The sequence below is a fragment of the Streptomyces sp. G45 genome (assembly GCF_049542095.1).
Taxonomy (GTDB): domain Bacteria; phylum Actinomycetota; class Actinomycetes; order Streptomycetales; family Streptomycetaceae; genus Streptomyces.
This window is the reverse complement of sequence record NZ_JBMUZU010000001.1, coordinates 7225800-7283124: the sequence shown is the minus strand read 5'-3', so window position 1 is coordinate 7283124 and position 57325 is coordinate 7225800. Positions and strand designations below refer to the sequence as shown.

Annotated in this window: 42 protein-coding genes and 4 pseudogenes (2 of these 46 only partly in view); 17 read left to right on the top strand and 29 right to left on the bottom strand. The window is 73.5% G+C overall.

Features of this window, described 5'->3' with window-relative positions; translation table 11 throughout:
* Both ACOBQU_RS30905 and ACOBQU_RS30900 read left to right on the top strand, forming a co-directional pair.
* Positions 1–723, top strand: the 3' portion of a protein-coding gene (locus ACOBQU_RS30905; RefSeq protein WP_423631599.1) for a polysaccharide deacetylase family protein. The gene continues 78 nt to the left of window position 1, outside the view; the window shows 723 of its 801 coding nt (coding positions 79–801); its start codon lies beyond the left edge, outside the window; the stop codon is at positions 721–723.
* Positions 716–4876, top strand: a complete 4161-nt coding sequence (locus ACOBQU_RS30900) for a lipopolysaccharide biosynthesis protein (RefSeq protein ID WP_423631597.1) — start codon at positions 716–718, stop codon at positions 4874–4876. The genes ACOBQU_RS30905 and ACOBQU_RS30900 overlap by 8 nt, the downstream gene beginning before the upstream one ends.
* Positions 4877–4946: 70 nt before the next feature.
* On the opposite strand, the gene ACOBQU_RS30895 is transcribed toward ACOBQU_RS30900, so the two are convergent.
* Entirely contained in the window at positions 4947–6371 is a 1425-nt protein-coding gene (locus ACOBQU_RS30895) for a GH39 family glycosyl hydrolase (RefSeq protein ID WP_423631595.1), read from the bottom strand.
* 154 nt (positions 6372–6525) lie between these two features.
* On the opposite strand from ACOBQU_RS30895, the gene ACOBQU_RS30890 reads away from it, so the two are divergent.
* Positions 6526–7614 carry a DUF5925 domain-containing protein gene (locus ACOBQU_RS30890; RefSeq protein ID WP_423631594.1) on the top strand — a complete coding sequence of 363 codons (1089 nt, stop codon included), beginning with the start codon at positions 6526–6528 and terminating at the stop codon, positions 7612–7614.
* 244 nt (positions 7615–7858) lie between these two features.
* Here the strand turns inward: ACOBQU_RS30890 and ACOBQU_RS30885 are convergent, their stop codons facing one another.
* Complete coding sequence (locus ACOBQU_RS30885; RefSeq protein ID WP_423631592.1) at positions 7859–8239, bottom strand: GntR family transcriptional regulator; 381 nt, start codon at positions 8237–8239, stop codon at positions 7859–7861.
* Between the two features lie 69 nt (positions 8240–8308).
* On the opposite strand from ACOBQU_RS30885, the gene ACOBQU_RS30880 reads away from it, so the two are divergent.
* Positions 8309–9241, top strand: coding sequence for a GNAT family N-acetyltransferase (locus tag ACOBQU_RS30880; RefSeq protein ID WP_423631590.1), 933 nt, complete (start codon positions 8309–8311; stop codon positions 9239–9241).
* The gene (locus tag ACOBQU_RS30875) at positions 9222–9713 is read left to right on the top strand and encodes a DUF402 domain-containing protein (RefSeq protein ID WP_423631588.1); all 492 of its coding nucleotides are present in this window, start codon (positions 9222–9224) and stop codon (positions 9711–9713) included. Before ACOBQU_RS30880 ends, ACOBQU_RS30875 begins: the two co-directional genes overlap by 20 nt.
* 18 nt (positions 9714–9731) lie before the next feature.
* On the opposite strand, the gene ACOBQU_RS30870 is transcribed toward ACOBQU_RS30875, so the two are convergent.
* Positions 9732–11315 (bottom strand): trifunctional class I SAM-dependent methyltransferase/NUDIX hydrolase/VOC family protein, encoded by a 1584-nt coding sequence (locus tag ACOBQU_RS30870; RefSeq protein WP_423631586.1) that lies wholly within the window; start codon positions 11313–11315, stop codon positions 9732–9734.
* Positions 11316–11444: 129 nt separating this feature from the next.
* Between ACOBQU_RS30870 and ACOBQU_RS30865 the strand changes: the two genes are divergently transcribed.
* Positions 11445–11597 carry a hypothetical protein gene (locus ACOBQU_RS30865; protein WP_423631584.1) on the top strand — a complete coding sequence of 51 codons (153 nt, stop codon included), beginning with the start codon at positions 11445–11447 and terminating at the stop codon, positions 11595–11597.
* A gap of 46 nt (positions 11598–11643) precedes the next feature.
* Here ACOBQU_RS30865 and ACOBQU_RS30860 read toward each other — a convergent pair whose 3' ends face one another.
* The 4 genes from ACOBQU_RS30860 to ACOBQU_RS30845 are packed head-to-tail and all read right to left on the bottom strand — an operon-like array spanning position 11644 to position 15149.
* The gene (locus tag ACOBQU_RS30860) at positions 11644–12111 is read right to left on the bottom strand and encodes a GNAT family N-acetyltransferase (RefSeq protein WP_423631582.1); all 468 of its coding nucleotides are present in this window, start codon (positions 12109–12111) and stop codon (positions 11644–11646) included.
* Positions 12108–13616 (bottom strand): tripartite tricarboxylate transporter permease, encoded by a 1509-nt coding sequence (locus ACOBQU_RS30855; RefSeq protein WP_423631580.1) that lies wholly within the window; start codon positions 13614–13616, stop codon positions 12108–12110. The genes ACOBQU_RS30860 and ACOBQU_RS30855 overlap by 4 nt, the downstream gene beginning before the upstream one ends.
* Position 13617: 1 nt before the next feature.
* Entirely contained in the window at positions 13618–14151 is a 534-nt protein-coding gene (locus tag ACOBQU_RS30850; RefSeq protein ID WP_423631578.1) for a tripartite tricarboxylate transporter TctB family protein, read from the bottom strand.
* Complete coding sequence (locus ACOBQU_RS30845) at positions 14148–15149, bottom strand: Bug family tripartite tricarboxylate transporter substrate binding protein (RefSeq protein ID WP_423631576.1); 1002 nt, start codon at positions 15147–15149, stop codon at positions 14148–14150. The genes ACOBQU_RS30850 and ACOBQU_RS30845 overlap by 4 nt, the downstream gene beginning before the upstream one ends.
* A 169-nt stretch (positions 15150–15318) precedes the next feature.
* On the opposite strand from ACOBQU_RS30845, the gene ACOBQU_RS30840 reads away from it, so the two are divergent.
* Together ACOBQU_RS30840 and ACOBQU_RS30835 are read left to right on the top strand one after the other, a co-directional pair.
* Positions 15319–16005, top strand: coding sequence for a response regulator (locus tag ACOBQU_RS30840; RefSeq protein ID WP_423631574.1), 687 nt, complete (start codon positions 15319–15321; stop codon positions 16003–16005).
* A 368-nt stretch (positions 16006–16373) separates the two neighbouring features.
* Positions 16374–17312 (top strand): lytic polysaccharide monooxygenase auxiliary activity family 9 protein, encoded by a 939-nt coding sequence (locus ACOBQU_RS30835; protein ID WP_423631572.1) that lies wholly within the window; start codon positions 16374–16376, stop codon positions 17310–17312.
* 13 nt (positions 17313–17325) lie between these two features.
* On the opposite strand, the gene ACOBQU_RS30830 is transcribed toward ACOBQU_RS30835, so the two are convergent.
* The 3 genes from ACOBQU_RS30830 to ACOBQU_RS30820 form a co-directional block, all read right to left on the bottom strand.
* Positions 17326–17994 (bottom strand): pentapeptide repeat-containing protein, encoded by a 669-nt coding sequence (locus ACOBQU_RS30830; RefSeq protein ID WP_423631570.1) that lies wholly within the window; start codon positions 17992–17994, stop codon positions 17326–17328.
* A 334-nt stretch (positions 17995–18328) separates the two neighbouring features.
* Positions 18329–19306: a DNA polymerase Y family protein gene (locus tag ACOBQU_RS30825; RefSeq protein WP_423631569.1), complete on the bottom strand. Its 978-nt coding sequence runs from the start codon at positions 19304–19306 to the stop codon at positions 18329–18331.
* Positions 19303–22749: a DNA polymerase III subunit alpha gene (locus tag ACOBQU_RS30820; protein ID WP_423631567.1), complete on the bottom strand. Its 3447-nt coding sequence runs from the start codon at positions 22747–22749 to the stop codon at positions 19303–19305. Before ACOBQU_RS30820 ends, ACOBQU_RS30825 begins: the two co-directional genes overlap by 4 nt.
* A gap of 214 nt (positions 22750–22963) precedes the next feature.
* Between ACOBQU_RS30820 and ACOBQU_RS30815 the strand changes: the two genes are divergently transcribed.
* The 3 genes from ACOBQU_RS30815 (at position 22964) to ACOBQU_RS30805 (ending at position 26032) form a co-directional block, all read left to right on the top strand.
* Entirely contained in the window at positions 22964–23971 is a 1008-nt protein-coding gene (locus ACOBQU_RS30815) for a DUF3533 domain-containing protein (RefSeq protein ID WP_423631565.1), read from the top strand.
* Between the two features lie 62 nt (positions 23972–24033).
* Complete coding sequence (locus tag ACOBQU_RS30810; RefSeq protein ID WP_423631563.1) at positions 24034–25182, top strand: AAA family ATPase; 1149 nt, start codon at positions 24034–24036, stop codon at positions 25180–25182.
* 400 nt (positions 25183–25582) lie between these two features.
* Entirely contained in the window at positions 25583–26032 is a 450-nt protein-coding gene (locus ACOBQU_RS30805; RefSeq protein WP_423631561.1) for a subtilase-type protease inhibitor, read from the top strand.
* Between the two features lie 42 nt (positions 26033–26074).
* On the opposite strand, the gene ACOBQU_RS30800 is transcribed toward ACOBQU_RS30805, so the two are convergent.
* Positions 26075–27139: a hypothetical protein gene (locus ACOBQU_RS30800; protein WP_423631559.1), complete on the bottom strand. Its 1065-nt coding sequence runs from the start codon at positions 27137–27139 to the stop codon at positions 26075–26077.
* A gap of 209 nt (positions 27140–27348) precedes the next feature.
* Between ACOBQU_RS30800 and ACOBQU_RS30795 the strand changes: the two genes are divergently transcribed.
* On the top strand, positions 27349–30201 hold the full coding sequence (locus tag ACOBQU_RS30795) for a M4 family metallopeptidase (protein WP_423631557.1): 2853 nt from the start codon (positions 27349–27351) through the stop codon (positions 30199–30201).
* A gap of 132 nt (positions 30202–30333) precedes the next feature.
* On the opposite strand, the gene ACOBQU_RS30790 is transcribed toward ACOBQU_RS30795, so the two are convergent.
* From ACOBQU_RS30790 to ACOBQU_RS30725, 14 genes and pseudogenes are all read right to left on the bottom strand, one after another.
* Positions 30334–30555, bottom strand: coding sequence for a hypothetical protein (locus tag ACOBQU_RS30790; protein ID WP_423631555.1), 222 nt, complete (start codon positions 30553–30555; stop codon positions 30334–30336).
* A gap of 32 nt (positions 30556–30587) precedes the next feature.
* A complete protein-coding gene (locus tag ACOBQU_RS30785) occupies positions 30588–31028 on the bottom strand; it encodes an ATP-binding cassette domain-containing protein (RefSeq protein ID WP_423631553.1) in 441 nt (146 codons plus the stop codon).
* A 185-nt stretch (positions 31029–31213) separates the two neighbouring features.
* Positions 31214–32104: pseudogene (locus ACOBQU_RS30780) on the bottom strand (ABC transporter ATP-binding protein); the annotation flags it as partial.
* Positions 32101–33093 carry an ABC transporter permease gene (locus ACOBQU_RS30775; RefSeq protein ID WP_423631551.1) on the bottom strand — a complete coding sequence of 331 codons (993 nt, stop codon included), beginning with the start codon at positions 33091–33093 and terminating at the stop codon, positions 32101–32103. The pseudogene ACOBQU_RS30780 and the gene ACOBQU_RS30775, both read right to left, overlap by 4 nt.
* 3 nt (positions 33094–33096) lie before the next feature.
* Positions 33097–34869 carry an ABC transporter substrate-binding protein gene (locus ACOBQU_RS30770; protein ID WP_423631549.1) on the bottom strand — a complete coding sequence of 591 codons (1773 nt, stop codon included), beginning with the start codon at positions 34867–34869 and terminating at the stop codon, positions 33097–33099.
* 97 nt (positions 34870–34966) lie between these two features.
* Positions 34967–35878, bottom strand: a complete 912-nt coding sequence (locus ACOBQU_RS30765; protein ID WP_423631547.1) for an ABC transporter permease — start codon at positions 35876–35878, stop codon at positions 34967–34969.
* A gap of 406 nt (positions 35879–36284) precedes the next feature.
* Positions 36285–37370, bottom strand: a complete 1086-nt coding sequence (locus tag ACOBQU_RS30760; RefSeq protein WP_423631545.1) for a S1 family peptidase — start codon at positions 37368–37370, stop codon at positions 36285–36287.
* 288 nt (positions 37371–37658) lie between these two features.
* Entirely contained in the window at positions 37659–38663 is a 1005-nt protein-coding gene (locus ACOBQU_RS30755) for a slipin family protein (protein ID WP_423631543.1), read from the bottom strand.
* Positions 38664–38786: 123 nt separating this feature from the next.
* Positions 38787–39686, bottom strand: coding sequence for a S1 family peptidase (locus tag ACOBQU_RS30750; RefSeq protein WP_423631541.1), 900 nt, complete (start codon positions 39684–39686; stop codon positions 38787–38789).
* Positions 39687–40023: 337 nt separating this feature from the next.
* Positions 40024–40890, bottom strand: coding sequence for a DUF1684 domain-containing protein (locus tag ACOBQU_RS30745; protein ID WP_423631539.1), 867 nt, complete (start codon positions 40888–40890; stop codon positions 40024–40026).
* A gap of 5 nt (positions 40891–40895) precedes the next feature.
* Complete coding sequence (locus ACOBQU_RS30740; RefSeq protein WP_423631537.1) at positions 40896–42206, bottom strand: NtaA/DmoA family FMN-dependent monooxygenase; 1311 nt, start codon at positions 42204–42206, stop codon at positions 40896–40898.
* Positions 42203–43294: an LLM class flavin-dependent oxidoreductase gene (locus ACOBQU_RS30735; RefSeq protein ID WP_423631535.1), complete on the bottom strand. Its 1092-nt coding sequence runs from the start codon at positions 43292–43294 to the stop codon at positions 42203–42205. The genes ACOBQU_RS30740 and ACOBQU_RS30735 overlap by 4 nt, the downstream gene beginning before the upstream one ends.
* Positions 43295–43368: 74 nt before the next feature.
* On the bottom strand, positions 43369–45135 hold the full coding sequence (locus tag ACOBQU_RS30730; RefSeq protein WP_423631533.1) for an FAD/NAD(P)-binding protein: 1767 nt from the start codon (positions 45133–45135) through the stop codon (positions 43369–43371).
* On the bottom strand, positions 45132–46016 hold the full coding sequence (locus ACOBQU_RS30725; RefSeq protein ID WP_423631531.1) for an amino acid ABC transporter permease: 885 nt from the start codon (positions 46014–46016) through the stop codon (positions 45132–45134). The genes ACOBQU_RS30730 and ACOBQU_RS30725 overlap by 4 nt, the downstream gene beginning before the upstream one ends.
* A gap of 570 nt (positions 46017–46586) precedes the next feature.
* On the opposite strand from ACOBQU_RS30725, the gene ACOBQU_RS30720 reads away from it, so the two are divergent.
* The gene (locus ACOBQU_RS30720) at positions 46587–47537 is read left to right on the top strand and encodes an ABC transporter substrate-binding protein (RefSeq protein WP_423631529.1); all 951 of its coding nucleotides are present in this window, start codon (positions 46587–46589) and stop codon (positions 47535–47537) included.
* A gap of 27 nt (positions 47538–47564) precedes the next feature.
* Here the strand turns inward: ACOBQU_RS30720 and ACOBQU_RS30715 are convergent.
* A pseudogene (locus ACOBQU_RS30715) lies at positions 47565–48838 on the bottom strand (DUF5685 family protein).
* A gap of 401 nt (positions 48839–49239) precedes the next feature.
* Between ACOBQU_RS30715 and ACOBQU_RS30710 the strand changes: the two are divergent.
* Complete coding sequence (locus tag ACOBQU_RS30710) at positions 49240–49686, top strand: cell division protein SepF (RefSeq protein WP_423631527.1); 447 nt, start codon at positions 49240–49242, stop codon at positions 49684–49686.
* 9 nt (positions 49687–49695) lie between these two features.
* Here ACOBQU_RS30710 and ACOBQU_RS30705 read toward each other — a convergent pair whose 3' ends face one another.
* Complete coding sequence (locus ACOBQU_RS30705) at positions 49696–50874, bottom strand: acyl-CoA dehydrogenase family protein (protein ID WP_423631525.1); 1179 nt, start codon at positions 50872–50874, stop codon at positions 49696–49698.
* Positions 50875–51173: 299 nt separating this feature from the next.
* The gene (locus ACOBQU_RS30700; protein WP_423631523.1) at positions 51174–52793 is read right to left on the bottom strand and encodes an MFS transporter; all 1620 of its coding nucleotides are present in this window, start codon (positions 52791–52793) and stop codon (positions 51174–51176) included.
* Positions 52794–53106: 313 nt separating this feature from the next.
* Here ACOBQU_RS30700 and ACOBQU_RS30695 point away from each other — a divergent pair, with 313 nt between their 5' ends.
* Together ACOBQU_RS30695 and ACOBQU_RS30690 are read left to right on the top strand one after the other, a co-directional pair.
* Positions 53107–54222 (top strand): glycosyltransferase family 39 protein, encoded by a 1116-nt coding sequence (locus tag ACOBQU_RS30695; protein WP_423631521.1) that lies wholly within the window; start codon positions 53107–53109, stop codon positions 54220–54222.
* A gap of 285 nt (positions 54223–54507) precedes the next feature.
* Positions 54508–55529, top strand: a pseudogene (locus tag ACOBQU_RS30690) (phosphatase PAP2 family protein).
* A gap of 99 nt (positions 55530–55628) precedes the next feature.
* Here ACOBQU_RS30690 and ACOBQU_RS30685 read toward each other — a convergent pair.
* Positions 55629–55844, bottom strand: coding sequence for an I78 family peptidase inhibitor (locus tag ACOBQU_RS30685; protein WP_423631519.1), 216 nt, complete (start codon positions 55842–55844; stop codon positions 55629–55631).
* A gap of 516 nt (positions 55845–56360) precedes the next feature.
* On the opposite strand from ACOBQU_RS30685, the pseudogene ctaD reads away from it, so the two are divergent.
* Positions 56361–57325 (top strand): annotated as a pseudogene (gene ctaD / locus ACOBQU_RS30680) (cytochrome c oxidase subunit I); it runs 723 nt beyond the window's last position.

The window sequence follows — 57325 nt, the reverse complement described above, 5'->3', positions numbered from 1 at the left end:
GCGCCGGAGGAGTTCGCCGAGCAGATGGAGGTCCTCCTGGCGCTCGGCTGCACTCCGCTCACCACCGCGCAGCTCGGCTGGCACTGGCGCCACCCCGGCCATCCGCTGCCCACCCGCCCGGTCCTGATCACCTTCGACGACGGCTACGAGGGCGTGCACCGGCACGCCTTCCCCGTGCTCGCCAAGCACGGCTTCCCCTCGACGCTGTTCGTCACCACGGGCTGGCTGCGCGGCGCGTACGACACCGGCGGCGGCCTCGACACCATGCTGAGCTGGCGGCAGGTGCGCGAACTGGCCGCCGCGGGCGTGGAGATCGGCGGCCACAGCCACACGCACCCGCAGCTCGACCAGCTCGGCGACGACGCCCTCTGGTTCGAGGTGGCGCGGTGCAAGGAGATCCTCACCGAGGAACTCGGCGCGCCGCCCGTGTCGTTCGCCTACCCGTACGGCTACTCGAGCCGCCGGGTCAGGCGGGCGGTGCGGGGCGCCGGGTTCTGCCAGTCCCTCGCCGTGGGCAACGGCCTGGCGCGAAGACGCCAGGGGCCCTACGCCCTGCGAAGAGTGACGGTGCGGCGCCGCACCGGCCTCGACGAGTTCGAGCGTCTCGTCGAGGGGCGCCGCATCGCACGCACCTTCGCCAGGGACCGCGCGCTCACCAAGGGATACGCCATCGTTCGCCGATGCCGACAGGTACGCCGGAAGGCAGCTCGCGCCCGTGTCTGACACGACCACCGCACAGGCAGACGTCACTGGGACCGACCGCACCACCGACGGCGCTTCGCCCTCCGGGAAACCCGGAAGGTCCCGGCGGATGCGACTGCCGGGAGCGGGCGGGGGAAGTCCGCTGTTCCGCAACGCCTACGCGCTCATGCTCAACACCGGCATCTCCGGTCTCCTCGGCCTCGGCTTCTGGCTGGCCGCCGCCCGCTACTACTCGGAGTCGGCGGTCGGCCAGGGGTCGGCGGCCATCGCGGCGATGAAGCTCCTCGCGGGCGTCACCGCCGTCACCCTCACCGGCGCCCTCGCCCGGTTCATCCCGGTCGCGGGCCGCCACACCGGCACGCTCATCTTCCGTACGTACGCGGGCAGTTCCCTCGTCGTCGGCGTGGCGGCGCTGGTCTTCCTCGCCACCCTCGACCTGTGGGGGCCCTCGTACCGCTTCCTGCACGGGCCGCTCGCCGGGGTCGGCTTCGTCGCGGCGGTCATGGCCTGGTGCCTGCTCACCCTCCAGGACGGCGTGCTCACCGGCCTGCGCAGCGCCCTGTGGGTGCCGGTCGGCAACACGGTCTTCTCCGTGGTGAAGCTCGGCCTGCTCATCGTGTTCGCGGCGGCGATCCCCACCGCCGGGGTGTTCGTGTCGTGGGTGGCCGCCATCGCCCTGTCGGTGGTGCCGCTCGGCTGGCTGGTGTTCCGGCGGCTCGTGCCCCGCCATGTGCGGCTCACCGAGGGCAAGGCGCAGCCGCCGACGCTGCGCGAGATCGGCCGCTTCCTCGCCGGGGACTACACCGGCTCGCTGTTCTCGCTGGCCGTGGTCTACCTGGTGCCGGTGATCGTCGCCGCGCAGGTCAGCTCCGAGGACAACGCGTACTTCTACATCACGACGACGATCGCGGGCACCATGAACCTGCTCGCGATCAACATGGGCGCTTCCCTGACGGTCGAGGGCGCGCACGACCCGGCGCGGCTCGCCGCCAACACCCGGGCGGCGCTGCGCCGCATGCTGCGGATCATGCTGCCCGCGTGTGCGTTCCTGTTCCTGGCCGCGCCGTATGTGCTGCGCGTGTTCGGGCCCGGCTACGCGGAGGCGGCGACGCCGCTGCTGCGCTGGTTCGCGGTGGGCGCGGCACTGCGGGTCGTCATGGAGACGTACTTCGCGGTCCTGCGCGCGCAGAGCCGCACCTCGGGGCTCGCCTGGCTCCAGGGGCTGCTGTGCGCGCTCGTGCTGGGCCTGACGCTGCTGCTGCTGCCCCGGATGGGGCTGACGGGCGCGGGCGTCGCGGAGATCTCCAGCCTGACGGTGATCGTGGCGATCGCCGCGCCCCGGCTGTACGCGATCACGCACACGGCGGCGCCCGTCGCGTCGGCGGCCGACCGCGCCGCGCCGGACGGCGACCTCGCGGACCTCGGCGCCCGGGACGTGCGGCCGTCGGGCCTTCCGGTGCGGCCCGTGGCGCCGGGCGTGCCGCCGGCGAAGCGGCCGGAGCGCCGCCACGGCCCGGCGTGGGCGCTGCGCGAGTCCCTGGACTCGGACACGCTGCGCCTGACCGTGCCGTCCGATCTGGACCACCAGGAGCGCAGGCCGGACGTGCGCCCGGGCCCGGCGACGCCGCCGTACGGCACCCCCGTGGCGACGGACGGCCACCGCCCCGGCTGGTCGCCGCGGCCCCCGTACGGCATGCCGACGGTGCCCCAACAGCGCACGGACGAACCGGCGGACACCACGACCACGGGCCCGGGAGGAGCACGGGGGGCTATGAAGGCCACGGAAGCCACGCAGGCCACTCAAGCCACGGAGGCGTCCGAAGCGACGGCGGAGGCGGAGGCGTCCGCGGGGGGCGGGACGCCCGGGGCCGGTACGGAGGCCGGGCCGTCCGGCGCCGGTACGAGGGCCGGGGCGTGCGGCACCGGCGCGGGGGCCGGAACGTCCGGCGCCCCGGGGGCGACCGGCGCTGAGGCGCGCGCCGCGCAACCGGTCGCCGCGTCCGCGAGTTCACAGGCCGTGCACTCCACCACCGCCCCGGAAGCGCCGGGCGCCCCGGACACGCCGGACACGCCGGATACGCCGGACACGCCGGACACGCCAGGCACCCCGGACGCCCTGCCCGCGCCGCCCGCCGCCCCGGCGCCCCCGAAGCGCCGTCCGTTCCGCGACGCCAGGCCAGGCGTGCTCGCGCTGCTCCTGGCCGTGGCCCTCGGCCTGTACTGGGTGCCCGCGGCCGGTCTGGGCGAGGACGACCTCGACCGCATGGGCGGGCTCGGCCTGGTCACGGTGCTGCCGCTGCCCACGCTGCTCGGCGCGGCGCTGCTCGTGGGCGTCTTCGCCGCGCTGCTGTGGCGGGAGCGCCCGCACCGCCGTCTGCTCCTGGTCACCCTGGTCGCCACCGTCGTGTCCCTGCACGCGCTGCCCGCCGTCATCGAGACCGAGCCGCGGTTCGCCACGGCCTGGCAGCACCTGGGCTTCCTGGAGTACATCGACCGCACGGGCGAGGCGGCGCCCGACCTGGACGCGCGCTGGAGCTGGCCCGGGTTCTTCGCCGCCGCCGCGTTCGTCGCCGAGGCCTGCGGCGTCTCGGACCTGACGGAGGTCATCCGCTGGTGGCCGCTGGCCATCCAACTGGCGTACCTGGTGCCGATGCTGCTCCTGGTCCGGCACATGCGGGCGAGCTGGCGGGCCAAGTGGACCGGCCTGTGGATCTTCGTCCTCAGCGGCTGGGTGGGCCAGGACTACTTCTCACCGCAGGGCTTCACGTTCCTGCTGTACCTCGCGTTCGTGGCGATCCTGCTCTGCTGGTTCCGCCCGCCCCGCGTGCTGTGGTCCCGGCGGCGGCCCGGCGAGGTCGAGGTGGCGCCCGCCGACCGCCGCCAGCAGGCGGTGCTGCTCGTGGTGCTGTTCGGCCTGTTCGCGGCCAGCGTGCCCGCGCACCAGCTCACGCCGTTCGTGATGCTCGGCGTCGTCACCGCGCTCGTGTGGGTGCGCCGCTGCGAACTGCGGGGGCTGCCGCTGCTGTTCGGTGTCCTGGTCGCCGTCTGGCTGGGCTTCTTCGCCGAGCCGTACTGGTCGGGGCACTTCGACGAGCTGTTCGGCGGCGTCGGCGGCGTCGGCGGCAACGTGTCGTCGTCGGTGTCCGGCCGCATCGAGGGCGGCGACCCCACGCACAAGCTGGTCCTGTACGCCCGCGTGGCGCTCGCCGGGACCGTGCTGGCGCTGGCCTGCTGGGGCTGGCTGCGCAGGCGGCGGCACAAGTACCGCGAGGTCTCGCTCCTGGTCCTCACGTTCGTGCCGTTCCTCGGCTTCGGCATGCAGTCCTACGGCGGCGAGATGGCGCTGCGCGTGTTCATGTTCGCGCTGCCGGGCGCCGCGCTGCTCGCCGGGCTCGCCCTGTTCCCGCGCACCGGCGCCACCGCCGAGGAGCGCGACCGCGAGCGCCGCAGCCGCGCGCCGCTCGCCGCGCTGCTCGCCGGGCTCGTCCTGATCGGCGGCTTCCTGGTGGTGCGCTGGGGCAATGAGCCCTTCGAGCGGGTCAGGACCGGCGAGGTCGCCGCGATGGAGTACGTGTACGCCCACGACGACCCGACGGTGCGGCTGCTGTGGATGAGCAACGACCCCGTCACCAACGTGACGCCGTCCATCCCCTGGGGCGAGCGGGACGCGGAGAAGGTCGAGTACCGGCCGACGCTCGCACCGCCCGACCCGGACCGCGTCACGGACCTGGTGGAGGCGCTCAGGGACGCGGGCCCCCGCTCGTATCTGATGGTCAACCGAGGCCAGACCGTGTACCTCCAGATGGACAGCGGCTACCCCGAGGACTGGGACACCCGCCTGACGCGCGCCCTCGACCGGCGCCCCGAGCTGAGGAAGGCCTACGGCAACGCCGACGCGACGCTGTACGCGCTGCGCGAGCAGCCCGAGGGGCGGGTGCCCGCGGCGGACCCGGGGCCCGCGGGCCCGAAGGTGACGTGGACGGTGTGGTCGGTGGTCGGCGGGCTCGCGGTCCTGGCGCTCGTGGTGCTGCTCGCCGTGCGCGAGGTGGTGCGGGTGGCGTCCCCGCCGAGCGTGGACAAGGAGCGCTGGCTCCAGGGCAGCTTCTGGTTCTCGCTGCCGCTGCTCGCGGTGTTCCTGGCGTCGCTGATCCAGCGGTTCCTGACGATGGCGTGACGGAGGGCGTGACGGGTGGCGTGACAGATGACGTGACGGGTGCCGTGACGGGTGGCGTGACGTGCGGTGGCTAGCGCTTGAGCCACTTCACCTCGTACGCGCCCAGGTCGTACCGCCCGCCGTCGACCTCCGCGCTGATGGTCCGGTCGGTGACGTTCACGACGAGGACGGCCTCGTCGTCGGCGAGGACCCGCACGTTCGGTACGTCGCCGGGGCCGACGGACACCTTCTCGTACCGCGTGCCGGGCGGGAAGGCCTCCGCGAACCGGGCGAGCAGGCGCAGTATCGGCAGCTCGCGGCCGCCGTCGGGCAGGTGCGTGGAGCTCCACAGGCAGCCCGCGCAGGCCCCGTCGCGCCGCTGCGGGTTCCAGTAGAAGCCGCTGGTGGCGCCGCCCCTGGCCATCGCGATGAGGCTGGTGGCGTGCACGGCGACGCGGTGCGGCTCGGGCCACGCGTCGCGGTTGTCCCGGTCGTCGGCGGGCTCCACGTAGTACTCGGCCCACCACAGCGGGAGGCCCCCGGTGCGCTCGCGCAGCCAGCGGCCGACGGCGGTGAACTTGTCGGCGGCCCGGAACTCGTCGGGCAGCAGCTCGTCGTCCTTGGTGTAGCTGGCGCCGTCGACGACCACGAAGTCGGCGCCCGCCTTGTGCTCGTTCCAGTAGTCGAAGGCGTCGACCGCGCCCTGGTCGAGGCTGCCCCAGGGGCCCTTGACCTCCTCGGAGGCGCCGTCGCCCTGGCGGGGGCGGACGCTGTCCATGATGACGTAGGGCCCGCCGACCATGATGTCCTTGTCGACCCGCTTCAGCGCCCGGTAGACCTTGTTGTAGAGCGCGGTGTAGCCCTCGTAGTCCCAGCGGCGCTCCGTGCTGTTCCAGAAGCCCTTCATCTCGTTCCACACGACGAAGTGGCGGACGTCCGGATAGCGCTTGGCGACGGTCGCGGCGAGCGCGGCGAAGTCGTCGTAGTGCTCGGGCTCGGGGGCGGTCTCCAGGGAGGCCTTGCTCCAGTCGGTGTTCTCGGCGCCGGGCTCGCCGCCTTTCATCCAGTCGGGGGCGCAGCACAGCGTGAGCACGGGCGTGCCGCGGGTGGCGCGGACGAAGTCGACGCGGCGGTCCAGGTCCGCGAAGTCGTACCGCCCCCGCGCGGGTTCCGGGTTGCCCGCGCCCCAGCCCATGAGGTGCTGGATCTGCGGCAGCGGGCGGCGCTGGCCCTTCAGGAGCTTCTCGGCGCGGCCGACGGCGGCGTCCTCGCCCTGGTCCGCGCTGTGCTGGGTGTGGGTGAAGCCCCAGCCGACCTCCGCCGCCCGCCGCCCCGGCGGGTCCGCGGGCGTGCCGTGCACCCGGTCGCCGTTCCGGCTCGGGCCCGCCGTGCCGTCCCGGTCCTTCCCGGGCATGGTCAGGACGGTGAGGACCAGGGCGACGGCGACCACACCCACGCCGAGCAGGGCGGCGACCCGCCACCGCCGCGCGTCGGAGCTCCACCCATGACGTCGCATCACCGGCAAGCGTAGCCACGGCGATTAGCGGTAGGGCGCATTCCGTACGAGTGTCCGGGAACGGCCGAAACCCTCGGCCGGTGGCCGCGCCACGCGGTTGCCGACTGCGGAAACAGGGGTGCACGGGGGCATGTGCGTGCCGGATCATGGCGGCATGTCTGCGAACCCCCAGGACGCCCTGCCGATCCGGCTCACCGTCGACGACAGCGACTCCCCCACGGACGTCGTCGACGCGCTGTTCCTCGGCCGCTTCGCGACGGGCGAGCAGCCGTACGCGCACAGCGTCAACATCGACCGCGTCAGGTCGGGCGCGACGCTGCTGCCGCCCGGCGCGAGCGTGCTGCGGGCGGCCCGCGACGACGACCGCAGCGCGACGCTCGCCGAGGGCGAGGGCTGGACGGTGCTCGTCTCCCGCTGGAGCCGCGGCGCCGACGTCACCGTCACCGCGACCTCCGCCGAGCTCGCCGAGTCCGTCGTCAAGCAGGCCACGGACGGCGCGCAGGACGACCCGGAGCCCCAGCCGGAGAACGTGTCCATGGGGTTCTGGTACGTGTCGCCGCGGCGCGGCCCGTACCGCACGACGCGGCAGATCTCCGCGGGTACGTGGGCGGAGGTGCGGGGCAACTACACGGCGCCGGTCGCCGACGCCATGGACAAGCTGATGAAGACCACGCCCGAGGACATCTCCGGGCGGCTGCTGCTCCTGCACGGGCCGCCCGGCACGGGCAAGACGTCCGCGCTGCGCACGCTCGCGCGGTCCTGGCGCGACTGGTGCCAGGTCGACTGCGTGCTCGACCCGGAGCGGCTGTTCACCGACGTCGGCTATCTGATGGACATCGCCATCGGCGAGGACGACGGCTCGGCGAAGGGCCGCTGGCGGCTGCTGCTCCTGGAGGACTGCGACGAACTGATCCGCGGCGAGGCCAAGCACACGGCGGGGCAGGCCCTCTCGCGCCTGCTCAACCTGACGGACGGGCTGCTCGGGCAGGGCCGCAACGTCCTCGTCGGCGTCACCACCAACGAGGACCTGGAGAAGCTGCACCCCGCCGTGGTGCGGCCCGGGCGCTGTCTGGCGCGGATCGAGGTGGGGCCGCTGACGCGCGCGGAGTCGGTGAACTGGCTGGGGACGAGCACGGGGGTGCCCCGGGGCGGGGCGACGCTGGCGGAGCTGTACGCCTTGCGGCGGGGCTCGTCTCCGGCGGCGGTGCCGTCGTCCCGGGACGGGGCCGGGCTCTATCTCTAGCGGTCGGCGCCTTCCGCCGCTGGCGCGGCGGGTGTCTCTCCCACCCGCCCGCCCGTCGCCCTCTCGGGCCCGGGGACCGCCCCTGGTGAGGGCTCATCGCCGTCGGCGGGTGCGGGGGATTCTTCCCCGCCCGCCCGTTGCCGCCCCGCGTGAGGGGGGCGCCCCTCGTGGGGGCTCGTCGCCGTCGGCGGGTGCGGGAGCGTGTGGGTGGGTGGTGCCGTCGCGGTAGTGGCGGGGCGGGGGGCTAGGGGGTGGTGTAGGTGGCGCGGAGGGCTTCCTCGGCCGTTGCCTGGGCGGCGGCCTGGGTGAGGCCCAGGCGGTGGACGCGTTCCGCGTAGGCGCGCGCCGCCGCGGCGGCGGCCTTGGCCGTCGCGTCGCCCGCGGCGGCGACGAACGTGCCGTTGCGGCCCCGCGTCTCGATCACCCCGTCCTCCTCAAGTGCCCGGTACGCCTTGGCGACGGTGTTCGCGGCCAGGCCCAGGGTCTCGGCGAGCCCGCGCACGGTGGGCAGTTTGTGGCCCACGGGCAGCGCCCCGCTCCGGGCCTGCTCGGCGATCCGCGCGCGCACCTGTTCGTACGGCGCCGCCGTACCCGCGCCTTCCTCGATGACGATCTTCAGAGTCACCCGCTGATTGTCCCGCACGAACGGAAAATGGGAGGCACGTCGCGCGGTCCCGCGCGTACCGTCCGGCGCATGACAGAGCTCCTGGTCCGCGCCGTGCGCCCCGGCGACGCGGCGGACGCCACCGCGTTCGCCGCGATCCGCCGCGCCTGCCTGCCCGCCCTCCTGACGAACGCCGCCGCCGTGCTGTTCGAAGCGGAGCACGCCCATCCCGAGGCCCACTACCTCCAGTTGCTCGCGGAGGCCGACGGCACCCCGATCGGCACGGGCCAGGTCGGCGTCGCGTACGACAGCCCGGAGCCCGGACAGGGCTTCGCCAACGTCTACGTCCTGCCGGAGCACCGGGGCCGCGGCGCGGGCTCGCTGCTGCTGCGCACGGCCGAGGAGCACCTGGCCGCGCACGGCGCCGGCACCGTGTTCTCCTGGGCGCTCGAAGGGCCGCGGAACCGGGCGTTCGCCGAGCGGCGCGGCTACCGCGCGAGCCGGTCGGCGCACTTCCTGCGCCTGGACCTGGCGGCGGGCGAGTTGCCGCCGCTGGACGCGCCGCCGCCGGGCGTGGAGCTGCGCACCGCCGCGGACTTCGCCGCGGACCCGCGCCTGTTGTTCCGCCTGGACGCCGAGACGACCGCGGACGAGCCCGGCGACGTCGCCGCGGACCTCCAGGACTACGAGCAGTGGCTCATGGACACCTGGAACCACCCGATGCTGGACCGCGCGCTGACGGTCGTCGCCGTGGTGGACGGCCGCCCGGCGGCGTTCACCGCGGCCCGCACCGACGGCGCGGGCCGCTATCTGAGCGGCATGACCGGCACGGCCCGCGCCCACCGCGGCCGCGGCCTGGCCACGCTCGTCAAGACCGCGTCACTGCACCGTGCGCGCGCCGCCGGGTGCACGGAGGCGTTCACGGGCAACGACGCGGACAACGCTCCGATGCTCGCCGTCAACAAGCGGCTCGGCTACGAGATCTGCGACACGGAGGTCCGCCATGTCCGCGCCCTCGGCTGAGGCCGCGCCCCGGGACGTGGAGGTGGTGCTGCGCAAGGCGGGGCGCACCAAGCTCCGCTATCCGGCGCGGCTGGTGGCGGACGACGGCAGCCGGGTCACGGTCCGCGCGCCCTGGGCGGGCGCGGGCGTGCGGGACTTCGGCTTCGTGCGCTTCGAGCCGGGTGACGTCTTCGTGGAGCACTACTGGCGGGACCGCTGGTACGCGGTCAAGGAGGTGTACGCGGCGGACGGCTCCCTCAAGGGCTGGTACTGCGACGTCACCCGGCCCGTGATCCGCGACGGCGCCGTGCTCACCTCCGAGGACCTGGACCTCGACCTGTGGTGCTCGGCCGACCGCACGCGGATCGTCCGCCTGGACGAGGACGAGTTCGAGGCCAGCGGCCTGCCCGTGTCCGACCCGGCCGCGGCCGAGGCGGCCCGGGCCGCCCTGGACGACCTGGAGCGCCTGGCCCGGCGGGGCCGTCTCGTCTGACGCGCGCGCAGCCCGCCGTCAGTCCCACGCCACCAGCTCCACCTCGTACCCCTGGCCGTCCTCCAGGTACGCGGCGCGGTGGGCCGCTCCCCCGGCGTACGGATAGCGGTCCGCGAACAGCGGGGTCCAGCCGTGCGCCGGGGCGAGTGCCACGAGGCGGTCGAGCGCCGTCCGGCCGCCGACGTGGAAGGCCAGGTGGTTCAGGCCCGGGGCGCGCCGGTCGTGCGGGCCGGGGCGCAGGTCGGACGACTGCTCCAGGACGACGTAGGCGTCGCCGCGCCGCCAGCTGCGGCCCCGCTCCCAGACCTGGTCCCGCGCGTAGCCGAGCGCGCCGAGCAGCCAGCCCCAGGCGGGCTCGGCCGCCGCCAGGTCGGGTACCCACAGCTCGACGTGGTGCAGCGCTCCCGCCCGCGACGGGGCGAGCGCGGCGGTGCGGTCGGGGCCCGTCGGCTCGTACGCCACCGCGTCCCCGTCGCGCTGCCAGTGCACGGCGAAGGGCTCGCCCCGGTGCCAGGCGTCGAGGCCCGCGCGGCAGTAGGCGACCATGTCGTCCGGCAGGGCTCGGACGGGGTGCCAGGCCAGCTCGGCGCACTTGTGCGGCTCCGCGTTGCGCGGTGTGCCGCCCGCGCCGTGCGGGGCTTCGAAGAACCAGCCCGTGCGGGGGTGTCCGCCGGGGCCGCGGTGCTGCATGACGAGGGCGGCGCGCAGGTCGCCGGGCGCGAGGGCGAGGCCCAGTTCCTCGCGGGCCTCGCGGATCATCGCGGTGCGGACGTCCTCGCCGTCCTCGACGTGGCCGGAGGGCAGGTGCAGCAGGCCGTCCGCGTAGCCGGTGCCCGCCCGGCGGGTGAGGAGGACGTCGTCGCCTCTGCGCAGGATCAGGTGGACGTCGACGACCTCCGTGTGCCGCGCGGCCGCCGCGGTGACGCCCACCAGCGCGTACCGCTCGTCGTCCACGGGGCGGCCCCAGAGCCGGGCGTCGGCGGAGAGCCGCTCGCTGTGCGTCCGGGCGACGAGCGGGGCGAGCGCCGCCGTGACGCGGGCGGCGGGCAGGCCCGTTGGGCTGGCCTCGCCCCACACCCCTTCGACGAGGACGAGGCGCCCGCCGGGCCGCAGCAGGGAGCACCAGTGCCGCAGCGCCGCATCCGGGTCGGGCAGCAGCCACAGCACGTGCCGCGCGAGGACCGCGTCGAACCGGCGCTCCCCCACCGGGGGCCGCGCCGCGTCGCCCACCAGGACCCGCGCTCGGTGCCCGGCGAGCTTGGCGCGGGCCCGCGCGGCCATGGCCGGGGACTGGTCGAGGGCGGTGACGCGGTGGCCCTGCTCGGCGGCGAGCAGGGCCAGGCCGCCCGTGCCGCAGCCGACGTCGAGAATGTCGCCGGGCACGTCCGGCAGCCAGTCGGCGAGGCGGTCCGCCCAGGCCCGGCGCACCGCCGGGTCCCGCAGGCCGTGGTCGGGCGCGTCGTCGAAGGCGGCGGCCCGCGCGTCCCAGTCGATCCCGCCGCGTACGGCGCCCCCTTCGCGTACGGCACCCCCGTCGTCGTACGCCGCGCCCTCGTCGTACGCCATGTCCGCGCCCTCGCCCTCGCCCTCGCCGATCGTCATGAGCCGATCGTGGCATCCGGCACTGACAGTCGGCCCGGCGATGAGGCTCGCCGTGCCCGGCCGTCCGTATCCGTGTCGCCGGGGTCTTCGATGGGTACGGCATGACCACTGGTAGGCAGGGAGGCCGTCATGCGCCGAGTGACCGTGCACAAGCCCGTCGTGAAGTCCGCCGTCCGCCGGGTGCGGGAGGGCCGGGAGGTCCGGGAGGTGGAGGAGCGCGCTCCACGGGAGCGGCCCGAGGTCCGCACGGACGTGCTGCGCACCTGGTGGCCCGTCGACTGAGCGTGGGGCCCGGCCGGAGGAACCGGCCGGGCCCCACGCTCAGTCGTCACAGCCGCTTGCGGTAGTGGAAGCGGTCGTAGACGCCCTCGATGCGCCGCTCCACGAACTCGTAGCCGAAGCGGGGGTAGATCTTCTGGTTCTCCCACATCATCGCGTTGGTGTAGAGCCGGATCTCGGGGAGTTCGAGGGCGCGCGCGTGGTCCTCGACGAACTCCAGGAGGCGGCGGCCGAGGCCGGTGCCCTTGGTGTCGGGGCGGACGGCGATGTTGTCCAGGTACAGATGGTCCTCGCGGGCGTGGACGCAGACCAGGCCGACGACCGGCTCCCCCGTGACGTACACCCTGCCCGCCGCCACGTCGGCCGCGTGGTCCGCCTCCATGGGGGCGGGCACGCGGCCGATGCGCTCGATGTAGTGGCGGTAGGCGGCGTCGGTGACCTCCTTGACGGCGGGCACGTCGGCGGCGGTGGCGAGGCGGATGGCGGTGGGCCCGCCCGTGGTGGTCTGGTCGCTCATTCCCTCACCGTACGGCGGGGGTTCAGCGGGCCGCGCGTGAGTTTCCACAGCAGCGGCCAGCCGAGGATGAGGGCGATCAGGACGTACACCGTCACGGAGAACGGCGTGTCGACCAGGCCGCGGGCGCTGCCGTCGCTGATCTGGAGGGAGCGGCGCAGCTGGAGTTCGGCGTTGGGGCCGAGGATGACGCCGATGACGGCGGGCAGCACGGGCAGCCCGTAGCGCCGCATGCCGAAGCCGATCAGGCCGATGACGAGCAGGATGACGAGGTCGAGGGCCTCGCCGCCGACGGCGTACGCGCCGACCGCGGCGAAGAAGAGGATGCCCGCGTAGAGGTAGGGGCGCGGGATGCGCAGGAGCTTCGCCCACACGGGCGCCAGCGGCAGGTTGAGGGCGAGCAGCAGCACCATGCCGACGAACAGGGACGCGATCAGGCCCCACACCAGCTCGGCTTCGCGTTCGAAGAGCAGCGGGCCGGGCTGGATGCCGTAGCTCTGGAAGGCGGCGAGCATCACGGCGGCGACGGCGGTCGTGGGCAGGCCGAGGGTGAGCATGGAGACGAGGGTGCCCGCGGCGGACGCGGAGGAGGCGGACTCGGGGCCCGCGACGCCCTCGATGGCGCCCTTGCCCCACTCGTCCTTGTGCTTCGACAGGCGCTTCTCAGTGACGTACGACAGGAAGGTGGGGATCTCGGCGCCGCCCGCGGGGATCGCGCCGAACGGGAAGCCGATGAGGGGGCCGCGCAGCCAGGACTTCCAGGTGCGCCTGACGTCCTGCCTGCCGAGCCAGGGGCGGCCGACGGGGATCGGGGCGGCGGCGGTGCGGCGCAGGTAGGCCGCCACCCACAGGGCCTCGCCGATGGCGAAGAGGCCCACGGCGACGATCACCACGTCGATGCCGTCGGCGAGTTGGAGGGAGCCGAAGGTCAGGCGCTGCTGGCCGGTCATCTGGTCGAGGCCGACCAGGCCGAGGGTGAGGCCGATGAGGAGGGAGGCCAGCCCGCGGACGCGCGAGGAGCCGAGCACCGAGGTGACCGCGATGAAGGCGAGCACCATGAGGGCGAAGTAGTCGGGCGCGCCGATGTCGACGGCGAGGTCGGCGACCTTCGGGGCGAGCGCGACGAGCAGGGCCGTGCCGATCACGCCGCCCGCGAAGTGGCCGATGGCGGCCGCCGCGAGGGCCTGGGCGCCGCGGCCGGACTTGGCCATGGGGTTGCCCTCCAGGGCGGCGACGACGGCGGCGCTCTCACCGGGCGTGTTGAGCAGGATCGAGGTGGTCGACCCGCCGAACATCGCCCCGTAGTAGATGCCCGCGAACATGATGAACGCGCCGGTGGGTTCGAGCCCGTACGTCACCGGGAGCAGCAGCGCCACGGCCATCGCGGGGCCGATGCCGGGCAGGACGCCGATGGCGGTGCCGAGGAGCACGCCGACGGCGGCCCACAGCAGGTTGACGGGGGTCAGGGCGGTGCCGAAGCCGTCCATGAGGGAGCTGAAGGCGTTCATGTCACAGCACTCCCATCAGGGGGCCGCCGGGCAGCGGGACCCCCAGCAGCCGGTCGAAGACGGCGTACGTGACCACGGACAGGACCGCGGCGATCAGCGGGTCGCGGTCGACGGCGCGGCTGCCGAGGGCGTAGGCGGCGCCCCAGAAGAGGAAGGCGCCCGCGACGGGGAAGCCGACGGGGTCGATGAGGGCGGCGGTGGCGAGGAAGACCCCGGCGAGCAGCAGCACGGTGCGCCAGTCGGCGGGCTCGGACAGGTCGACGTCCTCGCCGCCTTCGGCTTCGCCGCGGCCGCCGCGCAGCACGTCGACGGCGAGGAGTACGGCGATCAGGAGCAGTCCGCAGCCGACGGCGACGGGGGCGGTGCGGGGGCCGACGGGGCCGCGCTGGGTGAGGGCGAGGTCCATGGTGAGCGCGTCGGTGAGGACGACGGCGCCGAGCGCCAGCAGCAGGGCGCACACGCCGAGTTCGGAGTGCTCGCGCAGCCAGGCGCGGCGGCCGGTGGTCTCCTTGGCGGGGGGTTCGGCGGCGGTCACAGGCCCAGCTCCTTCAGGACGGACACGACGCGGCGGTCCTGGGCGTCGAGGAAGTCGCCGAACTCCTCGCCGGTGAGGAAGGCGTCGTCCCAGCCGTTCTTCTTCAGGGAGGCGCGCCACTCCTTGGAGCGGTGCAGCTCGCGGATCAGGGCGGTGAGCTTGTCGCGTTCGGCGTAGGTGAGGCCGGGCGGGGCGACGATGCCGCGCCAGTTGGTGAAGTCCACGTCGTAGCCGGACTCCTTGAGGGTGGGGGCGTCCAGGCCCCTGACCCGCTTCGGTCCGGTGACGGCGAGCAGCCGCAGCTCTCCGGACCTGATCTGGTCCAGGTACTCGCCGACGCCCGACACGCCGAAGGCGACCTTGTCGCCGAGGATCGAGGCGAGGAGTTCGCCGCCGCCGTCGAACGGCACGTAGTTGATGTCCTTCGGGGGGATCCCGGCGGCGCGCGCCATCAGCATGGGCGCGATGTGGTCGGGCCCGCCGGGCGACGAGCCGCCGCCGACGGGCATCTTGCCCGGCCGCTCCTTCCAGGCCTCGATCAGCTCGCCGATGGTGTCGTACGGCGATCCCTTCGACACCACGACGACGCCCTGCTCCTCGGTGAGGCGGGCGATCGGGGTGGTGTCGGCGAGGGTCCTGGGGGCGTGGTTGGAGCGGGCGGCGCCGACGACGCCTAGGCCCATGGACATGGCGAGCCTGCCGTTGCCGTGCTCCGCGACGAGGCGGCTGAGACCGACGGTGCCGCCCGCGCCGGGCAGGTTGAACACCTCGATGTTGTGGGCGAGTCCGGCGTCCTCGGCGTTCTTCGCGGCGGTGCGGGCGGTGATGTCGTAGCCGCCGCCGGGGGTGTTGGGGACCATGAAGCGCAGGCCGGGGATGCGGGTGCCGGTGTCGTCGCCGTCGCCGGGGGTGAGCAGCGGGGGTGCGAGGAGTACGAGGAGGGCGGCGCCGCACAGGGCCAGGGGGGCGCGCAGGCGCCTGGGGGGACGTAGTCGCACGGGTGCCACCACCTGTCTGGCCGTCCGGCCGGTCCGCTTACGTGTGTGAGGTGGCCCACATGTTGCCCACGCGTGAAGAAGCTGTCTCGCTTCCGGAACCAACGGACGTTGTGGTCGTTGTGGTCGCGCCCCTACCCTGCGGCGACGACGAGGGGCGAGGGGGCGGGCGATGACGAAGGTGCTGGTCGTCGACGACGACTTCATGGTCGCCAAGCTGCACAGCCGGTATGTGGCCACGGTGGACGGCTTCTCGGTGGCGGGCGTGGCGCACAGCGGCGTGGATGCCCTGCGGGCGGCGGAGCGGTTCCGGCCCGACCTGGTGCTCCTGGACGTGTACCTGCCGGACATGGACGGGCTCGCGGTGCTGCGGGAGCTACGGGCCGCCGAGGGGCGGGATCCGGGGCGGGTGCCGGTGGACGTCCTGTTCATCACGGCGGCGCGGGACGCCGAGGTCGTCCGCGCCGCGCTGCGCGCCGGGGCGCTGCACTATCTGATCAAGCCGTTCAACCAGGCGGCGCTGCGGGAGCAGTTGCGGCACGTCGCGGCCCTGCGGGCGCGCCTCGACGGTCTCGCCGAGGCGCGGCAGGAGGACGTCGACCAGCTCTTCGGCACCCGCCCGCCCGGCTCCCGCGAACTCCCCAAGGGCCTCGCCCCGCACACCGCCGACCTGGTCGCCCACACCCTCCGCGCCCACCCCGACGGCCTCTCCGCCTCCGAGTGCGCCGAAGCGGGCCACCTGTCCCGCGTCAGCGCCCGCCGCTACCTGGAGTTCTTCGCGACGACGGGGCGGGCGGAGGTCACCCTGCGGTACGGCGGGGCGGGGCGACCTGAGCGGCGGTATCGGTGGGTGGGGTGAGCGTGGGCGCCGGGCATTGGGGCCGGGGGGCATCCCCGCGTAGGCGGGGACCGGGCGCTCGCTGACGCGGCATGTGCGCAGGTCGAGGGGTCAGCCCCGCGCGCGCGGGGACCACACGAGCCGACCAGGCACGTTAGCCCGGTGGCGGCTTCGGTTCGAGTTGTTTCGGGGACACGGGCGTTCCCCTCGGGCACCGAGGGTTCCTGAGACCCCGGTTAGGCGGCCCTTAACGGCGGCATAAGGATCACCAATTCGCGGTCTCCGCAGGCGAATTCAAGGGTGACGGGGGCTAGCTTGCTGATCACCGCGGGGCCCGGCGCAGCCGTACCGCCCTGCCTCCCCCGACCGTCTCCCGAGGAGAATTCCCCATGTCCGCTCGCCGCAAGGCCGTCGCCGTCACCGCCGCCACGGCTGGCATACCGCTCGTCCTGTCCGGCGTGGTCGCCGCGCCCGCGGCCGCGCACGGGTCGATGACCGACCCCGTCAGCCGCGTGGCCGCCTGTTTCCAGGAGGGCCCCGAGGCGCCGAGGTCGGCGGCCTGCAAGGCGCTCGTCCGGGCGGGCGGCACCCAGCCGCTGTACGACTGGAACGAGGTGAACATCGCCAACGCCGCGGGCAAGTCGCGGGAGATCATCCCGGACGGCAAGCTGTGCAGCGCGGGGAACGCCAAGTACAAGGGGCTCGACCTACCTCGTACCGACTGGCCGTCCACCAGGCTCCGCGCCGGGAAGCACACCTTCCGCTACCGGGCCACGGCCCCGCACAAGGGCACCTTCGAGCTGTACCTCACCAAGCCGTCGTACGATCCGGCCAAGCCCCTGAAGTGGTCGGACCTCCAGGCGCGTCCGTTCGCGAAGGTCACGGACCCGAAGCTGGTGAACGGTTCGTACGTGTTCAGCGGGAAGGTCCCGGCGAGGTCCGGGCGGCACCTGGTGTACTCCATCTGGCAGCGCTCGGATTCCCCGGAGGCGTTCTACACCTGCTCGGACGTGGTCTTCGGCGGGGGCGGCGGCGTCACGACCGCCGCCGCGCCGTCCGAGCGGGACATCGCCGACGGCGCGGACAGGTCCACGGTGGAGCACCACGGCCACGGCGACGTGAAGGGCGCCGCCGCCGACACCGGCAACCAGCCGGAGGCCAAGGGCGGCGCCGCGAAGCCGGTCTCGGCCAGCGGCGAGCGCCTCGCGGAGACCGGCGGTGACAGCGCGACGCCGTACGTGGCGGTCGGCGGCGCCGCGGTGCTCGCGGCCGGTGCCGCCACGCTCTTCATGGCCACGCGGCGGCGCGCGGCGGCCACCCGCCGCTAGCCGCCGGGCGGCGTCAGTCGTCCGTCACCTCGATGCCCAGTGTCAGCGCCAACGCCGGTGCCAGTTCGACCAGTTGCAGGCCGCTGATGGTCGCGCCGCGCAGCGCGTCGAAGCCGGAGGAGATGCCGAGGGCGGCGGCCCGGCTGAGGTCCGCCCGGTCGACGGTGACGTTGTCGAAGCGGACGCGCTCCAGTGTCGTACCGGGAAAGTCGACCCCCGCGAGGTGCGCGCCGCCGAAGTCGACGTCGCGCAGCAGGCAGTCCACGAAGGCGACGTCGCGCAGCTCGGTGGCGCGCAGGTTGACGGAGTCGAACTTGCAGTGGTGGAACACCACGCGCCGCAGCCGCGCGCCGTGCAGCTCCACCCCGGCGAGCAGCCCCGCGCCCGCCTCGGCGTCCGTCCACTGGGTCTCGGCGAGGTCGGCGCCCACCCAGCGGGTCTGGTGCGCCCAGACGTCGTTGAAGCGGGAGCGGCGATAGCGCCCGCCCTCGAAGGCCACCGAGGAGAAGGCGCACTCGATGAACACGGAGTCACCGCCGTCGAGGTCGACGAAGTCACCGCCGTCGAAGTGCACGGACTCGTGGTCGCCCTCGCGCTCCAGCTCTCCCGCGAACGCTTCGAGCCGGTGCGCGTACGGGAGGTCGGCGAGGTCGCGTGGGGCGGGGTGCGGGGTCGCGGGCATGGCCGGTCCTCTCGGAAGGGGGTGGGATGCCGTCGTTGTACCGCGCCGAGGCGGGGGCGGCCCAATCGGACAGCGCGGGAACCCCGCCGACGGCGCACGAGCCGCCGCGACGCGGCACCATCTCCCAACCCTTCGAAACCATCCCAAACCACCCAGGGTGGATGTGATGTGCGTCACCCTCAAGTGGCTGCCTTTCAGGGGAGAGAGGCCTCAACTCACCGGCGAGCAGGGTGAGTTGGCGTCAGAACGGCGCCCCCGCCAGCCCTCCGCGCCGCTTCTCCCAGAAGGATCCTGCGCTCAGCGCGCCCCACCCGCCCAACGCGCCCGCGCGAGATCACGCCGCCAACGCCCCCGGCACGATCGCCAGCGGCCCGAAGCGTGCCCGCGCCCGGTCCGCCACCGCCTCGATGCGGCGGGCCCGCTCGTCCGCGGGGTCGAAGGTGAGCTGGTGGGAGGCCTGTTCGGCGGGGCCGAGCCCCTCCGCGCGAAGGGCGATCGCGCGGACCCGGGCGCGCTGGAGGCCGAGCGCCTCGTACATGCCGTACGCCGTTCCGGTGAGCGCCGCCGAGTGGGCGGTCGGCTCCTTCAGGGTGCGGCTGCGGGTGGTCGCGGAGCGGTCGGCGTAGCGGACGGTGAGGGTCAGGGTGCGGCAGACCTTGTCGAGGGCGCGCAGCCGGGTGCCCAGCTCCTCGGCGGCCGAGAGCAGGGCGCGGCGGTGCCGGTCGGGGTCGATCTCGTCGCGCGGGAAGGCGCGCTCGGTGGCCAGGGAGCGGGAGACCGCGTTCGGGACGACCCGGCCGCGGTCGACGCCGTTCGCCTTCTCGCGCAGCTCGCGCCCGGCCCGCGCGCCGAGAAGGCGCTGGAGCGTGGACAGGGGCGCGGCGGCGACCCGGCCGAGGGTGTCGAGGCCGTACTCGCACAGGGTGCGGGCGGTCGCCGTACCGACGCCGGGCAGCGCGGCGACGGGCCGGTCGGCGAGGAAGTCCCGGACGGCTTCGGCGCCGCCTTCGGGCACCGCGCACACCGCGCCGGGCCGGGCGTCGCGCAGCGCCACGCGGGCCAGCATCGGCCCGGGACCGGCGCCGATCGCGCAGTCGACGCCGTGCAGCGCGAGCGCGCGCACCCGGATCACCGAGGCGAGTTCGGCGGCGCCGCGCCCGAAGTACCGCTCGGCGCCCCGCAGATCGGCGAGCGCCCCGTCCGGCGGCAGCGCCTCGACGACGGGGGTGAACTCCTCCAGGAGCCCGAGCAGGCCCGGCAGGGCCGCCTCGTACATCGGCGGCAGCTGGAAACGTACACAGAGGACAGTCATCCCGCACTCCCAGGACTCTGGTGCCACAACTTCCGTGTCTGTGAAGGCTCTTGCCCGGCGGGCCGCAGGTCGGCCCACGGGTGCATCGTGTAGCCGGTGGACAGCTGGATGCGGCGGCCTCCCGTCGGGTCCTCGGCCCCGGCCCGCGTCGAGGGCGCGGGTTCCGCGAGGCGTGCCGCCACCTCGTCGAGGCCGCCGTCGCGGCGCAGCTCCACCAGCTCCGCGAGGTTCCACGCCGCCGCACCGACGACGCTGAGGCTGCGCGGCCCGCGCCGCTGCACCACGCCGCGCACGAGCAGCAGCCAGGAGTGGAAGACGGTGTGCGCGCAGGCGTCGTGGGAGTCGTCGAAGAAGGCCAGGTCAACCAGGCCGGTGCCGTCGTCGAGGGTGGTGAAGATGACGCGCTTGCCGGAGCGGATCGGCGGGGTCTGGGTGGCGGCCTTGGCGCCCGCGACCAGGACGGTGTCGCCGTGCCGGGCCGCGCGCAGGCGGCGCGCGGAGGTGACGCCCAGCTCGTCGAGGAAGGCGCGGTGGTCGTCCATCAGGTTCCGCGAGGCGTCCATGGAGAGCACGCCGAGTTCGGCGCTCAGGCGCTCGGTGTCGTCGAGGTCGGGCAGGCCCGCGGAGGCGGTGTTCCGGCCGCCGGGCAGCGGCAGTTGGGGGCCGCCGCCGCGGTCGCCGCGCTGAAGCTCCGTCAGGTGCAGTCGCAGGTCGCGGCGGTTGGCGCCGAACGCGTCCAACGCCCCCACCTGGGCGAGCCGCTGGGCGAGCGGGCGGCTCGGCCGGGCCCGCTGCCAGAAGTCGAGCAGCGAGGCGTACGGCTGTCCGTCGGCGACGCGGGCCGCCTCGGCCTCGCTGATGCCGTGCACGTCGGACAGCGCGAGCCGCACGCCCCACCGGTCCGGAGAACCGGACACCAGTTCGATACGGTGGGCGACCGCGGACCGGTTCACGTCAAGCGGCAGGATCGGCACCCCGCGCCGCCGGGCGTCCGCGAGCAGCAGCCGCTTCGGGTACATCCCCGGGTCGTGGGTGAGCAGCCCCGCGTAGAAGGCCGCCGGGTGGTGGGCCTTGAGCCACGCGGACTGGTACGTGGGCACGGCGAAGGCCACGGCGTGCGCCTTGCAGAAGCCGTACGACCCGAAGGCCTCGACGATCTCCCAGGTCCGCCGGATCGTCTCGGCGCCGTACCCGCGCGCGGCGGCCGCCTGCGCGAACCACACCCGGATCCGCCCCTGCGAGCCGGGGTCGGACAGGCCGCGCCGCACCCGGTCGGCCTCGTCGCGCCCGCAGCCGGTCATGATGTCGACGATGTGGATGATCTGCTCGTGGAAGACGACGACGCCGTACGTCTCCTTGAGCGGCCCCTCCAGGTCGGGGTGCGGATAGCGGACGGGCGCGCGGCCGTGCCGGGCCTCGATGAAGGGCCGCACCATGTCGGCGGCGACGGGGCCGGGCCGGAACAGCGAGATGTCCACCACCAGGTCGTGGAAGGTCGCGGGCTGGAGGCGCCCCACCAGGTCGCGCTGGCCGGGTGACTCGATCTGGAAGCAGCCCAGGGTCTCGGCGGAGCGGATGAGCCGGTACGTCGCCTCGTCGCCCTCCGGGACCTGGCGCGGGTCGTCCAGGTCGATCCGCTCCCCCGTGGCCCGCTCGACCTCGGCGACGGCGTGCGCCATCGCCGACTGCATCCGCACGCCGAGTACGTCGAGCTTGAGCAGGCCGAGGTCCTCGACGTCCTCCTTGTCGAACTGGGACATGGGGAAGCCCTCGCCGCTGGTGGGCATGACGGGGGTGCGCTCCAGGAGGGAGGCGTCGGAGAGCAGCACGCCGCAGGGGTGCATGGCGACGCCGCGCGGCAGCGCGTCGAGGCCCTCGACCAGGTCCCACAGGCGGCCGTGCCGGTCCGCCTCGGCCGCGATGCCCTTCAGCTCGGGCAGCTCCGCCATCGCCGCGCGGGCGTCGCGGGCGCGGATGTGCGGGAAGGCCTTGGCGATCCGGTCGGTCTCGGCGGGGTCCAGGGACAGGGCGGCGCCGACGTCGCGGATCGCGTGCCGGACCCGGTAGGTCTCCGGCATGGCGACCGTCGCCACCCGCGCCTCGCCGAACCGGCCGATGATCGCGCGGTAGACCTCAAGGCGCCGCGCGGACTCCACGTCGATGTCGATGTCCGGCAGCACCCGGCGGCGCGTGGACAGGAACCGCTCCATGAGCAGCCCGTGCGCGAGGGGGTCGGCGGTCGCGATGCCAAGCAGGTGGTTGACCAGGGACCCGGCGCCGGAGCCGCGCGCGGCTACCCGGATGCCCAACTCCCGTACATCGTCCACGACCTGAGCGACCGTCAGGAAGTAGGATGCGTAGCCGTGGTGGGCGATGATGTCCAGCTCGTGGTGCATCCGCTCCCAGTACGCGCGCCCGTCGGCGCGCCTGTCGTAGCCGCGCAGTACCATGCCCGCCGCCGCCCGGGAGGCGAGGACGCGCTGCGCGGTGCGGCGGGCGGCGCCGACCAGGCCCGGCTCGGGGAAGCGCACGGAGCCGACGCCGAGGTCGTCCGCCGGGTCGACGACGCACTCGGCGGCGGTCGCCCGGGTCTGCTCCAGGAGGCGGTGCGCGACGTCGCGGCGGAATCCGGCGGCCTCGACGATCCGCTCGGCGGCGTCCCGCATGGCGGCCTCGCCCTTCAGCCAGCGCTCGCCGCTGTCGAGCCGCCCCTTCGGGTCGATGGGCACCAGGCGGCGGGAAGCGTCCAGGACGTCGGCGACGGGGCCCTGGCCCGGGTCGGCGTAGCGCACGGCGTTGGTCAGGACGGGGCGCAGGCGCTGCTCGGCGGCGAAGCCGACGGTGCGGGCGGCCAGGCGGAGCGAGCCGGGTCCGGTGCCGGTGCGGCCGTGCCAGACGGCTTCGAGCCGCAGCGCGTCGCCGTACCGCTCGCGCCAGGGGACGAGCAGCCTGGCGGCACGGTCGGGGCGCCCGGCGGCGAGCGCGCGGCCGACGTCGGACGCGGGGCCGAGCAGCACGGTCAGGCCGTCGCCGCGGCAGTCGTCCCAGGGCAGCACGGGCGGCCCGTCCGGGGCCCGGTGGGCGGCGCTGACCAGGCGGCACAGGTCCGCCCAGGCCGCCGCGCCGTCCCGGGCGAGGAAGGTCACGCGCGGGGTCGACTCGTCGATGAAGGCACCGCCGCGCACGGGGGCCCGGCGGCGGGCGCCGCGCTCCCCGGCGGGCTCGGGCGGGTCCACCGCGAGCTCCGCCCCGAACAGCGGCCGCACCCCCGCCTTCTCGCACGCCTTGGCGAAGCGGACCGCGCCCGCGAGGGTGTCCCGGTCGGTGAGCGCGAGCGCGTCCATGCCCCGCTCGGCGGCGCGCTCGGCGAGCCGCTCCGGGTGCGAGGCCCCGTACCTGAGGGAGAACCCGGAGGCGGTGTGCAGATGCGTGAACCCGGGCACACGCACCTCCTGAACCTTCCGCTTCCCGTCCCCCTCCTCCACCATAGACCAATTTCGAATACTAGTTCGACCACCGGTGCGAGGGGTTCACCCGGTACGAGGGTTCAATCGGTACGAGGGCTTCGTACGATCGGTACGAGGGCTTTGTACGAGGGGTCATCCATTCGGCCCCGCCCCGCCTGCGCGCCCCCCGGACGCCTCGGAGCGTGGGGGCATGACCTTCGCCGACGAGCTCAAGAGCGCCGTCACCCCGCGAGCAGCCCTGCTCGTCCTTGGCGTCCTGGCCCTCCAGCTGCTGTTCATCACCTCCTACGTGGGCGCGCTGCACCACCCGAAGCCGAAGGACGTGCCCTTCGCGGTGGTGGCCCCCGGCCCCGCCGCCGACCAGACGAAGGACCAGCTCGCCCGGCTGCCCGGCGCGCCGCTCGACCCGCGCGTGGTCAAGGACGAGGCCACCGCCCGCGACCAGATCATGGACCGGGAGATCGACGGCGCCCTGATCGTCGACCCCCAGGGCACGAACGACACCCTCCTGGTCGCCTCCGGCGGCGGCAAGGCGCTCGCCAACGCCCTGGAGATGATCGCCACCCAGGCCGAGGGCGCGCAGAAGCGCACGGTGAAGACCGTCGACGTGGCCGCCGCCTCGCCCCAGGACTTCAACGGCCTGTCGTCGTTCTACCTGGTCGTCGGCTGGTGCGTGGGCGGCTATCTGTGCGCCTCGATCATGTCGATCAGCGCGGGCTCCAGGCCCGCGACCCCGCAGCGCGCGGCGATCCGGCTCGGCGCCATGGCCCTGCTCTCGATCGCGGGCGGCCTGGGCGGCGCGGTGATCGTCGGCCCGATCCTGGGCGCCCTGCCCGGTTCGATCATGGGTCTGTGGGGCCTCGGCGCCCTGCTGACCTTCGCGGTCGGCGCGATCACCCTGGCCCTGGAGGCGCTCACCGGCATCATCGGCATCGGCCTGGCGGTGCTGCTGATCGTGGTGGCGGGCAACCCGAGCGCGGGCGGCGCCTTCCCGCTGCCGATGCTGCCCCCGTTCTGGAAGGCGATCGGCCCCGCGCTGCCGCCGGGCGCGGGCACGTGGGTGGCCCGCTCGATCGCGTACTTCAAGGGCAACGCGACGACGGGCCCGCTGCTGGTCCTGTCGGCGTGGGCGGTGGCGGGCACGGCGGCCACCCTGGTGACGGCGAAGTACCGGCGGAAGAGCCTGTCCGACGCTTGAGGACGAGGCGCGAAGCACCCAAGGGGGGGCCGTCTGTCAGACCCACCTGCCACCCTGGGGACATGATCCGCACGCTGGCCGTAGAGAACTACCGCTCCCTCCGCAAACTGATCGTCCCCCTGGACCGGCTGAACGTGGTCACGGGAGCGAACGGCACGGGGAAGTCCAGCCTGTACCGGGCCCTGCGGCTCCTGGCGGACTCGGCCCAGGGCGGCGCCGTAGCCGCCCTGGCCCGGGAGGGCGGCCTCCCCTCGGCCCTCTGGGCAGGCGAGAAGAGAGAGGAGCCCGCCGCCTTGCGCCTTGGCTTCGCCGGGGACGAGTTCGGGTACGCCGTGGACTTCGGCGTCCCCCAGTCCAGCGGAGCGCAGCCGGGCGGAGCCCCGTCGATGTTCGCCCTCGACCCGGAGATCAAGCGCGAGGCCACCTGGGCGGGCCCCGTGCTGCGCCCCGCCGCGCTGCTCTGCGACCGCGCGGGCCCCGCCGTACGCACCCGCACGGCCGACGGCGGCTGGCACCGCACCCAGGGCATCAGGCCGTACGACAGCATGCTGAGCGAGTTCGCCGACCCCCAGCTCGCCCCGGACCTGCTCAGGCTGCGCGAGCTGCTCCGCTCCTGGCGGTTCTACGACCACGTGCGCACGGACGCCGACGCCCCGGCCCGCGCCGCCCGCGTCGGCACCCGCACACCGGTCCTCGCGCACGACGGCGCCGACCTCGCCGCCGCGCTCCAGACCATCCGCGAGACCGGCGACGACGCGGCGCTCGACGCGGCGGTGGACGACGCCTTCCCGGGCAGCCGGGTGCGGATCGCGGACCACGGCGGGCGGTTCGAGATCCAGCTGCACCAGCGCGGCCTGCTGCGCCCCCTCGGCCCGGCCGAGCTGTCCGACGGCACCCTGCGCTATCTGCTGTGGACCGCCGCCCTGCTCACCCCGCGCCCGCCCGCGCTCCTCGTCCTGAACGAGCCGGAGGCCAGCCTCCACCCCGACCTGCTGCGCCCGCTCGCGGACCTGGTCCTCACGGCGGCCCGCGACACCCAGATCGTCCTGGTCACCCACGCCCCGCAGCTGGCGGACGCGATCGGCAAGCGGGCCCCGCGCCACCGGCTCGACGTCACCTCCATCGAGCTGGTCAAGGAGGCGGGCGAGACGGCCGTGGCGGGCCGCGAGAGCCTCCTGGACGAGCCGCTCTGGTACTGGCCCAAGCGCTGACCTCCCCCCCCGGAGGGCCCCCATCCCGTTCAGCGGCCCACCCGTCAGCCCGTCCGGCGGCACTTGAGCCCGCGCGGGCTCGAAGTCCCGTTCGAGGGGCACCCTCCGGCCATTCCCGCCGCCCCGGCGGAGCGCGGCCCACGCCCCCACCCCCCCGATCCACGGCCACCGCGCCCCTTTCCCGGCGTACGGGAGATTCCCGCCGAACCGGCCTTCCCGCTGGCCGCACCAGGTGCTCACACCCCCGCCCGCCGTCCCGCCCCGTAACTTCACGCCACTACACAGCGTTCTCAACCATCGACCGAAAGCCAGTGTCCGATGTGCTTTCGATGCCGCCTTGAGCAAGACTCGCGTCACGTTCCGTTCGCTATCTGCAACGCAGAGCAAGGGAGTGTTCGAAATGCGGTACATCACTGGAGGGATCGCGCTGGGCGCCGCCCTCGCCCTCGGCGGTCTGAGCGCCGCGGCCACCGCGGCCGCGCCGACCGCCGCCCCCACGCCCGAGGCCGCCGCGGCCCGGCTGTACGCACCCTCCGAGCTGGTGCTGACCATCGGTTACGGCGACAAGGCCGAGACCGCCTCGATCCAGCGGGCCGTGTCGCTCGGCTGTTCCTCCGGCGGCGTCGGCAGCCACCCGGACGCGCCCGGCGCCTGCGACGAACTGCGGTCGGTCGGCGGGAAGTTCGACAAGGTGACCAAGAAGCCGTCGCCCCGGCCCTGCACCAAGGAGTGGAACCCGGTCGTGGTCACCGCCCAGGGCGTCTGGGAGGGCCGCCGCGTCTGGTACGAGCACACCTTCGCCAACCCCTGCGCGCTGGAGCTCGGCAAGGGCAAGGTCTTCGACTTCTGAGCCCGGCCCCGGCCCGGCCGGGGTGGCCACCACCCGCGGGGGCTAAGGCCCCGTCAGCCACCCCCGCAGCACGGCCTGGGCGCCCGCCTGGAAACGGGTCTCGGCGCCCAGGTCGTCCAGGAGGCGGCTGATCCGCCGCCGCGCCGTGTGCACATGCACGCCGAGCCGCCGCGCGATCGCCTCGTCCTTGAAGCCACCGGCGAGCAGGCCCAGCAGGTCCCGGTGCTCGTCCGAGAGCCGCCCCGCCGCCCCGCCCAGCGGCAGGGCCTTGTCCCAGAGCGCCTCGAAGAGCGGCCCGAAGGCGTTCTGCAGCAGCGCCTCGCGCACGACCACGGCGGTGCGCGCCGGGTCCGCGCCGTCCACCGGCGGCAGCAGCGCCGCACGGCCGTCCACCGCGACGAGCCTGGTGGGCACGTCGGCCGCCACCCGCACCCTGAGCCCCCGCTCCACCAGCGGCGCGAGCAGCCGGGCACGCCCCGGGAGCCCCAGCCCCGCGCGGGCCAGCACCATCCGTACGACGACGCCGCGCTCCAGCAGCGCCGCGATCCCCCCGCCCGCCCGGGCGCTCCCGCCGGTGCCCGGCCCCGTCCAGGGCGCGAGATAGGGCGGCCGGTCCAGGATCAGGACCTGCTTCTCGGCGCGGGCCAGCAACTGGTCCAGGTGCGCGAGGACCGCGGGCGCCCCGCTGACCGCCTCGACGCCCGCGGCGGCGCCCGCCCCGAGCGCCGGATCCGGCTCCAGGCGGTCGGCGATCGCGTCGGCCTCACGCCGCAGCCGCTCAAGCTCCGCGGCCCGGCGGCGCAGTTCCGCCTGTCTTCGGTGGATCAGGGCGCGCACCGCGGGCGCGGGCGGCACCGGGCGCGGCAGGACGCCGCGCGGGTGACCGGACGCGGCGTCCGGCTCCGGCAGCGTGAAGCCGTGCTCCCGCAGCCGGGTCAGTGACTCCTCCAACTCCCTGCGGGTGAGCCCCAGTTCCCGGCGCAGCTGCTCCGCGTCCAGGGCCGTCCTGGCCCGCCGCCGCAGCAGCGCCCCGTACACCCGCTCGTCCGACTCCCCCAGGCCCAGGTCGCGCAGCGCGCTCCCCTTGCCGCTCCCCACCATGGTCATGACGGGCAGTCTCACCCTCCCCCGAAGGTGCACACAAGTGTGCGGCCCCACTTGTGACCAGTCGTTATTCCTTGATCAACATGGGGGCAACGGCTTGCATGTGCATGGCACGTACACGACGTGCGCCGTGTCGACGCGTGCTCGGTCGACGCGCGCTCTGTCGACGTGCGCATCCGATCACGTGGAGGGGAACGTTGAGCAAGTCACGGTTGAGCAAGTCACGCAAGCGAATACGCCTCACGGGTGGCGCCGCGCTGCTGAGCGCGGCGGCGCTGCTCGCCTCCGGGGTCACCGCCGCCCAGGCAGCCGACGCGCCCGCCGACGACCCGGCGGCCGAGGTCGTCCCCGGCACGGGCACCGACACCCCGGCCCTGGTCGACGGCATCGAGGAGGCCGCCAAGGACTCCGGCAGCGCCGCCGACGCGGCCCGCGGCCACCTCGCGGCCAAGAAGGACCGCTACGAGATACCCGACCCCCGGCGGAATCTGACCACCGAGCAGACCCTGCGGCAGGGCGCCGACGAAACGGTCCGCTTCCAGCAGAAGCACAAGGGGCTGCCGGTCCTCGGCGGCCAGTACCTGGTGCGGATGGAGAAGAAGGACGGCGAGCGGGTCGTCACCGGCACCTCCGGCAAGTACTTCACCGGCCTGAGCGTCGGGACGAAGGCGCGGGTCGCGGAGAAGACCGCCGTCCAGCGGGCCGTCGCGGTGACCGCCGCCGGGGACGGCCGCACGGGCAGCCTGACCAAGCTGGCCCCCAAGTCCGCGGGCGCCAAGGGCAAGAAGGGCGAGAAGGCCAAGGCCCGCAAGGGCGCCGCCAGGGCCGCCGCGCTGAGCGGCACCTCGCACGGCCTGGTCGTCCTCCCCCAGGGCAAGGGCGTCCTCACGTACCACGTAACCGTCACCGGCACCGACCCAGCCAGCGGCGGCCCGGTCAAGCGGGAGGTCTACGTCGACGCCGCCTCCGGCTTCCCGGTGCTCCAGTACTCGGGCATCCAGACCCTCGATGCCGCGGTCTCAGGGGCCTCAGGGGCCTCAGGGGCCTCCGCCGACGACGGCTTCCCGGGCACCACCGGCAGCGGCGTCAAGCTGGACGGCACCAAGGTCGACCTCGACCTGACCCATGACGCGGCGTCGGACTCGTACCAGCTGCGCGACTACCGCCACCAGTGGGGCGGCAGCAAGAACGCGCTGACCACCTGGGACGCGCGCGGTGTCGACGCCAACGACGCGTCCGGGAAGTGGCCCAGCGGGATCTCCGAAGTCGCCTCCAAGACCAAGGAGTTCGGCAAGGACGCCACCGAGTCGGGCGCCGTGGACGCGCACTGGGCGGCCGGGAAGGTCTACGACTACTACAAGAAGAAGCACGGCCGCGACAGCCTCGACGGCAAGGGCATGGCCATCAACTCCCTGGTGGGCGTGACCGACGGCGGCTTCCCGTTCGTCAACGCCTTCTGGGACGGCCAGAAGATGGTGTACGGCGGCGGCGACGAGGAGACCAAGACGCTCTCCGCCGACCTGGACGTGGTGGGCCACGAGATGACGCACGGCGTCGTCGAGCACACCGCGGGCCTGGTGTACGTCGGCCAGTCCGGCGCCCTGAACGAGGCCATCGCCGACTACTTCGGCAACGCCATCGACGTCACCGCCTCCAAGACCCCGATGAGCGACCCCAAGGCCGCCCTCATCGGCGAGGACCTGTGCCGCACCAAGGCCCCCGAGGACTGCGCGTTCCGGAACCTCAACGACGGCCGCACCACCGCCAAGGACTTCCTCGGCGTGACCATCGGCACCGACAGCGGCGGCGTGCACCTCAACTCGACGATCGTCTCGGGCGCCCTGTGGGACATCCGCGAGGACCTCGGCGGCACCCTCGCCGACCGGATCGTCTACAAGGCGCTCGCCGAGTACCTGACGCCGCTCGACGGCTACACCGAGGCCCGCACCGCGGTGGTCGCCGCCGCCAAGGCGCTCGGCGTCAAGGGCGCGAAGCTGCGCGCGGTGCACCGCGCCTTCGACGCGCACGGCATCGTCAAGGGCTGGGAGAAGGCCATCGGCGTCGACTCCGACAAGCTCGTCGGCGACCTGAACGCCACAGCGCTCGGCGGGGCCCTGCCGAACACCGGCGCGGGCGCGGGCGGCGGCTGGTGGGCCGCGTCGAAGTCCGACGAGGAGGGCCAGGAGGCCTTCTCCGTGTGGGCGGGCCGCACCGACGGCAGGGGCGAGCGGAAGCTGATCAGCCCCAACGACGGCCGGTTCCACGTCTACCCGGACACCGACGGCAAGACGGTCGCGTGGGTGGCGTACGGCCCGACCAGCGTCGAGGTGCTCTCCCGGCCGCTGAAGGGCGGCCCGGTCAAGAAGCTGTGGTCGGCGGGCACCCTCGTCGCCAATGTGCGCGTCTCGGGCTCCACCGTGACCTGGCAGGAGTCCAGCCCGCACGGCCAGCAGCGGGTCGCCTATCTGCGCACGGGCGAGCGCGAGCCGGTGTTCGTGGACGGCGGCCGCTACGACGTGGCCACCGCGCTGCCCACCCTCAGCGGTGACAAGCTCGGCTACGCCAAGGTGTACGTCGACAAGGACGGCGTCCAGCAGATCTCCACGGAGATCACGGACGTCAGGACCGGCAAGCGGACGCTGGTCCCCGCCAAGGGCGCCTACCTCGGCATCGCCACCCCGGCGATCAACGGGAAGTACCTGTACTGGCTGGTCGACGACATCGCCGACGACAACCGCATGGGCCTGCGCCGCGCCAAGCTCGACGGCACCGGCCTGACCGACATCGTCCCCGAGTCCTCCGCCAACGCGTACTTCTGGAACGTGGACGCCTCGGACTCGGCGCTGACGCTGACGCACTGGCAGCCGCGGCGCGGCTGGAGCAACGGCAACCTCACCAAGCTGGTGCAGACCGACCTGGACGGCAAGGGCCTCCAGCGGGTCTCCTGCAACCGCGGTGAGCAGACCGGCCACGCGGTCGACACCGGCAGGCGCGTGGTGTGGATCGACGGCACCACCGGCCACACGGACCTGGTGACCCGGGCCCGCCCGGCGGGCACCTGCTGACACCCCCGTGACAAGCGCGGTGCCCCGCTCCCTGGCCGGTGGACTCCAGGGGGCGGGGCACCGCTTCGGGGTGGCCCCTCCGCGCCGTCCCCTCCCCTCCTCGAGGCGGCGCGGAGGGGCGGCGCGGGGCGCTCAGAGGGTCGCGGCCAGCAGTTCGCGCGTGTACGCGGCGCTCGGCCGGTCGAACACCTCCTCACGCGTACCGGTCTCGACGATCTCCCCGTGCCGCATGACCGCGACCCGGTCGCAGAAGTGCCGTACGACGGCCAGGTCGTGCGAGACGAACAGCAGCGAGAGGCCCAGCTCGTCGCGGAGGTCCATGAGGAGGTTGAGGACCTGGGCCTGCACCGACACGTCGAGCGCGGAGACCGGCTCGTCGGCGATGATCAGGCGGGGCGCAGCGCGAGCGCCCGGGCGATGCCGATGCGCTGGCGCTGCCCGCCGGAGAATTCGTGCGGGTAGCGGTCCAGGTGGTCCGCGGACAGGCCGACCTGGTCGAGGAGTTCCGCGGCCCGCTCCCGGCGCTCGGCGGCGCTCGCGCGGGTGTGCACGCGCAGCGGGGTGGTGACGATCTCCGCCACGGTGCGGCGCGGGTTCAGGGAGGCGTACGGGTCCTGGAAGACGATCTGCACCTCGCGGCTCAGCTCGCGGCGCAGCGCGGCGGACCCGGCGGCCCCGGAGATGTCCCGCCCGGCGAAGCGCACCTCGCCGGAGGTGGGCCGCTGGAGCCCGGCGAGCACCCGGGCGGTGGTGGACTTGCCGGAGCCGGACTCGCCGACCAGGCCGAGGGTCTCGCCCTCGCGGACGGCGAGGCTGACGCCGCGCACCGCGCGGGTGGGCTCGCGGCGCCGCCCGGTGAGGGTGCGGCCGCCGCCGAACTCCACGCGCAGGTCGGCGACTTCGGCGAGCGGCCGCTCGGGGGAGCGACCAGGCCGCGGGCGGCGGTGCGCGGCTTGGGGTCGGGTTCGTCGACCGTGGGCAGGCGGGTGCCGGGGACGGTGGTGAGGGTGGGGGCGGCGCCGACGAGGGCGCGGGTGTAGGGGTGCTCGGGGGCGGTGAGCACGCGTTCGGTGGGGCCCAGTTCCAGCTGTCGGCTGTCGCGCATGACGAGGACGCGGTCGGTGGCGTGCGCGACCACGCCCACGTCGTGGGTGACGAGGACGACGGCGGTGCCGTGCTCGTGGCGCAGCTCGTCGAGCAGGTCGAGCACCTGGCGCTGGACGCGGGCGTCGAGGGCGGTGGTGGGCTCGTCGGCGATGAGCACGTCGGGGCTGTTGATCAGCGCCATGGCGATCATCACGCGCTGGCGCATGCCGCCGGAGAACTGGTGCGGGTAGTCGCGGGCGCGGGCGGCGCCGATGCCGACCCGCTCCAGCATGTCGGCGGCCCGGTCCCCGGCCTCGGCGCGGGAGGCCCCGGCGTGGTGGATGCGGTGGGCCTCGGCGAGCTGGGCGCCCACCGTGTGGAAGGGCGAGAGGGCGGCGAGCGCGTCCTGGAAGACCATGGCGATCCGGGAGCCGCGCAGCGCCCGCAGCTGAGCCTCCCCGGCGCCGACGACCTGGGTGCCGCACACCTCAAGGCTCCCGGTGACGCGGGTGCGCGCGGGGTCGTGCAGGCCGAGGGCGGCGAGGCCGACGGTGGACTTGCCGGAGCCGGACTCCCCCACCAGGCCGAGGACTTCGCCGCGCGCCAGGTCGAAGGTGACGCCGTCGGCGGCGGTGACGGCGCCGCGCGGACCGGTGAACGTCACGGTCAGGTCCCGGGCCCGCAGCACGGGACGCGCCCGCCCGGCCGCGTCGGCCCCGTCAGCCGTACCGGTCGCGCCGGTCGTGCCGGTCACGCCAGTTCCGCCAGTTGTGCCGGTCGCGCCAGTTGTGCCGGTCGTGCCGGTCGTGGCGGTCATGCGAGCCTCACCCTCGGATCGAGCCACGCGACCACCAGGTCGGCGATGGCGACGAACACCACGACAAAGAAGGCGGCGAGCAGCACGGTGCCGACGACGGTCGGCAGGTCGTTCTGGACGACCGCGTCCACGGCGAGCTTGCCGACGCCGCTGAGCCCGAACACGGTCTCGGTGATGAACGCGCCGCCGAGCAGCGCGCCCACCTCCAGGCCGAGGAGCTGCACCAGGGGTGCCGCGGCCCCGCGCGCGGTGTACTTGAGATGGGCGCGCAGCGGGCCGAGGCCCTTGCCGCGCGCGGTGCGGACGTACCCCTCGTGCATGACCTCCAGCATCTGGGCGCGGGAGAGCCGGGCGAACACGGCGGCGTTGACGAAGCCGAGCACCAGCCAGGGCAGCAGCATCCCGGCGAACCAGGCGCCGGGGTCCTCGCCCGGCGGGGTGTAGCCGGGCAGCGCGAACCAGCCGGTCTGGTACACCAGCAGGTACTGGAGGGCGTAGCCGAGGAAATAGATCTGCACGCTGGCGCCGACCAGGGTGAAGCCGGAGAGCAGCCGGTCGCTGAGGCGGCCGCGGCGCAGCGCGGACACGAAGCCCGCGCCGACACCGGCGACGAGGATGACCGCGAGCGCGCCGCCCGCGAGCGACAGGGTGACCGGGAACCGGCTGGTGATCGCGGCCCGCACCGGCTCGTGCAGCGCGTAGGAGTAGCCGAGGCAGGGCGCGTCGCAGGCGATGGGGGTGCCGTCGACGTCAGCGATGGTGCGGCCCGCGAACAGGCCGCGCACGTAGTCGGCGTACTGCGTGAGGATCGGCTGGTCCAGGCCCATGCTGTGGCGCACCGCCGCGATCTGGGTGGCGTCGCACTTGGGGCCGCAGGCGATGACAGCCGGGTCGGACGGCGCCGCGTAGAACAGGGCGAAGGCGGTCGCGGAGATCGCGAGGAGGACCACGACCGCCTGGAGGGCCCGCCGGAGCAGGTAGCTGAGCATGGGTCAGGACTTCTTCAGGTACAGCCAGGCGGGGCTGATGGTGCCGTAGATCGGGTGGATGAAGGCGCCGCCGACGTTGGTGCCGCGCACCTGCTGGACGCGCTGGTGCAGGAACGGCACGACCGGCAGGTCCTTCATGATGGTGTTCTTCTCCAGGGCGATGAGCGCCTTGGCCTTCTTCGTCGCGTCGCTGATCTTCGCGATGCGGTCGAGTTCCCTGTCGACGGCCGGGTTCTTGTAGCGCGGGTCGTTGTCGAGGGAGTCGCGGCGGGAGTCGAAGCGGTAGGGGACGCCGGTGGCCGGGGTGGGCCAGTCCACGGAGGAGCCGGACAGCCACAGGTCGTACTTGGGGTCGGTGCCGCGCAGGACCTGGTTGGTGTACGCGGGCAGCGGCAGCGGCTTGGCGACCAGTTCGATGCCCGCCTTGGCGAAGGCGTCGACGAGGACCTGCGCCATGCGGTCGTTGACGGCGTTCGCCTCGTAGGCGTACGCCAGGCGCGTGACCTTCTTCTTGGCCTTGGCCAGGTGCCGCTTGGCCTTCTCGATGTCGCCGGTGGGCTTGACCGGGTAGGTGTCGTAGCTCTCCCAGCCGACGATGGCGGGCGAGGAGTAGGTGGTGGCGAGGTCGCCGACGCGGGGGCCGCCGAGGGCCTGGCGGGCCTGCTGGCGCGGCAGCAGGTAGTGGATGGCCTTGCGCACCTCGGGGTCGGCGACGCGGTCGTTGCGGATGACCAGGTGGTACGTGAACGCGCCGCGCCGCCCGTCGACGATCAGGGCCTTCTTCTTCGGGTCGCGCTCGGCCTCGCCGATCAGCTCGGGCGGGAACTCGTTCTTGGTGGTGATGGTGTCCGCGCCGTCGCCGCGCCCGTTGAGGATCTCCTGGGCGGTGTTCAGCTCCTTCTTCTCGAAGCTGAACTCGAACCGGTCGGCGTACTGGTGGCGGATCGGGTCGGTGGCCGCCTTCCAGTGCGGGTTCTTCTCCAGGGTCAGGGACTGGTTCTGCTTGTGCTCGACGATGCGGTAGGGGCCGGTCGCGAACGGCTTGAGGTCGTAGCGGGTGCCGGTGTCCTTGTCGGGGCGGACCGGCGAGGAGGACGACTGGGCGGCCATGAACGGCACGTCGGACTGCGGCTTGTGGAAGCGGAAGACGATGGTCTTGTCGTCGGGCGTCTCGATGCGGTCGAAGTCGCCGTCCTTCTTGGGGCCGCCGTAGACCTCGCGGGCCTGGGCGAGGTCGGACTTGCCGGTGAGCCACTGCGGCCAGTAGGGCGGGCCGACCTCGAAGCCGGGCGCGAAGGTGCGCTCGATGCCGTACTTGACGTGCTTCGACGTGATCGGCTTGCCGTCCTCCCAGGCGATGCCGTCCTTGAGCTTGTACGTCCAGGTGCGGCCGCCGTCGGAGGACTTGCCGATGTCGGTGGCCAGGTCGCCGACCAGCTTGGGCTTGCCGTCGATCACCTGGTACTGGGTGAGCTGGCGGCCCCACAGCAGGGAGGTGTTGTAGGCCTCGCCCGCGTAGATCTTCTGCGGGTCGAGGTGGGAGTAGTCCCGCAGGTTGGCGACGCGGATGGTGCCGCCCTTCCGGGCGCCCTCGACGGCGGGCGCGGGGCCCGTGCTGTCCTTGGCGCTGCCCACCCCGGCGACCAGGTCGGCCTCCTCGCGCGGGGCGGCCTTGTCGCTGCCCGTGCCCGCGCCGGAGGAGCAGGAGCACAGCACGAGCAGGGCGGAGGCGGCGGCGACGGGGACGGCCACGGCACGTGTGGTGATCCTGGGCATGGTGGAACTCCCTTGCGGGTGGGGCGGGTTGGTGTTCGTACGAGCCACGCGGGTCGCACGCGTCGTACGGGTCGTACGGGAAGGCCTGGCGGTGGGGTCAGTGGCGGGTGCGGGGGTCGAGCGCGTCCCGCACACAGTCGCCGAGCAGGTTGAAGGCGAGGACGAAGAGCAGGATCGTCACGCCGGGGAAGACCATGTAGGTCGGGTCGTCGTAGAAGACCTCGGAGCCGCGGGCGATCATCCGGCCCCAGTCGGGGATGGGTTCGCTGATGCCGACACCGAGGAAGGACAGCGCGGCCTCGGCGGTGACGATGCCGGGCAGGGCGATCGTGATGTGTACGAGGACCGGCGCGAGGACGTTGGGCAGCAGCTCCCGCAGCACGATGTGGCGGCGGGAGGCGCCCACGGCACGGGCGGCCTCGACGAACTCGCGCTCCCGCAGCGAGCGGACGGTGGTACGGAGCACCATCGCGAGCGGCACCCAGCCGAAGGCCGCGAAGATCAGCACGAGGACGGTGAACTGCATCCAGGCGGGCTCGCTCTCGCCGGGGTCGACGAAGCGGGTCTGCACGATGGGGCTCAGGGCGAGGAACAGCAGCAGCGTGGGGAAGGCGAGCAGCACGTTGCAGACGAACGTGAAGATCCGGTCCGCGAGGCCGCTGAGGTAGCCGACGGTCACGCCGAGCACCACGCCGAGGACCGCGATGACCACGACGGCGGCCCCGGCGACGAGCAGCGAGGTGCGGATGCCGTAGAGGAGCTGGGTGAACACGTCGCGCCCGAGGCCCGGTTCGAGGCCGAACCAGAACTCGCCGGACATGCCGCCGTTGGGCAGCACCGGCAGCCCTTCGGGGCTGAGCAGGCCTGGCTCGTTCTGGCCGTAGTGCTCGGTGGGGTTCTTGCCGTAGAGCGCGGCGATCAGCGGCGCGGCGAGGGCCAGCAGCACGAAGAGGGCGACCACGCACAGCGCGGCGACGCCGACTCGGTCCCTGCGGAAGGCGCTCAGCATGCTGCCCAACTCCTGATGACGTGCGGACGCGGATGTTTCCCGCGTCGTGTTGCGCCTCATTAGAGCCAGCACAGCGGGGCCTTCGCAAATCCCCCACGGAAATCATTTCGGGAATGCGTTGCCGCTTTACAGAGGCGCAACATTACGTGCCCCCATAAGCCCTCATAACAGGACATCCCGCCCCGATGAGATATGCGCCACACACTCACACCATGCAAGGCGGCATCGCCACATAGCCTTGCTTCGCAAGGTCAACTACCCACTCAACCCGCCAAACACACCCCTATCTACGCGCGTCACCCTTAGGGAATTCAGCACCTTCGGCAATATGAAACCTTCCCCCGAAAACCGGAAGGGCCCCGGAAACCACAAGGTTTCCGGGGCCCTCAGAACCGCTCACCAGACGTCAGCCGATTTCCGCTCCGAAGGCCTGGAGGGCCTCCGGCACCGGCTGGAAGAACGTCTCGCCGCCGGAGGAGCAGTCGCCGCTGCCGCCGGAGGTCAGGCCGAGCGCCGTGTCGCCCGCGAAGAGCGCGCCGCCGCTGTCGCCGGGCTCGGCGCACACATCGGTCTGGATGAGCCCGTTGACGACGTCGCCGTTGCCGTAGTTCACGGTGGCGTTCAGGCCGGTGACCTTGCCGCCGTGCACCTTGGTGGTGGAGCCGCTGCGCCGCACCTCCTGGCCGACGGTGGCCTCACCGGCCTTGGTGATCTTCTGGGTGGAGCCGTTGTAGAGGTTCACCTCGCTCGGGTGCGGGGTGTCACCGGAGTACTTGACGATGCCGTAGTCGTTGTCGGGGAAGCTGGATCCCGCGTTCTCCCCGATGGGCTGGCCGCCCTGCTGGTCGGACCAGCTGGAGACGGCCTCGGTGCAGTGCCCGGCCGTCAGGAAGTGCGGGGCGCCGTCCTTGACCACGTTGAAGCCGAGGGAGCAGCGGCTGCCACCGCCGTAGATGGCGTCGCCGCCCGCGATGAAGGGCTTGAACTCCCCCTTGGTGCGGCGCAGTTCCACCGCGCCGCCGAGCTGCTTGACCACCTTGTCGAGCTTGGCCAGCCGCTCGCCCTTGACCGTGCGGTCGGCGGTCACCACGACCTTGTTGCTGGCCGGGTCGGTGGCCCAGGACGTGCCCGGGATGGAGGCCTTGTCGCTGAGCGTGGCGGTAGCGCTCTTCAGCTTCGCGAGGGAGTTCTCGACGACGCGGGCCTTGGCGCCCGCCGACTCGACGGTCTTGGCGGCGCCGTCGTCCAGCACGTTCACCACGAGGTGCCGGGACTTGGCGTCGTAGTAGGTGCCCGCGCCGTTCGCGCCCAGCTCCTTGTCGAGCGAGGAGGCGAGCTTTCCGGCCTGCGCGACCGACAGCGCGTCCGGCGTGGGCGTGCCGGTGCCGTCCTCCGCGTTCGCGGTCTGCAAGGTGATTCCGGCGGCGATGAGCGCCGCCACGCCCGCGCCCGCCAGAGCCGCACGCCGTCTGGGTATGCGTCGGTGCTTCACGACACGTCCTCCTGTGGGGGGTTCGGGCCGTCGGCGTTGTGGGGACCCCGGCGACCCGTCGGTGTACGCACGGACGCGCCACGCTGGGGGAAGCGCGTCCGTGACGTCAGGACCCGGCCCACTATTCCCAGCCTCACAGGGAGCACACAAGGTCGACTTCGGGACGCGTGCACGACAACGGATGGGCTTCCGGGGGCCGTTCACCCAGGGCGATCACTCCACGTCGTCCCGTTGCGCGTCCCCGTTGCAAACACCGCGCGCGAGGGGGTGATGGGCAGCGGGTGAGGACTAGTCCTGTCCTGTTCCCGATGGTTTCGGGGTGCTGGAGGCCGCCGGTCCGGTGGTCTCCGCACGCTCGACTCCGGTGTGCGGCAGGGCGGCCGTGGGGTCGGGCGCGGGGTCTGGGGCAGGGTCGGGCGCGGGGGTCAGTTCCTCCAGCCGGGCTGGCTGGGGCGGTTGGTCCGGCTCCTGAGGCCGGGGCGGCTGCGACTGGGGCGACTGCGACTCGGGCGGCTGCGGCTGCGGGGCCTGGTTCGCCTGGGCGCGTTCGAGGAAGCGGAGGAGTTCGACGGGGAAGGGCAGGACGAGGGTGGAGTTCTTCTCGGCGGCGACGGCCACGACGGTCTGGAGCAGGCGCAGTTGCAGGGCCGCGGGCTGCTCCGACATCTCCTTGGCGGCCTCGGAGAGCTTTTTCGAGGCCTGGAGTTCGGCGTCGGCGTTGATGACGCGGGCGCGGCGCTCGCGGTCGGCCTCGGCCTGGCGGGCCATGGAGCGCTTCATGGTCTCCGGCAGCGAGACGTCCTTGATCTCGACGCGGTCGATCTGCACGCCCCAGCCGACGGCCGGGCTGTCGATCATCAGCTCCAGGCCCTGGTTGAGCTTCTCCCGGTTGGACAGCAGATCGTCCAGATCGCTCTTGCCGATGATCGACCGCAGCGACGTCTGCGCCATCTGCGACACCGCGAACCGGTAGTCCTCCACCTGCACGACGGCCTCCGCCGCGTCCACCACCTTGAAGTACACGACGGCGTCGACCCGCACCGTGACGTTGTCCCGCGTGATGCCCTCCTGCGCGGGCACCGGCATCGTCACGATCTGCATGTTCACCTTGCGCATCCGGTCCACGAACGGCACCACCAGGGTGAACCCCGGCCCGCGCACCGCCCGCTGGAGCCGCCCGAGGCGGAAGACCACCCCGCGCTCGTACTGCTTGACGACGCGCGCCGCCGCCACCAGACAGACCGCACCGGCGGACGCGACGAACGCCCCCGCCGTCACCAGTTCCTCGACCACGACGGCCCCCCGAAGGTCACCTTGGGGCGAACAGGGCATGCACGTACGAAGGTAACGCGCACCCTCCACAAGGGCGAGCCCCCGCCCAGGAGTCGGACGGGGGCCCGGCACGCGCTGACCCGGTCAGTACACGCTGACGTTGTACGCCCGCAGCGCCTCCGTGACCGGCTGGAAGAACGTGGTGCCGCCGGACGAGCAGTTGCCGCTGCCGCCGGAGGTCAGGCCGAGCGCCGTGGAGCCGGAGTACAGCGGGCCGCCGCTGTCGCCGGGCTCGGCGCACACGGTGGTCTTGATCAGACCGCGCACGACGTCGCCGCTGCCGTAGTTGACGGTCTGGTTCAGGGCCGTCACGCGGCCGGAGTGGGTGCCGGTGGTGGAGCCGCGGCGGGTCACGCTCTGGCCGACCGTGGGGTCGGCGGCGCGCGTGATGTCCTGGCCGCCGACGGTGCCGTCCTTGGCGATCGAGCTGTTGGTGTAGCGCACGATGCCGTAGTCGTTGCCGGGGAAGCTGGAGCCGTGGGTGGTGCCGAGCACGGTGGTCTTCGAGGAGTTGGCCCACCAGGTGCCCGCGCCGTCGGTGCAGTGCCCGGCGGTGAGGAAGTAGTAGGTGCTGCCGTTGCGCACGTTGAAGCCGAGCGAGCAGCGCCAGCTGTCGGCGTACGTGGCGTCGCCGCCGGAGATGTACTTCCGGAACGTCCCGGACGTGCGCTCGATCTTCAGGGCGCCCGCGTTGGCGCCCGCCGCCTGCCTCAGCTCGGCGACCTCGGCGCGCGAGACGGTGCTGTCGACGGTGACGACGACCTGCCCGGACCTGGCGTCGACGCCCCAGGCGGTGCCCGCCACGTCGGCGGTGAGCACGGCGTCGCTGGCTGCCGCGAGTTCGGCGGCGCTGTAGGCCCGCGCCTCGCCCGCGCTGGCGGCGGGCACGGCGAGCGCGACGGCGGCCACGAGGCCGGTGGCGACGGCGAGGGTGCGGGAGTGTCTCGATATGCCGCTGCGGGGGGTGGTGCGCTTGATCCTCACTGCTGGTTCCTCCCGAGGGGAAGTCAGGGGGCCCCTGTGGGATGAGGCCCGTGAGGCGCGGCCAAAGGGCGCGGGCGAACTGGTGGTGCGCGTGCCCCCTGACAAGCGCTGCACGGGAGTATCGGGGCCCCCGTGGCACCGCACAAGGGGCCGGTTTCCGTCGTGCTGGCCGAATGCCGGTCGCCGACGGCCCGGCCCCTGAGGGGAGCCCGGCGGCACACCGGCCCGACGACACCGGCCCGACGACACCGGCCCGACGACACCGGCCCAACGACACCGGCCCAACGACACCGGCCCAGCGGCACACCGGCCCAGCGGCGCCCGCCCCCCTGCCGCGTCAGCGGCCCAGCAGGTTCCGCTCCCCCGCCGCGATCTCGACGCCGAGCGTGTTGCCGGGCGGCGGGAACGGGCACAGGAAGTGGTCGGCGAACGCGCACGGCGGCAGCAGCGCGCGGTTGAAGTCGACCGTCACGCGGCCGTCGGCGTCGGGCGCCTCGGGCCGCAGGAAGCGGAAGCGGTGGCTGGAGGTGCCGCTGGTGGCGTCGGCGAAGACGGCCCACAGCGAACCGTCGCCCTCGACGCTCACCTTCAGGGTGTGGTCCCGCCCGTCGAGCCGGAAGGCCACCTCGCCGCCGAGCCCGAGCCCGCGCTCCACGCCGTCCGCGTTGGCGACCTGGACGGTACGGTCCTCGGCGTACGGGGTGAAGCGGCCCTCGACGGTGAAGCGCGGGTCGTACGCGGTGGCCTCGATGCCCGGGAAGGCGCGGCGCGTCGGCGCGTCCGGGTCGAAGTCCCGTACCGCCCACAGCCCTTCGCGGCGCAGCACCACCAGGCGCCGGTCGCCCGCCGCGACCCTGGCCGCGGTGACCGGGCCCGCGTCCGGGGTCAGCCGGGCCGTGCCGGTGAGCGCCTGCCCGTCGAGGGTGAGGCCGTCCTCTGCGGTGGCGGTCAGGACGACCGCGTCGCCGTCCTCCGCCCAGTGCCCCGGCAGCCCCGGAAGCCGCCCGTCCGGGTGGTCGGAGAGCCAGTGGGTGCCGGTGAGGGACAGCGGGCCGTAGGGCGCGGACACGGCCGCCGTGCGGTCCTCGTGCCACTGCTTCCAGTCCTGCCGCGCCTGGTCGAGCGCCTGCGCGCCCGCGCTGGAGGTGCCGCCGGAGCTGGCGGTGCCTTCGGTGGAGCTGGCGGTGCCTTCGGTGGTGCTCATGGTGATCAACCCTTCCGTTCGGGCTCGGGCAGCCCGAGGTGTGAGCGCAGGGTCGCGCCCTGGTATTCCGTGCGGAACGCGCCGCGCTCCTGGAGCAGCGGCACCACCCGTTCGACGAACTCGTCGAGCCCGCCCGGCGTCAGATGCGGGATGAGGATGAAGCCGTCGGCCGCGTCCTGCTGGACGAACGTGTCGAGCTGCTCGGCGACGGCGGCGGGCGTGCCGATGAACGACTGCCGCGCGGTGGTCTCGATGACGGTCTGGTGCAGGGACAGGCCCTTGGCGCGGGACAGGGCCCGCCACTTCTCGGCGACGGCGAAGGGGTCGCCGACCCGGACGCGGCCCTGCACCAGCTTGGAGTCCGGGTCCGGGTCGATGTCGGGCAGCGGCCCGTCGGGGTCGTACGCCGACAGGTCGACGCCCCACACCTGCTCCGCGGCGAGGATCGCGTTCTGCGGGGAGACCTGCTGGCGGCGGATCTCGATGGCGCGCTCCTGGGCCTCGGCGGCGGTGTCGCCGAGCACGAAGGTCGCCCCCGGCATGATCTTCAGGTCCTCCGGGCGCCGCCCGTGCGCCGCGAGGCGGCCCTTGACGTCGGCGTAGAACTCCCGGCCCGCCTCCAGGGTGCCGTGCCGGGTGAAGATCACGTCGGCGGCGGCCGCGGCGAAGCCCCGGCCCTCGGCGGAGTCCCCGGCCTGGATGACGACGGGGTGGCCCTGCGGCGAGCGGGGCACGCCGAACTCCCCCGCGATGTCGAAGTGCTGCCCGCGGTGCGCGAACGGCCGCGGCCCGCCGCCCGGCGCCCAGGAGTCCCACAGTTCGCGGGCGGTGGCGACGAACTCGGCGGCGCGGGTGTAGCGGTCGGCGTGGTCGAGGAAGCCCCCGCGCCGGAAGTTCTCGCCGGTGAAGGCGTCCGAGGAGGTGACGACGTTCCAGGCGGCGCGCCCGCCGCTGAGGTGGTCGAGCGACGCCAGCCTGCGGGCGAGGTCGTAGGGCTCGTTGAAGGTGGCGTTGACGGTGGCGGCCAGGCCGAGCCGGTCGGTGACGGCGGCGAGCGCGTTCAGGACGGTGATCGACTCGGGCCGTCCGACGACGTCCAGGTCGTGGATGCGGCCCTTGTGCTCGCGCAGCCTGAGCCCCTCGGCGAGGAAGAAGAAGTCGAACAGGCCGCGCTCGGCGGTGCGCGCCAGGTGCACGAAGGAGGAGAACTCGATCTGCGAGCCCGAGCGGGGATCGGCCCAGACGGTGGTGTTGTTGACGCCGGGGAAGTGGGCGGCGAGGTGGATCTGCTTCTTGCCCTGGGTGCGCGATGTCATGACGGGCTCCCCACGGTGGCGGCGGCGTAGCGGTTGGCGGGCCGGGCCAGGCCCAGGTGCTCGCGGAGCGTGGCGCCGGGGTAGAAGGTGCGGAACAGGCCGCGGTGCTGGAGCAGGGCGACGGTGCCGTTGACCAGGCGCTCCAGGTCGCGGCGCGGCTCGACGGGCGTGAGGTGGAAGCCGTCGACGGCGCCCGCCTCGTGCCAGGTGGCGATGAGTTCGGCGAGGTCCACGGGCCCGCCGCGGTACAGGGGCCCGGCGGCGGTGGGCAGCGGGCCGCCGCCGTGTCCGGGCTGCGCGGCCTGCTCGCCGTCGCCGAGGTCCACGACGAGCGCGGCGAGCACCCGCAGCTCGCCCGGGTCCCGGCCGACGGCGGCGGCCCTGCGGCGCAGTTCGGCGCGCGCGGCGTCGGCCTGGGCGGGGCTCGCGGCCCGTACGAGGGCGACGTCGGCGTGGCGTGCGGCGGTGGCGCGGGCGTGTTCGGCGGTGGCGTCGACGACGATCACCGGGTGGCCCTGCGGCGGGCGCGGCACGATCGAGGGGCCGCGCACGGAGAAGGCGGCGCCCTGGAAGTCGACGTAGTGCAGCTTGTCGCGGTCGATGAAGCGGCCGGTGGCGACGTCCCGGATCTCGGCGTCGTCCTCCCAGCTGTCCCACAGGCGCCGGGCGACGTCGGCCACCTCACCGGCCTCGCGCCACAGCTCGTCGCGCGACGCGGCCCGGCGGCGCCCGAACAGCTTGGCCTCGGCGGCGGTCGTCGACACGTCGACCGCCCATCCGGCCCGCCCGTGGCTGACCCAGTCGAGCGTGGCCACGGCGGCCTGGACGTGGAAGGGCTCGGTGTGCGTGGTGGTCACGGTCGGCACCAGGCCGACGCGGCCGGTGTCGGGCGCGACGCGGGCGAGCACGGCGAGCGCGTCGAGCCCGGTGCGCGCGAAGGAGTCGCCGAGCGTCACGAAGTCCAGGGCGCCGCGCTCGGCGAGCCGCGCGAGCTGGATGTACGGGGCGGCCGTGGTGGCGCCCGCCTGGTCGACGGCGGCGGCGATGTGCAGCGGGCCGCGCCCGCTGGGGGGCGTGGTGGCGGACATGTGGGGGTGCACCTCTCTCGTGTGCGTGGGGTCTGTGCGGCTGGTGGGTAAGGGGCCGGGCGCCCGTGCGGCGCTCATCGCGGCGCCCCGGCCAGGAAGGTGAGGACCGCGCGGGCGGTGGCGTCGTTCTGCCGGAAGGACGGGCTGTTGGTGCGCGGCCGGGTGAAGGCCCCGGCGCCGCGCGCGTCGGTGTGCGGGCCGAGGGCGAAGCGGCGCGGGTGCGGGGTGCCCGCGCGGTCCCGGATCCGGCCGTCGGCGGGGTCGACGGCCAGCAGCCCGTCGGGGGTCTCGGCGACGCCCTCGTCGTGCAGGGCGCGAAGCAGCGGGTCGCGGGTGCGGGCGAGCGTGGGCTGCGGGAGCCGGGCCTCGACCAGGGCGCGGGCGGTGACGTGGTGGCCGGGTACGGAGGCGCTGGTGGCCCGGAACGCTCCGTCGCGGCCCTCCACGGTCAGGTCAGCGCCGAGGAACCGGACGATCCCGGCCCGGGACAGGGCGAGCAGCTGCCGCAGCCGAGGGCCGGGCGGCCCGGAGGCGAGGTAGCTGAAGTAGCCGTGCCACCAGGGCCCGATGTCGCCGAGGCGCACCAACTGGCCGTAGACGGACAGGAGTCCGAGGAACACGGCGAGGTCGGGGCTGTGCGCGGGGTCGTGGCGGCGGGCGAGGTCGGCGCTGATGTAGGCGCGCAGGCCGTCCTGGAGCTGGTCGAAGGAGGCGTACCGGACGCCGTCCAGGGGGTGGTCGAGGGCAGTGAGGTCGAGGCGGTCGGCGGGGTCGGGCACGGCGGAGCTGACCAGGGCGTGCAGCTCGGGGCTGCCGGGCGCGCAGGCCGCGTACTTCTCGTCGAAGTCCGCCCAGGCGACGGTGGTGCGCTCGGGGTGGGCGGTGAACAGGCGGTGGTAGTGGGCGAAGCCCAGCTCCTTGTCGACCAGCGGCCACACGTCGCGCCGGAAGTCGAAGCCGTCGGGGCGGGCGAGCAGTTCGTCGATCTGCGCGGGCCCCAGGTAGCGGGGCAGCGGGGGCCGTTCGCCGCCGTCCCAGGTGTAGCCGAGCTTGGAGTGGTAGGGCACGCCGCGCCGGGAGCCCACGTACAGGATCGGCTCGCGCCCGGACGGCAGATAGGTGTCGCCGTCGTAGCGCCCGCCCCGGCCCTCCGTCAGGAGGACCATCAGGTCGACGAAGGCGAGCCCGAAGCCGCGTACGACGACGGGCGCGCCGCCTTCGAGGGCGCTCAGGTCGCTGTCGGCGGTGAAGTCCGGCGGCAGGTGGACCAGGTCGTGGCGGCGGGCGTAGCGGGCCAACTCCTCTTGCTCGTCGTCGAGTTCGGCGTCGAGGTGGCCCTGGGCGAGGATCACCAGGTCGGCGAGGAGGGGGGTGGTGCGGCCCTCCAGCCAGACCCGCTGGCGCCCGGCGCGGGGCCCGGTCAGGCGCACGGCGCGGCAGGGGTGGTGGTGGACGGCGATGCCCGGCGGCAGAGCGGCCACCGACCGCTCGTACACCCAGCGCAGATAGGCGCCCTGGGTCTGCCGGTCGGCGAACTCCTGGCCGTCGACGTCGGCCCACTCGTGCAGCGCGGGCCCCGGCAGGACGGGTCCGGCGACCTCCACGGTGTCGTCGGTGAACAGGGTGACGTCCTGCGCGTGGGAGTTCATCCACAGCAGCGGCGACTGCTCCTGCCGCCAGATCCGGCCGGGGCCCGGCGGGTAGGGGTCGACGAGGTGGATGTCGAGGCGCCCGTCGGCGTACAGGGCGGGCGCGTTGGCGGCGATCCGCTCGATGATGCCGGTGGCGCGCGGTCCCGCGCCGACGATGACCAGCGCGGGCGCCGCCGCGGACGCGCTCATCGCGCCCGCTCCGAGCCGCGCGCGTAGTGCCGCTCCACGTAGTACTGGCCGACGCTGAGCACCGAGGTGACCACGACGTACCAGATCGTGGCGACGAGCAGCAGCGGGATGACCTGATAGGTGCGGTGGTACACCAGCTGCACGGAGTACAGCAGGTCCTGTACGGCGATGACGCTGACGATCGAGGTGCCCTTGAGGGTGCCGATGAGCATGTTCCCGGCCGGGGGCACGATGGCGCGCATGGCCTGCGGGAGAACGATTCTCCTGAAGCGCCGCCAGCGGCCGAGCCCGAGCGACTGCGCGGCCTCGACCTGGCCCCGGTCGACGGAGAGGATGCCGCCGCGCACGACCTCGGCGGCGTACGCGGCCTCGTGCAGGGTGAGCCCGATGACGGCGATGGTGACGGGCCCGAGCAGGTCCACGGTCTTGACGCCGAACAGCGACGGGTAGAGCGCGCCGATGTTGAACCAGAAGAGCAGCTGCACCAGGATCGGCATGGACCGGAAGAACCAGACGTAGCCCCAACTGACCGATCGCAGGACGGGGTTGGCGGAGAGGCGGCCGAGGGCCAGCAGGGTGCCGAGGGCGAAGCCGAGCGCCATCACGGCGCCGGTCAGCCACAGCGTGAGCCACAGTCCGCGCAGCACGGACGCGGTGGTGAAGTAGTCGGCGACGACGCTCCACTGGAACGCGTCGTTGCGGGCGACGGAGCGCGCGGCGAGGGCGAGGGCCACGAGGACCACGGCGGCGGCCGCCCACTGGCCGAGGTGGCGCCGGGGCACGATGCGGGGCGCCCCCGCTTCGGCGCCCTCGGCGGGGCGGGGGTCTCTGGGAGGGTCGGGCCGGTGGACGGCCACCTTGGCGACGGCGTCGGATGACATGCGAAGGCTCCGATGGTGCGGATGGCGCCTTCACACACGCCGCGCGCGGCACGCGGGCCACGGTGGGCCGACCGGCCCGCGCGGACCGAGCCCCTCAGCACGGGTCCGCCCACCGAGACTACGTGGCACGTCGCGCCCGCTGTCAAGGCCGCCCCAGGAGCCGTCCCACGGTTCTGTCCAGAATATGAGCCGTACGTCTCAACGCAGTTGACGCACTCCCGAATGCCTGTTCCACTTATGCCCATGCATCCGCAGCAGTGGCTGGTCACGCGCTCCCACATCGACTTCGGTCGTGTGTGGTCGGCGTCTTGTTGATGCGCTCCTGAGCCGACCGCCCTGCCGCGCCCCAGGCCTCCTGGCCGTTCATCTCATCATGCGGACCGGTCGTCTCACCCTCTCCGGCACTCCCGTTCCGCCGTAACTCCCCTGCGCTCACGCGCCGTCGCCTCGCCTTCACACGCCTCCCCGCACGCGGCCACACCCCTCCCCTCGCCTCCCCTCTCCTCCCCTTGTCGCCCCGCCCGCCCCTTCGGCGCCCCCGCCTGCCCAGATCCCGGAGAACCCCACGCCATGCGCACGCCCCGGTCCGCCGTGTCCGCCTTCGTCCTGATCACCGCCGCCGCGCTCACGCTCACCGCGTGCGGCTCCGGCGACACCGCCGACACCGCCGCGGGCGCCGCGCCCGCGGGCAAGAGCGGCAAGCTCCCCACCACGGACGTGGTGTCGTCCGTCAAGAAGAACGCGAAGGCGGCGGCGCTGCTGCCGCCCGACGTACGCAAGCGCGGCACCCTCAGGATCGCCAGCAGCGTCGGCGGCACCCCGCCGAGCTCCGCCTACCTGGAGGACGGCAAGACGGTCGTCGGCCAGGACATCGACATCGCCGAGGCCGTCGCCAAGGTCCTCGGCCTGCGCCTGAAGCGCGAGACCGCCAGCTTCGAGGCGATCCTGCCGTCCCTCGGCAGCGGCAAGTACGACCTCGGCACCGGCAACTTCGGCGTGACCGAGGAACGCCGCAAGACCATCGACTTCGTCACCTACATCAACGACGGCCAGGGCTTCGCCGTCCGCGACGACAGCGACCTGAAGAAGGTCACCGACTTCCGCCAGCTCTGCGGCCTGAACGTGGCGACCGGCGCGGGCACCACCTTCGAGGTGACCCTGGAGGACAACAAGCACGTGTGCGCGGACGCGGGCAAGAAGCCGTACAGCGTCAGGACGTACACCGAGCAGGGCGCGATCTGGGGCGCGCTCCAGCAGGGCCGCGCGGACGTGGTGATGTCGACCATCAACGGCCTGCGGTACGCGGTGAAGCAGCAGCCCGGCCTGAAGTTCCTCGGCGAGTTCCACCGCCTGGACGTGGGCTTCGCGTTCAAGAAGGGCACCAAGCTGGCGCCCGCGTTCCAGGCGGCGGTCAATCAGCTCATCAAGGACGGGACGTACCGGCGCATCCTCACCAAGTGGGGGACGACCGGGTCGGCGATCCCCGAGTCCCGGATCTCACCGCCGGAGATCAAGGACTGACACGGCGTCACACCCCCGGCCCGTCGGCTAGCAGTCGCACGAGCAGCACTCACAGCAGTCGCAGCAGTCGCAGTCCCGGCAGGCGCCCTTGCGCTTCTTCCGGGACCAGGGGCCCTCGTACTCCTTGGCGCAGCAGAGCTGGCAGGTGCAGCACAGGCCGATCGCGACGGCGCACCCGGCCCAGAAGCCGCGCCGCGGCTTCGACGGCTCGCCGCCCCAGCCGCCGGAGCCGCCGTAGTTCCCCCGCCGTGGCCCCCGCCGCCGTACGCCGCGCCCCCGTAGTTCCCGGCGCCGTAGTCGCCCGCGCCGTAGTTCCCCGCCCCGTACGACGAGCCGTTGGAGGAGCCGCCCCCGTAGGACCCGGAGCCCCACGAGCCCGAGCCGTCCTGGGCGGCGGCCCCGGGGCCGCCCGCGCCGCGCACCTCGTGCGGGGCGTGCCCGCAGGAGCTGGTGCCGAAGACGCGGTCCACCGAGCGCCGCAGCTCGTGCACGAGCAGGAAGTGCGCGAGCTTGGCGTCGGTGAACTCCACCTCGTCCAGGGCGAGCCGGATGCCGTGCAGCGCGTCGTCGGCGAGCCGCCGGGCCTCGGCGGCCGGGGTGCCGGTGGCCGTGATCGGGTTCCAGGCACCGGCCTCGGCGTCCGCCCTGCGGTCCTCCACGGCGTCGAGCAGGTGCGCGAGCCTGCCGAAGAGCCGCCCGGCCTCGGCCAGCGGCTCCGCGTTGCCGGGGCGGCCCGCGAGGTGCGCGGTGTGTGCGAAGGCCGCGGCGGTCGCGGTCTCGGTCGGCTCGGTGACGGTGAGCAGCGAGGTGCCGGGGCCCGCCAGGGCCTCGACGCCCTCCTGCCGTTCGACGGCGTCGACCAGGACCGCCGTGTCGAAGCCGACGTCGGCGCCGGTGCGGGCGCCCGCCCGGTCCCAGCGCACGGCGACCCTGCGGGCCGCGGCGGCCACCGGCCCGCGCGCGAGCAGCCCGTCGCCGTCCACGACGTGGTCGCGGACCTTCGCGGAGGCGAGCACCAGCGAGACGGCGGCGGCGAGCCGGGCGCCCTCCCCCTGGGCGACGGACGCGGTGCGCATGCCGCGCAGCGGACAGGGGCCCGCGGTGCGCCGCCACCCCGTGGACCGCTCGGCCTGAGCCTCCGTCAGGACCGAGATGATGAGCCCGTCGTAGTTGGTCACGACGCGCGCGAACTGGCCGTGGTCGCCCCGCAGCGCGAGGCAGAGCCCGCACAGGTGCGCCATCCACTGGGCCTTGAGCCCCTCGCCGAGACGGTGGCTGCAGGGCCTGACGATTCCGAACAAGACGACTCCCCCGTGCGTCCGGCGAACGCGCTACCTGACCAAGAAACGTGACCGCGATGCCTGCTGACGCTCTTTTGACGACACCTTGACGGCGTCCGTGTGCTGTCTTCCGCGTACTGCCGTGTGCGGCCTTCCGGCCGGACGCGAGCATCGTAACCAGCGGAACGTTCACCCGGACGCACCGTCCGTCACCCATACGCCGTGAAGAATCATATTTCACTCTCCGTCAGCAGCCGTGCGCACCAATCCCCTTGCGGCACCCCGCGCGTCGGCCCGCCGACTGTGCACCAGTACCGTCACGAAACCCCCGCGCGGCGGCTATCCCCTTGGCGCACCATCCGCATCATGGACGACCATAGGGGAAGCGGAACTCAGGGAAACCGCTGCGAGAGGAGGCATCCATGGGATCGGTGCGCAAGGCGAGCGCGTGGCTGGGCCTCGTCGACGACAACAACGACGAGCGCTACTACGACGGCTACGAGGACGACGGGGCCGAGGGCCCCGAGGCCGCCGAAGCCTGGGTCACGGACCCGCGGGTGAAGGTGGCGTCGGACACGGCCGAGGAGAAGGGTGCCCGGATCGGCACGGTCACGCCGGACAGCTTCCGTGACGCCCGCGGCATCGGCGAGCTGTTCCGGGACGGCGTGCCGGTCATCGTGAACCTCACGGCCATGGAGGCGGGCGACGCCAAGCGCGTCGTGGACTTCGCTGCCGGTCTGGTCTTCGGTCTGCGCGGGTCCATCGACCGGGTGGCGCACCGGGTCTTCCTGCTGACCCCCGCGCACACGGAGATCGTCAGCGGGGAGGGCCCCGGCCGCCGCGCCGACGGCTTCTTCAACCAGAGCTGAGGCGGGGCCTCACCGGAACGCGTCCAGACCGGTGAGCGCCTTGCCCAGCACGAGCTGGTGCATCTCGACGGTGCCCTCGTAGGTGAGCACCGATTCGAGGTTCGTCGCGTGCCGCATCACCGGGTACTCCAGGGAGATCCCGTTCGCGCCGAGGACGGTGCGCGAGGTGCGGCAGATCTCGATCGCCTCCCGTACGTTGTTGAGCTTCCCGAAGCTGACCTGCTCGGGCCGCAGCGTCCCCGCGTCCATGCGCTGCCCGAGGTGGTGCGCGAGCAGGACCCCCTTGTGCAGTTCGACCGCCATGTCGGCGAGCTTGGCCTGGGTGAGCTGGAAGCCGCCGATGGGCCTGCCGAACTGCTCGCGGGACTTCGCGTAGTCCACGGCCGCCTCGAAGCTGGCGCGGGCCGCGCCCATCGCGCCCCAGACGATGCCGTAGCGGGCGTGCGTCAGACAGCCGAGCGGCCCCTTGAGGCCGGTCACCCCGGGCAGCACCGCGTCGGCGGGCAGCCGCACCTCGTCCAGGACGAGTTCGCTGGTGACGCTGGCCCGCAGCGACCACTTGTGCTTGATCTCCGGCGCGGAGAACCCGGGCGCGTCCGTGGGCACGGCGAAGCCGCGGATGCCGTCGTCGGTCCGCGCCCACACCACGGCGACGCCCGCGACCGACCCGTTGGTGATCCACATCTTGCGGCCGGTGAGGACCCAGTCCGTCCCGTCCCTCTTGGCGTACGTGCGCATCGACGCCGGGTCGGAGCCGTGGTCGGGCTCGGTGAGCCCGAAGCAGCCGATGATCTCGCCCGCCGCCATCCCCGGCAGCCAGCGCTCCTTCTGCTCCTGCGAGCCGTACTTCCAGATCGCGTACATCGCGAGGGAGCCCTGTACGGAGACCAGCGAGCGGATGCCGGAGTCGGCGGCCTCCAGCTCCAGGCAGGCGAGGCCGTACTGGACGGCGCTGGCACCCGCGCAGCCGTAGCCCGTGAGGGACATGCCGAGCGCGCCGAGCGCGCCCAGTTCGCGGGCCAGCTCCCGTACGGCGGGGAGTTCACCGCTCTCGTACCACTCCGCGATGTGCGGCAGGACGCGGTCCGCCGCCCAGTCGCGGACCGTGTCGCGGACCGCGCGGTCCTCCGGGGTGAGCAGGTCGTCGATGCCGAGGGGATCGGCGGGGTCGAAGGGGGGCAGCGGCATCTGGGCCTCCGGCGGCGTTAACTAGCGCTGGTAGTTCGGTGCGGCGAGGCCGACGCTACGATGCCGCACGCCCTCCGTCCAGGGTGGCTCCCTGCCGGGTGGCCCCCCGTCCCGCCCCTTTCCCGAAACCATAAGGCTCCGCCCCCTGGACCCCCGACATCGGCCTGGCGGCCTCGTCCTCAAACGCCGGACGGGCTTTCCCCCGCCGACGACGGCGAGAAGGCAGGTCCCAGCCCGTCCGGCGTTTGAGGACGAGGCGCGGAGCGCCGATGGCGGCGGGGCGCCAGGGGCAGCAGCCCCTAGTTCCGGGCGCTCCCCGCGAGGGGCGCGCCGTCGCGCGGCGCGGGCATCCCCGGCTCACCCCCGCCGGACGGCGCACCGCACTCCATCCGCCGCGGCAACCGCAGCGCGGCCAGCGCCCCCGCCAGCAGCAGCCCCGCGCTCACCAGCAGCGTCACATGCAGCCCGTGCACGAAGGCGTCCCGCGCGGCGACCCGCAGCGCCTCCCCGCGCCCCCCGCCGAGCCGCGCCGCGACCTCGTAGGCCTCCCCCAGCGAGTGCCCCGCGGCCGAGCTCTGCGCGGCACTCACCCCGGGCACGGAGGACAGCCCCGGCGCGTACGCGGCGTTCATGACGCTGCCGAGCAGGGCGATGCCGATGCCCGCGCCCAGCTGGTAGGAGGTCTCGCCGATCGCGGCGGCACCCCCGGCCTGCGTCTGCGGCGCCTCGCTGAGCATCGACTCGTACGCCCCGAACAGCGTGGTCTCCAGGCCGAAGCCGAGCAGGACGAAGCCGGTGAGCAGGAGCGGGGCGTTGTCCTGGCCGCCCATGCCGGTGAGGGCGACGACGGCGAGCGCGGTGAGGGCGAAGCCGGAGGCGACCATGCGGCGCGGCCCGAACCGCTGGAGCATGCGGGACCCGGCGAGGCCCGCGGCCATGGCGGCGATGGTCAGCGGCAGCAGCCTGAGGCCGGTCTCCAGCGGGGACAGGCCGAGGACGAGCTGGAGGTACTGGGCGGCTATCAGCTCCAGGCCCACCAGGGCGAGCATCGCGAGGACGATGCACCCCACGGACGTACTGAACGCGGGCCGCGTGAACATCGCCAGGTCGACCAGCGGGTGGGCGCGCCGCCGCTGTCGGCGGACGAAGGCGACGAGCAGGCCGACGCCGAGGGCGAGCGAGAGGAGCGTGGTCGCGCCCAGCGGGGACTCGCCGCCGCCGAGCCGCTTCACGCCGAGGACCAGGCCGAAGAGCCCGGCCGCGGCGAGCAGCGCGCCGACGACGTCCCAGGGCCCGTCGCGCTCCCCGGTGGACTCGGGCAGCAGCCAGCGGCCCACGGGCAGGCTGACCAGCATCAGCGGGATGTTGATGAGGAAGACCGAGCCCCACCAGAAGTGTTCGAGCAGGAAGCCGCCGAGCAGCGGACCGACGGCCGCGCCGACGGCGGCGACGGCGCTCCATATGCCGATGGCGAGCGCCCGCTCGCGCCGGTCGGGGAAGACCTGGCGCAGGATCGAGAGTGTCGCGGGCATGATCATCGCGCCGCCGACGCCGAGCAGCGCGCGGGCGGCGATCAGGACGTGCGGGGTGTCCGCGAGGGCCGCGACGGCCGAGGCCACGCCGAAGAGCCCGTATCCGAGGAGCAGCACGCGTCTGCGGCCGACGCGGTCGCCGAGCGTGCCGAACAGGATGAGCAGCGAGGCGCAGACCAGCGGATAGATGTCCACGATCCACAGCAGCTCGATCGCGCCGGGCTTGAGGTCCTCGGTGACGGCGGGTACGGCGACGTGCAGGACGGTGGCGTCGACGGCGACCAGCAGCAGGCTGACGCAGAGGACGACGAGCACGACCCAGCGGTTGGCACCCGCGCCGGGGGTCCGACGGCCGGATGGAGCGGCGGCCGTGGTCGTCCCGGACATGTGCGTTACCTCCCAGTGATGCCTCGCGCATGCGGCCCCAGCGGGACCCGAGCGGATGCGGTCGTCCGGCTGTGGCGCCTGTGAACAGCGAGTGGCCGTCAGCGTACGCGAGTCCCCGCACCCCGCGCGTGGCGGACCTCTCAAGGTTGCGCCCGAAGCGTGTGGCATACAGCACACCGCTAGAGCCCGCCCGGCGTTCGAGGGCGAGGCGCGAAGCGCCAACGGAGCGGGGAAAGGGGAGCAGCCCCAGACGAGGGCAGGGGCCCTGGGGCGCAGCCCCAGGTGAGGGCGGGCGGGTGGGGATAATCAACCGGTGATCGATCATGCGAAGCGCCCGGCGGCGACCGCGCTGGCCGTCTACGCGGCGGTGCGAGCCCTCGGCCTCGCGGCGCTCGCCGCGTGGTGCGCCGGCACCGGCAAGAGTCCGCACACCCTCCTGACCGCCCGCTGGGACTCCCTGTGGTACACCCGCGTCGCGGAGTTCGGCTACGGCTGGGAGGTGCGGCTCCCCGACGGCAGCGTGCACTCGAACCTGGCGTTCTTCCCGCTGCTGCCGTGGCTGGAGCGGGCGGTGTCGGCGCTCACGCCGCTGGGGTACGCGGACGCGGGCCTGGTGGTGAGCTGGGTGGCGTCGCTGGTCGCGGCGGCCGGGATCTTCGCCGTGGCGGACCACGTGTACGGGCGCAGGGCCGGGGTGTGCGCGGTCGCGCTGTGGGCGGTGCTGCCCGTCGGCGTCGTGCAGTCGATGGCGTACAGCGAGTCGCTGTTCACGGCGCTCGCCGCCTGGTCGCTGTACGCGGTGCTCACCGGGCGCTGGCTGGCGGCGGGCGCGCTCGCGGCGCTCGCGGGCCTGACCCGGCCGGTGGGCGGGGCGGTGGTCCTGGCGCTGTGGGCGGCGGCGGCCGTGGCCGTGCGCCGCGCGGGGCGGGTCGAGTGGCGGCTCGCGCTCGGCGCGCTGCTCGCCCCGCTCGGGGCGGCGGCGTACGTGCTGTGGGTCGGGCACCGCACGGGCGGCGGCCTCTTCGGCTACCTCGACGTGCAGGAGGGCTGGGGCAACGGCTTCGACGGCGGGTACGCCTTCGCGAAGTTCATCGGGGCGAAGTTCACCTCCGTGCCGGGCGCGCTCGCCGGGCTCGGCCTGATCGTCGGGGTCGGCCTGCTGATCTGGCTGTACGTCGTCGGGGTGCGGCAGCGCCAGCCGCTGCCGCTGCTGGTCTACACGGGGGTCGTGCTTGTGCTCGCGCTGTGCGCGGCGGGCTACTTCGGCTCCAAGCCGCGCCTGCTGATGCCCGCCTTCCCGCTGCTCTTCCCGCTCGCCGTGGCGCTCGCGCGGCTGCGTACGCCGAGGTCGGCCGCGGTGCTCGGCGGTGCGGCGGTGCTCAGCGCGGTGTACGGGGCGTTCTGGCTGAACGGTTCCGGGCCGCCCTGATCACGCCAAGATCGTTTATCCGTGCCCGCTCCGGCGCGGCCCGGTGAGTGCCCGGCGAGCGGCCGGTGAGCACCCGGAGAATTCCACCCCAGCTCCCGGTGAACGAATTCATAAGGCGCCCAAAACCGCGAGAGTAACGATCACGAGAATGGGTAAAGCGGCCCTCAATGAATAGGCATTCCGGCAGGAATAAGCCGGGGGCTGAGATCAATGCCACATCACATCGTCATCACAAACCCGGGGATTCGGCCGGGTCGGACGCTCACTCGCTGTAACGTCGATTGGGTGCGTACCGAACGAAACCTGACGCGTCTGGACCGGCTCTTCGCCCGTCTTGACCGTGAGCCGGAGAGGCCGGTTCACCTCGATGTGCCGAAGATGAGTCGGCACAGAGTCGTGCTGTTCAGCGCGACCCTGGCCTTCTATATCGCCATCGTGGTCGCCGTCCTGGCCACCTCCTGGCTGGTCAGGTTCGACTGGCAGGTCATGTTCTTCCGGCCCTACCAGCAGTGGCCCCAGGTGCACGGCTTTCTGGACTACTGGGTCGTGCTCGGCCAGCGCGGCCCCACCGCCGTGATGGTCGCCGCCTGGCTCGGCTGGCGCTCCTGGCGGCAGCACACCCTGCGCCCCCTGCTGATGTTCGGTACGGCCCTGCTGCTGCTCAACGCCACGGTCGGCGCCGCCAAGATCGGCATGGGCCGCCTCGGCCCGCACTACGCCACCGTGATCGGCTCGAACGAGATGTGGCAGGGCGGCGATATATTCCCTTCGGGCCACACCGCCAACGCCGTCGTGACCTGGGGAATCCTGGCCTACCTCGCCTCCACCCCGGTGACCCGCCGCTATCTGTCGGCCGTGTCCGCCGTGGTCTCCCTGAGCGTCGGCCTCACCACCGTCTACCTGGGCACGCACTGGCTGAGCGACGTCCTGCTCGGCTGGGCCGCGGGCCTGCTCATCCTGCTCGCGCTGCCCTGGTTCGAGCCGCTGGCCACCCGCGCCGAGGCCTGGATCCTCGGCGTCCGCGACCGCCTGCGCGCCCCGCGCCCCGCGGGCGCCCCCCGGCTCCGGCCCCGGCCCCGGCCCTGATCCCGCAGCGCACGGCCGCGGGCAAGACCCCGGGCCCCGGCGACCAGTCGCCCCTGCGCGAGCCCGTCGCCGCCGCCCGCACCCGCGCCCCGGCCTACCTCGCGCCCGGCCCGCACACGGCCCGCTGCGAGCGCACGCCGGTCACGCCCGCGGGCTCCCGCCGCCCCCCGCACCCGGAGCGCGTGCGCGGCGCGTCGGCCCGGCCCGTCGCGGGCGGCTGACCCGCCCGCCCCCAGCCGCGGGACCGGTACGCACACCTGACTCCCGCACCACGAAGGCCCCGGCCCCGCGAGGGAACCGGGGCCTTCGCGCACGGGCGCTCAGCCCTTCCAGCAGCGCGTCACCGTACCGTCCGCGACCTCGAAGTTCAGCCGCCCCGCCAGGTACTCCATGGTGATGAACGCGCCCGGCGCCAGCGATCTGACGGTGGACCAGCCGCGCGCACGGGCCCGGCGCTCCGCCTCCTCGGCGCCGAGGCCGACATAGGCCGCCGGGTCGTCCTGGGGCTCCGCTGGGGGTGTCGGTAGAGGTGCCATGGGCGCCACGTTAGGCGGCGCGTTCGCGCCGGGGAAGTCCGGGGAGTACCGGAACGGCACGTACCACCCGTCACCAGTGCCTCTCTGGTCACGCTTCTGTCACAGGATCACGACGCGGGTTTCGCCCTCGGCGCGTCACACGTACGAGCGGTTCCCGGTCACTCCCGGCCGAATTCGGGGTGAACTCAGGGGAACTTCCGGGCCTCTTCACCGCTCACCGGAAATCCCTTCGGGCGGCTCCCTCAATGCGCGCGGGAACACCGTGGCCGCCGCCCGTGAAAAACCTTTGCGGATCCCTCGCATTCGTGATTACCGGGCGCCCGGCGGGAGCTGACACCGCATCGGGGAACACAGGGAATTCATGGTTCCAGAACACTGGCCGCGGCCCGGCCGGGGAGCGCGCCCCCCGCCCACCGCGCCGCCCGTCGCCGTACGCCCCCTGTCGGAGTCGGGAGTCGGCGAGCATCATGGCCTGTGCTTCGGGCAGCCCGGGACGCGACAGCGAAGGGGCACGCGATGGGGACGCAGACGGTACCGGCACAGGAGCGGCCGACGCGCGAGCGGTCGCCGGGGCGGATCCTCGTCGACTGGCTCACCACCACCGACCACAAGAAGATCGGCCACCTCTATCTGATCACGTCGTTCGGCTTCTTCCTGATCGCCGGGGTGATGGCGCTGTTCATGCGCGCCGAACTCGCCCGCCCCGGTCTCCAGATCATGACGAACGAAGAGTTCAACCAGATGTTCACCATGCACGGCACGATCATGCTGCTGCTCTTCGCGACCCCGACCTTCGCGGGCTTCGCCAACGAGATCATGCCGCTCCAGATCGGCGCGCCGGACGTGGCGTTCCCCCGCCTGAACATGCTCTCGTACTGGCTGTTCCTCTTCGGCGGCCTGATGGTGCTCGGCTCGCTGCTTGTGCCGGGCGGGCCCGCGCCGTTCGGCTGGTTCGCCTACGCGCCCCTCAACAGCCTGGAGCGGACGCCCGGCATCGGCGCCGACCTGTGGATCATGGGGCTCGCGCTCTCCGGTTTCGGCACGATCCTCGGCTCGGTGAACTTCCTGACCACCATCATCGGGATGCGGGCGCCCGGCATGACGATGTTCCGGATGCCCATCTTCACCTGGAACGTGCTGTTCACCTCGATCCTGGTGCTCATCGCGTTCCCGGTGCTCGCGGCCGCGCTGCTGGTCCTGGAGGCCGACCGGCGCTTCCACTCCCTGGTCTTCGCCTCGGAGAACGGGGCGCGCTGCTGTGGCAGCACCTCTTCTGGTTCTTCGGGCATCCGGAGGTCTACATCATCGCGCTGCCGTTCTTCGGCATCATCACCGAGATCATCCCGGTGTTCAGCCGGAAGCCGATCTTCGGGTATCTGCCGCTGGTCGGCGCGACGATGGCCATCACCGGCCTGTCGGTGGTCGTGTGGGCGCACCACATGTTCGCCACCGGGGCGGTGCTGCTGCCGTTCTTCTCGTTC

Excerpts from the sequence above, each read along its gene's own strand:
- ACOBQU_RS30895 (WP_423631595.1), bottom strand. The coding sequence starts at position 6,371 with ATGCGACGTCATGGGTGGAGCTCCGACGCGCGGCGGTGGCGGGTCGCC.
- ACOBQU_RS30890 (WP_423631594.1), top strand. The coding sequence starts at position 6,526 with ATGTCTGCGAACCCCCAGGACGCCCTGCCGATCCGGCTCACCGTCGAC.
- ACOBQU_RS30880 (WP_423631590.1), top strand. The coding sequence starts at position 8,309 with ATGACAGAGCTCCTGGTCCGCGCCGTGCGCCCCGGCGACGCGGCGGAC.
- ACOBQU_RS30875 (WP_423631588.1), top strand. The coding sequence starts at position 9,222 with ATGTCCGCGCCCTCGGCTGAGGCCGCGCCCCGGGACGTGGAGGTGGTG.
- ACOBQU_RS30870 (WP_423631586.1), bottom strand. The coding sequence starts at position 11,315 with ATGACGATCGGCGAGGGCGAGGGCGAGGGCGCGGACATGGCGTACGAC.
- ACOBQU_RS30865 (WP_423631584.1), top strand. The coding sequence starts at position 11,445 with ATGCGCCGAGTGACCGTGCACAAGCCCGTCGTGAAGTCCGCCGTCCGC.
- ACOBQU_RS30860 (WP_423631582.1), bottom strand. The coding sequence starts at position 12,111 with ATGAGCGACCAGACCACCACGGGCGGGCCCACCGCCATCCGCCTCGCC.
- ACOBQU_RS30855 (WP_423631580.1), bottom strand. The coding sequence starts at position 13,616 with ATGAACGCCTTCAGCTCCCTCATGGACGGCTTCGGCACCGCCCTGACC.
- ACOBQU_RS30840 (WP_423631574.1), top strand. The coding sequence starts at position 15,319 with ATGACGAAGGTGCTGGTCGTCGACGACGACTTCATGGTCGCCAAGCTG.
- ACOBQU_RS30835 (WP_423631572.1), top strand. The coding sequence starts at position 16,374 with ATGTCCGCTCGCCGCAAGGCCGTCGCCGTCACCGCCGCCACGGCTGGC.
- ACOBQU_RS30830 (WP_423631570.1), bottom strand. The coding sequence starts at position 17,994 with ATGCCCGCGACCCCGCACCCCGCCCCACGCGACCTCGCCGACCTCCCG.
- ACOBQU_RS30825 (WP_423631569.1), bottom strand. The coding sequence starts at position 19,306 with ATGACTGTCCTCTGTGTACGTTTCCAGCTGCCGCCGATGTACGAGGCG.
- ACOBQU_RS30815 (WP_423631565.1), top strand. The coding sequence starts at position 22,964 with ATGACCTTCGCCGACGAGCTCAAGAGCGCCGTCACCCCGCGAGCAGCC.
- ACOBQU_RS30810 (WP_423631563.1), top strand. The coding sequence starts at position 24,034 with ATGATCCGCACGCTGGCCGTAGAGAACTACCGCTCCCTCCGCAAACTG.
- ACOBQU_RS30805 (WP_423631561.1), top strand. The coding sequence starts at position 25,583 with ATGCGGTACATCACTGGAGGGATCGCGCTGGGCGCCGCCCTCGCCCTC.
- ACOBQU_RS30800 (WP_423631559.1), bottom strand. The coding sequence starts at position 27,139 with ATGACCATGGTGGGGAGCGGCAAGGGGAGCGCGCTGCGCGACCTGGGC.
- ACOBQU_RS30775 (WP_423631551.1), bottom strand. The coding sequence starts at position 33,093 with ATGCTCAGCTACCTGCTCCGGCGGGCCCTCCAGGCGGTCGTGGTCCTC.
- ACOBQU_RS30770 (WP_423631549.1), bottom strand. The coding sequence starts at position 34,869 with ATGCCCAGGATCACCACACGTGCCGTGGCCGTCCCCGTCGCCGCCGCC.
- ACOBQU_RS30765 (WP_423631547.1), bottom strand. The coding sequence starts at position 35,878 with ATGCTGAGCGCCTTCCGCAGGGACCGAGTCGGCGTCGCCGCGCTGTGC.
- ACOBQU_RS30745 (WP_423631539.1), bottom strand. The coding sequence starts at position 40,890 with ATGAGCACCACCGAAGGCACCGCCAGCTCCACCGAAGGCACCGCCAGC.
- ACOBQU_RS30740 (WP_423631537.1), bottom strand. The coding sequence starts at position 42,206 with ATGACATCGCGCACCCAGGGCAAGAAGCAGATCCACCTCGCCGCCCAC.
- ACOBQU_RS30735 (WP_423631535.1), bottom strand. The coding sequence starts at position 43,294 with ATGTCCGCCACCACGCCCCCCAGCGGGCGCGGCCCGCTGCACATCGCC.
- ACOBQU_RS30730 (WP_423631533.1), bottom strand. The coding sequence starts at position 45,135 with ATGAGCGCGTCCGCGGCGGCGCCCGCGCTGGTCATCGTCGGCGCGGGA.
- ACOBQU_RS30725 (WP_423631531.1), bottom strand. The coding sequence starts at position 46,016 with ATGTCATCCGACGCCGTCGCCAAGGTGGCCGTCCACCGGCCCGACCCT.
- ACOBQU_RS30720 (WP_423631529.1), top strand. The coding sequence starts at position 46,587 with ATGCGCACGCCCCGGTCCGCCGTGTCCGCCTTCGTCCTGATCACCGCC.
- ACOBQU_RS30710 (WP_423631527.1), top strand. The coding sequence starts at position 49,240 with ATGGGATCGGTGCGCAAGGCGAGCGCGTGGCTGGGCCTCGTCGACGAC.
- ACOBQU_RS30705 (WP_423631525.1), bottom strand. The coding sequence starts at position 50,874 with ATGCCGCTGCCCCCCTTCGACCCCGCCGATCCCCTCGGCATCGACGAC.
- ACOBQU_RS30700 (WP_423631523.1), bottom strand. The coding sequence starts at position 52,793 with ATGTCCGGGACGACCACGGCCGCCGCTCCATCCGGCCGTCGGACCCCC.
- ACOBQU_RS30685 (WP_423631519.1), bottom strand. The coding sequence starts at position 55,844 with ATGGCACCTCTACCGACACCCCCAGCGGAGCCCCAGGACGACCCGGCG.